Raw genomic sequence first — 55267 nt, 5'->3', positions numbered from 1 at the left:
ATCAACACCAACCCCCGACTGCCATGGTCGTTCCTCGCCCATACCGGCCTGACCATCCACCCACCAAACCCACCGAACTTACGAAAAGATCAGTAGATAGGGCTTGAAGGCGTCGAGTCTGGACGGCTGGCCCTGCCACTGCCCGTGGAACAGGTCGGGACACGCTCCTGTTGACTCATCGCGGTGACGAGCGTGGAGGAGATGTGGGCCAAGACGGGGTCTGCAGCGATGAAGAGCGTTTCGACGCCGGCCAGTTCGTGGTTCATCCGGGCCATCGGCATCTCGTAGTCCAGGTCGTGAACACCGCGGATTCCGCGGATGACGACATCGATTCCTACGCGACGGCAGTACTCGACCAGCAGGCCGCCCGTGTGGGAGTCGACCGTTACGTTGCTCAGGTCAGTTGCTGCCGCGCGGAGCCGCTCCAGCCGTTCGGTGAGGGGGAAGCGGCCGGTCTTGTTCGGATTGAACATCACACAGACGACGACCTCGTCGAACAGGACGGCGGCGCGGCGGAGAACGTCCTGGTGCCCTTGAGTGACAGGGTCGAAGGATCCTGGGAAGAGGGCTCGCATGATCGGAAAGAATAACAAGCGGCCGACCCCGGTAGGGAAGTGCCAGGGCAACCGAACCACCGAGATCAACGTCGGCACAGCCAGGTCGCGCTGCTCCGCCACCACCGCCACAGCGCCGACGGCGACGGCAGCTGGCGCATACACCGCTCCGCTCCTCCTCACCTCGGCGACGGCGAACAGACCACCGGGCGCCACCTCACGCACGTCGCAGCATGTCGGCGCGGCCACCAGAGCATCACCATCGCATTCCTCGGACAGCTCCCCACAAGGGCCCGTCCGGCGGATACGGACTGGCGGGGTACGCCCGGCACGGCTGCGCTGTCGAGCTTCCAGGGCGCGCCCATGGCTGACCGGGGGCCCTGCCCCCTGAATCGAGTCACACGGTGCTGGGCGGAACCGGATCCTCGCCGCTTTCCCGCCGCGCTGCCCCGCTCCGCGCCGAGCGACCGGCTGATCGACGAGCTGGTGTCCCGCGCCCAGGCCGAGGGTCTGCAAGCTGATGGGCGAGGGCGGAGCGCTCCAGCAACTGACGAGCGGTTGCTGGAGTCTGCCTGGAGGGCGAGATCACCGACCACCTTGAACCGTCTTGGAGTGGTCACGTCTAAGTCAGGAGCGATGCGAGGGTGACGGCTGCCTGGTAGGACTCAGCAAGCGGAAGTCGGCTGTCGGCGTACTCGTGGGCTCCTCCGCGCTCGTGCTGCTTAGGCCCGGGGCTGCTCTCTGCACCCGCCACGAGAGCAGCTGGCTGGCCAGCTTGATGCGGTGCTGGTCTGGGCCACGTAGGGGAGCCGCCCGGGGCAGGGATTCCCAGCGCACCGATGTGCCCGGGATCGACCTCGCCGCAGACGACGAGGACGTCGGGGCCCAGGGCTTCCCGCCGGTCCCGTCGTCCCAGGCCGTGGCAGCGCCCCGCGACGTAGCATGGCAGGAGGGCGCCGCCGCGGACCGTAGGGCGACGGTCAGCAGGAGACCGGGCAACGAACACCGGCTGACCTGCGCCGGGCGTGCCGCCGGGTCGTGACCAGCGACGACAGGAAGACCCCATGACCGCCTCATACGAAACCATCGACACCAGCGTGGACGGCAACGTCCTGACCGCCATCTTCAACGCACCGCCGATGAACCTCATCGGTCCCGAGGTGGTGCGGGACATGGTCACGCTGCTCGATGACCTGTCGCAACCGGATGCCTCACGCGTGGTGATCTTCGAGAGTGCGGATGCCGAATACTTCTTCCCGCATGTCGACATGACGAAGGTCGCCCAGTACACCGCTGAGGCCGCGAAGGCCGGAGGCCCCGGTGATGCTTCCCTGGGAATGCTGTTCCGGAAGCTGAGCCGGCTTCCCGCCGTCACCATCGGCAAGCTGCGGGGCCGGGCGCGGGGAGCGGGCAGCGAGTTCCTCCTCGCCTGTGACATGCGCTTCGCCGCCCGGGAGAACGCCGTCCTCGGCCAACTGGAAGTGGCAGTCGGAGCTCCCCCCGGCGCGGGCGCGATCCAGCACCTCACTCGTCTGATGGGCCGCGGCCGGGCACTCGAGGCCGTACTGACGTCGTCGGACTTCGATGCGGACCTCGCCGAACGGTACGGATGGATCAACCGAGCCGTTCCTGACGCCGAACTGGACGACTTCGTGGCCCGCATGGCCGCGCGCATGGGCGGCTTCCCCCGCGATGCGTTGATCGCGGCCAAGTCGGCGATCAACGACATCAGCCTTCCGGCCCCTGCCGACGTACGCGCGGACGCAGCGCTGTTCCAGCAACTCGTCCGGAGTGAGACGGCGCAGCAACGCGTGGCCGAGTTGTTCGAGCAGGGCTTCCAGACCCGGGGTGCCACCGAACTGGACCTCGGAGACGCCTTGGGCACCATCGGCGGGTCGGCGGGCCGGTAATGCGTGCGCGGCGCGGTCCGGGGGCACGGTCTACCCTCATGCCGAGGTGCCGTGGGAGGGCCCCAGCTCCTACCCGGTGGATGACCCAGGAAAATTCGACGGGACCAAGCTGCGAGTGCAGATCAAGCAGTCCCGCGAAGGCACGGACCCGGCCACGACCGAACGGCACTTCACACTCGACGACCGGCTAAAACCGGTCCGGGCGATCTTCAACGGCTCGTGCGACGAGGTCGTGGATCAAGAACTCTCCGGGCCTGCGGTTCTCTTTGAGGCGGGCAACGTTCTCGGGGGTGAACCAGCCGTAGCCGGAGTGCTTGGACCATTCCAACATGGGGTTGTCCAAGTCGCCCTCGACCTCCACGAGATAGTCGGCTTCGTGACGGAGTCCACCGCCGTCGTCGCCCGTCCAGGTCGTGGTGCCAAGGAACCGTCGCACGCGGGTCAGGCGCCAGCCAGTCTCCTCCTCGACCTCGCGTGCGAGAGCTTCCAGGACCGTTTCCCCAGCCTCGACGTGGCCGCCCACGATGTCCCAGGTATCGGGAAAGAGGCGCCGGTCCGGGCTTCGCTTGTGCGCGAAGGCTTCCCCATCCCGGTTGAGGATGACGGCTCCGACGGTCCAGACCTCGCCCGATGCAGGATCGGGCACTTCGACGTCGTCGTCGACAGTGAACGACGGGTTGTGGGTGGGCATGACCGCTAGCGTAGGCCGGGCGTTTCGGCGACCTGCCGGTTTCGGGTGTCGTGGGCATGGGGCGGGACGATCGACGGGATTCTGCACCGGGTGCGGACCGGCGTGCGGTGCCGTGACCTTCCCGAACGCTTCGGCCCGTGGAAGACGGCCTATGAACGCCACCGGCCATGTCGGCCACGCCACCTGGGAACGCCTGCTCCAGCAGGTCCAGGCCGAGGCTGACGCGGGAGACGAAACCGACTGGGACGTATCAGTCGACTCCAGCATCGTGCGGGCGCATCAACACGCCGCCGGTGCCCGCACCGATCCGCCGCCGGCTCCCGCGTTAAAGGGGGGCGCGCCGGTAGAACGCCAGGGCGAGACGCCAAGGCAGAGCCTCGTCGCCCGGCCGTGGGACGCCTGGGAAGGTCTGGTGTTCACCGGCCGCCGCTGCACCGAGATGCCTCGGCTGCCTCTGGAGTGCCTGACCGACCACCGCGGTGTCCCCTTCCGCGGCGGGGCCGATTCATCCCGGCTGACGCCAGCGGGCACCCCTGCCTACGGATCACCAGAGCAGTTCCACGTCTTGCAGGGCGACGGGCGCTCTGACCTGCATGCGCTAGGAGGCGTGCTGTTCACGATGCTCACCGGGCGACCACCCTTCGAGGGGAGCAACCCAGTGATCGTCATGCAGCGCAATCAGGTGGAGGAGGCGCCGAACTGGCAGAGGACTGCTTCAGTGGGCTCTGCGGACGAGGACCGCCTCTCGGGGCCGGTGTGCCTGTGGGGCGGCACCGGTCCCCGGTCGGTCCAGGCCGTCTACCCGTTGGGTTGGCTGGACCGGGGGTCGTCGCCGCAACGCCAGTTGACCCGGTCGACCCCGAACTCGCCGGCGTGGGGACGCCCGGGATCCGGAAGATCACGCTGGAGCCGGCTTCGGGGGCACCATCAACTTCTGCCTGGCCGACCGCTTCGCGGGACAGAAGGCCGCGGCGTGAACCCGTCCCCGCCGGAGCTCGTAGTCACCCGGTCAACCTGCGGAGCAATGCCGCGAGGCGTCCGCGTCACGCCCACGGGGACCGGCTGTAGGAGTGGTTGCCCGCGCCGTGGACGAGGACGGAAATGACCGGCCTCTCCACCGCGCCAGTTGAGTCACTCATGAGCAGAGCATGTGTTCCGCCGCTTGGGAATCGGCAGGATCGGCTACGCGGGGGTGGCAGGGGTCTCGAGGGTACTGGCGCCCTTGCGGTCCCTCGCCCGGCACGTGCCGACCCCCATGTGCCAAGGGTGGTCGCTGCGGCCGCCCGCATGGAAGTCCGGATCGATTGTCAGTGGTGGCTGCGAGGATCGGAGTACCGAATCGGAGAACGCAAACGGGGAGTTCGCCATGTCCGGCAACCAGAACTACATCAATCACGTTGCTCTCGTCCTGGACGCCAGTTCGTCCATGTCGCACCTGAGCCGCAAGGTCGTCGAGGTCGCGGACCAGCAGATTGCCTATCTGGCCCGTCGCTCGCAGGAGCTTGACCAGGAAACCCGCGTCACTGTGTACGTGTTCTCGAGCCAGGTGGAGTGCGTCGTCTACGACAAGGACGTGCTGCGCATGCCGTCCCTTCAGGAGGTCTACAGGACCGGAGGCATGACCGCTCTGCTGTCCGCCACGCTGAAGTCACAGCATGAGCTGGCACAGACTGCCCAACTCTACGGAGACCACAGCTTCCTGACCTTCGTCCTGACTGACGGCCAGGAGAACGCGAGTCACCGCTGCCCGGATGCCCCCTCGAAGAACCCCCGCGACCTGGTGCAGGCCGTCGCCTCGATGATCGAGACACAGGCGGAGAACTGGACGCTCGCCGTCCTGGTCCCGGACCAGATGGGTAAGCGCGAAGCCATGCAGTACGGCTTCCCCAAGGACAACATCGCCATCTGGGACGCCACGAGCACACAGGGCCTGCAGGAAGCCGGGCAGGTGATCAAGGACGCAACCGAGAAGTTCATGGTCGGCCGGACTCGGGGAATCCGGGGATCGCGGGCCGTCTTCCGTACGGGTGGGGACGCGGTGAACAGCGACACCATCAAGGCGGCCGGTCTCCAGGCGGTGGATCCGTCCCAGTACCAGCTCGTTCCCGTGGAACGCGACGCGGCAATCCGGGAGCGGGTCGTCGAATCCGGGCATGGCTACCGCACTGGTTGCGCTTTCTATCAGTTGAGCAAGTCGGAGAAGATCCAGGCACGGAAGCAGGTCGCGGTCCTGGAGAAGAAGTCGGACAAGCTCTATGCGGGGCCGGAGGCGCGCGCCCTGCTCGGCCTTCCGGACGCGGAGGTGCGCGTGAAGCCGGATCACAACGACGACTTCACGATCTTCGTGCAGAGCACGAGCGTGAACAGGAAGCTGGTGCCGAACACCCGCCTTCTGATCATGACCTGACGCGTCGGACGCCATGGTGCGGTGCGCGGGAGAATTGCGGATACCAGGGACGTGGGCGCGGTCCGGGAGGTTCGCGGGCGGCCATATCGGATGCGTGGATGCAAGCGAAGTAGACCGTGTACGGGCTGGGTCGGCGTTGTATGTGGCTGACGTGTTCGCCTCGTCGCGGCGCAAGGACCAGCGGGCCAAGAGTGACTGCTACCTGCAGGGACTTAATCCTGGACGGCCGGCGTAAGTCGATCCGGGCCATGCCTGGCCGGCCGTCGCTGGCTGGTGAGTATGAGCCGGGGGCGACATCCGCCGCCCCGGCGAACCCCTCGTCAACCTCTGAGCCGCCGTCCCCGTCTGCACCGGCACCGAACGGGAATGTGTCGCGCTGTTCCTGCCTTTCCCGGACCCGCGCAGGCTCCAACATGCAGCACACGCCTTGCGCAACGAGGCGATCGTCGTCATTCTGGCCTCCTCGTCGCACGATCGGCGACGTGGCGGCCTCGGCGGCGGGCAGGTCGATGTCAGCGGTCCCGAGTACGGTCTGCCCATGGATGGCCAGCGTTCGTTCTGCCCCCCCCGGTAGGCGGCAGTAGGACTCGGGAGCCCGTTCTGCGGCTTCTTCGGGCCGGTAACGCGGCTCGGCGTGCCGCGGTCGTTGGGGATCGGGTGTGAGCGGGATGCCGACGCACGGGGCAGAGGACGTGCGACAGGCGTGGGGGCGGGTCACCGGATGGCTCGAACTGCACGCGCCCGGCATTTTCGTCGGGCTTGGCAGCCCAGCCAGTCCGAAAGCCATCAATGATGCCGAAGATCGCATGGGCCTGAAACTGCCGAGGGAGATATGGCAGCGGCTCTTGGCGAATGACATCGGTAGTGGGACGGAGCCCGATGCCGGCGCGTGTCTGGTGGAGCCGTGGTGTGGAGGCAACATCCTCGGCGGCGGTCTCCTTCTGGGGCTCGCGGACATCGAGCGTGTCTACCTCCACAAGACGGGAGTGGAGCACATGGAGCCGTCCGGTGACTCCGACTATCCGTCCTGGCGTCGGGAGTGGGTGCCGATCGCGGCGGAGAGCGAGGGTTTCTACGGGAGGTTCCTGGACACGCGCACCGGAAGTGTCGGGTCTTGGAGCGAGGGCTCCCATCCTGAAGAAGGAGTGTTCCCTTCGATGTCTGCCTTCTTCCATGATGTGGCCGACCACCTGGAAGGGGCTGCCTCGGTCACCACGAGGGGAACGGCTGGCGTCCCTGTGCGCGGCCACGTTCTGGAGACCGCGGCGATTCGGCTCTGGGCCCGGGCGAACGGTTACCACGTCAATGACCTGGGACGCGTCCCTGCCCCCATCTGCGAGGCGTACGAAGCATCACTGCGATCGCGTTGAAATCCTGGGCCCAGCCCAGCCCAGCCCAGCCCAGCCCAGCCCAGCGTGGTGTCAGTACGCGCCGAAGGACCAGAAGACTCCGACCTCGTGGCCGGACACGGCGATGAGGCCCAGCTCGTCAAGGAGGTCGAGGCCGTTGATGCATTCGCCGGAGACGAACCGGTGGACCTTCGTGTTTTTGAGGCCGGCCCGGACGAAGTCCCGGGCGGGGTCCGACGCCGCGTCTTGGGCGTTCGTCCAGAAGCGGGCGTTTGGCCCGTAGCGGTCCAGCAAGAACCGTGCGTCGGCCAGCAGGGCGTCGCACTCCGGCCGGTGCCGTACGGGCCGGTTGTCGCCCCACTCCTCCGCCATGACGGCGAGCACGGTGACGGCTCCCGCCGGCGCCAGCTCGTGCAGGCGCTCGCGGAATCCGGCGGCGGCCGGAGGCGCGAAGGGGTATGCCGGTACGGCGTAGCGGGCATCGTTGGTGCGGTCGCCGTCGATGCGCAGCCAGCCGCGCGGGTCCGGGACCTCCCGGTGCATCAGGGCGAGTACGTCTTCGGCCCAGTCCTCGTGTCGGCGGGGACCGGTGGCGAGGAAGACGTACGGGTCCTCCAGCAGGCGCAGGGCCGCCGCGTTCCAGGGGCTGCGGCGCCGCCGCAGCTCCCTGGTCGTGCTGCCGAGGCTCCGGGCGAACACGTCGGCCGGCGAGCGCGGCATGGCGGCCAGCTGCCCGTACCCCCATTGCAGGAGTTCCGTGGCCGCTCCGTCCGCGGCGGTCTCGGCCAGCTCGCGCGGCGCCTCGGGGACGACTGCCTGGTTTCCCCGCTGGAGTTCGATCGCGGCCCGCCACAGGTCTTCCAGGTGGGCGTCGAGGAGGTCGAGGGCGGTCTGGTCGTCGTCTGCCGTGCTCATAGGCCGACCCTAGGCCGTGTTCACGGCCGCTTCCACCACCCAGTTCGCCACCGCACACGTCCGTGACGTGGTCCCAGACGGCACGACCATCACCCTGCACGACCACGGACTGCGCCGAGGCTGCATGACCCACCCCGTTCCCGACTTAGCCCGCCCGCTGTTGAGGGCGGCCGTTCTCCTCCGGTAGGTCGGGGTCCGACACCAGCGGACCGCTCTTCAGCGACCCGCTGGGAAGCGAGGGGCTGTGGCCCCTGACGGCCTTCGCCGCCGACTGCAAGCTCCGCCCACCCCAACCGCCGCGGCCCGAGCCGCGCCGGAGCCGGCGAGAGACAGCACCATGCCCGAAGGAGCCGGTGAAGACCATCTGGCCCGTGTGTACCGCTCATTACGGGCTCGCATGGGCCAGGGATGACCCGATCTGATGCAGTCCTGTCCTCACCCGCCTCCGCACACCCGGAAGATCATCGAGAGCGGACCGGCACCTCGGGACCGGCTGCGCCTACCGCTCGCGGCTGCCCAGCAGCAGCGCCCGAGTCCAGGAGGCCAGCTGGCGCACGATGCGGGCCGCCTGCGCGGCCCGCCGCCGCGAGAAGGGCAGCACCAGCAGGGCCGGCACCGAGGCCAGGGTCACGATCACGACGGGAACGAGGGCGAGAGCGACGACGAGAACGCGGGCGGCCCACTGTGCGCCGGACACGACGGCGCTCAGGACAGCAGTCACGGTATCGACTCCTTGGCGAAGTGGCTGATTGGCGTCCCCAGGGTGGGGAAGACCGGGTACGTTGCGACAGGCCGCACGGCTTGCCGGTGCGGTGTCACGGCACGGGGGAGGCATGATGCCGCAGATCGAGCGCTCACCTGCGAGTTCCTCCGCGGTCGAACGCGGCGAGGTCCCCGAGGTTGCGGAGCTCGGCAAGGTGTTGACGGAGCTGTTCAAGACCCTCGGCGTCTCCCAGGAGGCGTACGCGGTGCGCGTGAGCCTGGACCCGTCGGCGGTCTCCCGGTACCTCCGCGGCCGCCGGGTGGCCCCGGAGGACTTCGTCGACCGGTTGGTCCGCGAGGTGGGCCGGCAGCGGGGCACCCCGCTCCAGGAGGAGGCCCGGGAGCGTATCCACCAGCAGCGCCTGGAGGCTGTACGGGCCACCGATCCGGCGGAGTACGAGCTGCACGTGCTGCGTCGGGCATCGGAGCACCTGCACCGCAGCCTGCGCCGACTGAGCCGCCGCGAGGAGGCGCTTCAGGACCTGCTGGACAAGCGTGAGGCCCAGCTCGCCGCGAAGGACGCCGAACTCGCCAGGACAAGCCGGGACTGGGCCGAGGACGCGGTGCAGGCCCACGAGCGGGAACTGGCACTGACCGAGGAGCTCGCCGACCGCAGCGCCTCGCGGCGGTCCCTCCTCGCCGAGATCGCGCAGCTCCGCTCCGAGCTCGCGGCTACCGAGGCGCTGCGGGCCGAGAAGGAGGCCCAATGCCGGGAGCTCCAGGAGCAACTGGTGGGGATGGAGGAGGAGCTGGCCCGGTTCAGGGCGGGGGGAGGTGACGATGCGGACCTGCCGCTCGACGCCCTGATCGGCCGGCTCGCCGGATTCAACGCAGCCGCCGACGTGCGCCGCCTCGCGCGAAGCCTCGACACCGTGGCCTGGGAGCGGCCGGCCGAGGACGTACTGCGGGTGATCGACTGGCTCACGCGCTCCGCGGCTCGGGTCAGGGCCGAGCAACTGGTGTCGGACGTTGCCGAGGTGCGCCCGCCTGAGGACGTGGCGGAGCTTGGTGAGGGCCTGGCGGAGCGGGCCAGGTCGGGCGATCCGCTCGTTATCGACCTGTATGAACGGCTGGTGGTCTACGCCTACCGGCTGCGGACGCCCTCGGAGCTGGCAGCGCTCCTGCGGCGGTGGCACGGCCTGGTCGTGGACGGCGAGCAGACGGTCGACTACGTGCTGCTGTCGATGATGGCCGAGTCCGACCGCGCCCATGCCGTCGTGGACCTGCTGGTCGTGCTGGACGACCCCGAGGTGGCGGAGCGGACCCTGAGCCGCGGGATACGGACGACGTCCGGGAGCGGCCGGGCCCTGCGCATCCTCCTCGACCTCGCGCGGCGGGACGGGGCACTGGCGGAGCCGGCGCTCGGCGCCCTCGTCGGCAGGGCGGTTCATGACGAGAAGACCGCCCGCGGTCTCGGGAACGGCTTCGGCGACTTGCCCCAGCAGTACCGCGTGGAGCTGGTGGACCGGACCGTGGGGCTGCCCCCGGGCCTAGTGGTGGCGCTCCTCACCGCCTTGCACCGGGAGAGCGGCGGCCGGGCCATGGCCGACGACCTCGTACAGCGCGCCGCGGCCGTGGGGCGCTTGGGCGACCTCGCCGGCGTGGTCGGGGACAGCCTTCGGAAGGTGGGCGCTCACCGGCAGCTCGCCCAATGGCCCGGTACCCCTCTCTGGAGCCCGGGCGATCTCCGGCAGGCGATCGCCGAGTACGAGCGCTACAACGCCCTGTGACATGTCGGCTGGTGGGCAACGGGTGTCGCTGAGGAGGAGGGCAGTCGCGGTATCAGGGCCCGATGGGCCGGGGTGTTTGTCGCGCCCGGGGACGGGTGTGGCGGAAAGCTGGCGGGGTGCGGCCGTCGGGCGGGCGTGTCACCGCCCTGTCGGTCGCCGGGGCCTGCGGCGCCGCTTCTCGTACGCCTCCCGGATTCCGCCGGCCAGTCCCAGGAGCACTGCCACCCCGACCGCCACCTCGGCTGCGGTGCGCAGGCCCCAGCCGTGGACGTCCCCGGCAGCCCGCGGGGAGACCTTGCCCTGCGGGTCGTGCACGACCGCCAGGGACTCGCCCTCCTTCGCGAGCCGCGAGGCGGTGTCCAGGTGCTCCGGGCCGCCCGCGGGGCAGTCCAGGCGGTGGTCGTACGAGGTCCGGGTCGTGGAGGTCCAGTGGCCCTCGGCGTCCACGGAGGAGTCCGTCTCGGTGTGCTCGGTGACCTTCAGCACGACGCAGCTGATCTCGACGCCCCGGTCCTCCAGCGTGCTGTGCCCCACGGACGCGAGGGCCAGGATGGCGCCGAGGCCGGCGGGGAGGGCGGACAGCGCGATGAGCCGGGCCCCGCGCCGCGTGGCGAGGGCGGCGTGCCAGCCGAGCAGGACCAGCGGGAGCACCAGCCCGCCGAGGAAGAACCCCCAGTTGCCCAGCGACCCGTACGCCGACTCCCAGGCCACCCCGAACGCCAGGGCCGCGATCAGCGGCGGCGCGGCCAGCGCCACCGCGGTCCGCCAGAGCCCGCGTGCCCAACCGCCCTGCCAGCCCGCCATGACCCCCCCGTGCTCGTGCTCGTGCGTTCCAGGTAACCGCGATGGCACGGGGCACGTAAAGAGCGCGGCCACCCCGGCCCGAAGGTGCCTGGTGACTCTGCTACTTGGGGGCAGGTCCCGTTGACGCCCCGGTCACCCGCCCACGAGCGCTCGTGGGGGTGCCAGTAGCGTCCATGCCGTGATCACCCTCGATGCTCTGGTCCGCCTCTGCCCGCCACCTGTCGAACCGCCGCCCACGGTGGACTGGGCGCAGGCCGAGCGCGCCATGGGTACGACCCTGCCCGCCGACTACAAGCAGCTCGTCGAGACCTACGGCGACGGCATCTTCGACGACACGCTCTGGCTACTCGTCCCCGGCTCCGCCCACAGCGACTGCGACCTGCACGCGCAGACGAAGGAACGGGACGAGATACTGGCTGATCTGTGGGGGTTCGAGGCCAAGCCCGCCGGTCTGCTGGAGGCGGGCGCCCGGGTCCTGCCGTGGGCATTCGAGGAGGGCACGGGGGCGTTCCTGTACTGGCTGGCGCGCCCCGGGCAGCATCCCGACGAGTGGACCGTGCTCTACAACGAGGGGCGCGGCCCCCTCTGGGAGCACCACGACATGGGGTGCTTGGCCTTCTTGCTGGCGGTGCTCACAGGTACCGCGCAGACGGACTACTTCGGTCATCTCTACGACGTGCTGCAGCCGACGAAACACCACTTCGCGACGGCCGACCGGACTCTCGGCAGGTCCCGCCGCTGACGCCGTCCGCATGCCGGACCAGGCCGCGCCGTCGGCGCGTTGCGCGGCGACGCCGTGCCCGCCGTGGCGGTGGCCACCGCGCTCGGTACCTCCCGCTCCACGGCCCTGGTCCGGCTCCTGACCGTGGAGGACGGGTAAGGGCTGCCGGGCGCCGTGCAGTATGTGTGAGACTCCCTCTGATTGATCACTCGGGGGGAGTTCCGCGTTGAACGCGCTGTTGAAGAGAGTGTGGATCGGGCTGGCCGCGACCTTGATCGTGAGTCTGGCTGCCGTGGTCCTGCCGGACCACATCCAGGTGGACGAGGCCGGGCGCGTCCACCTGGGCGCGCCCGTGCCCATGCCGTCCTCGTCCACGGCGCCGCCCACACCGGAGTCCGCATCACCGCCCCTCACACGGGAGGCCGTGGACGAGGTGATCCGGACCGCGGTCGGCGCGGCCGGCCTCGACCCGGCGCAGGGCCGTCCGACCGTGGCGGCCGACGCCAACGCGAACAGGACGGGCTGGATGGCCGTCCGCGAGAAGACCGCCGCGCAGTCGGAGATGAACGCGATCTGCGCCGACCTGGAGCGCCAGGGCTGGACGCCGAACCCGAACGGCGACCGCCCCGACGCCTCCCGCAGCTACAAGCGAGGGGGCTGGTACCTGCTGGTGAGCACGCGCGGGAAGACCCGGGCGCCTTCCACCGCCTCCGCCTTGACCGGCTCGCAGACCTACCTGACCCTGACCGGACTCCAGCTGAACCTCTCCGACGTACCCCTCCCCGAGATCACCGTCCGCATCGGCTGACCCCCCACAGAGAAACCCACACCGTCTTGTTGACGCCGAGCCGAGCGGTCTCGCCATCGTTCGTAAGCGGTGAAGCAGATGCCACCGCGCCACCGCGCCACCGCGCCGCCGCGCCGCCGCCCGGGGCCCGGTCGCCGCGTCGCGCGGTCGGGCCCGGGTCCCAGACGCCAAGGGGAGCAGTCGCGTTCGCGCGGCGTCGCGGAAGGGGGAGCGTGGCCGAGGTCTACCGGCGCGGGGTGCTGCGTCAGACCGGAGCCGTGTACCAGTTCCGCCACGTCCGGTTGCAGCACCACCTCGGACACGCCTTCCGCCGTCGGCACCGGGACTTCGCACCGGCCGCGTTCGCGCCCCCTTCGAGCGGCGACCCGTAGCCGAACGGCCGGTCACCCATCGGCAGATCACCGACCACCGGTCACCAATGGCCGGTCGCTCGGCCTGTGTCCGGATGTACGGGGACACCAGCGTCGGGCCGTCCGGCTCGCGGCGGCTCACCGCGCCGCGAGCCCTGCCCGACGCAAGGTTCCCGATGACGTCCCCGCGCCCCACCTGCGCCGGGCGGCCCTCGCGCTCGCCGCCCTGCGCGAGCGCCTGGAGCCGGATGCTGCCGCGACCACCGAGCAGGCGCGGCGGCCGGCGCTCCCGCTTCCGCCCGTCAACACGGATCAAGTGTCCGGGCCCGGAGAGATGACGAGCGACTGTGGCTTCCCTCCACCGAATGACCCGCTGTTCTGGATGTCAAAGCGCGCCGCTTTGGGAGCTCTCAGGGTAGGCCGGAGATGTCGGTGCCGCGTGGCAGCAGGAGTCCGTCGGGCGCTGTCTCCAGGCCGAAGCGCGGCGGGTGGGTGAACGTCGCGGTACGGGAAAGATCGACGGTGCCGCCGGTGAAGCGGGCCGGCGGGACAGTGACGTGGAGGTGCTCCAAGCGGTGTTCCCCGAAGTCCACGATGGTGCCGGTGAAGGTGGAGCCTGTGAAGTCGACGAGACCGTCGGAAAACTCCGCGTCCTCGAAGCGGACCTCCCCTGCGCTGAAGGCGGCATCACGGAAGTTCACACGGGCGCCGGTGAATCGGGTGCCGTCGAAGGTGACCCAGCCGCCGCTGAAGGCCGCCCGGTCGAAGCGGACGGAGCCGCTGCGGAACTCGGCGAGGCGGAAGTAGACGTAACTGCCGTGGGCGAATTCGACTTCGTCGAAGATCACCTGGTCGCGATCGTGGCCAACGAAGAGCGCCTTGATGAAGATGATGTCGCCGCCGGTGAAGCGGGCACCATGGAAGTCCGCCTCGTCGAGTACGGCCCCGGTGAAGTCGAGGTCGTACCCCTGCCAGGATTCGGGCGAGTCGTCTCGCAGATGGGCGCCGATGAGCCGGAGGACGGTCTTGCGTATCTCGCGTTCGCGTTGCCAGACGGTGAAGTCCGGTTCGTCGGCCGGGGGGCTGGGCGCATGGGGCATCCTGAGGTAGCCGCACAGCACGTCGATACAGGTCTGACGCTCCTGGCGCCACTCGTCGGCGAGCCGGGCCATGGCGTACGCACCCGCCATCCGGGCCGCTGGTTTGTCCGACCCGAGTTGATCGGCTGCGGCCCCGAAACGGTCGGTGAAGGACCTGCCGTGCTCGCGCTCCTCACTCACCTCGTTGAGTTGCTGGCGTCGGTAGCCGACGACCAGAGCGACCACACCGCCAGATCCGGCGACGATGGCCAGTGCGATCTTGATGCCGTCGTAAACGTCTCCGGGCCTGAGCGGTCCGGCTACGTGCAGCCGAGGCGTACCGAGCATCAGCCAGAGCACTGCCGCGACGATGCCGGCCGAGAAGGCGGACAGCAGCAACGCAACAGCAACATGCAGGCTCAGCGGCCACCGCATCACGCTTCGAGGATCTGGACCTGAACGCTCGCTCCTGGCCGCCACGCCATCAGCGTAGAACCGACATCGAGATCAAGGAATGGCATCCGAAGCAATTTCCGCCACTTGCCAGCTGTCCACCGAACAACAGCAGTCGAACCTTGCCCGATCCGTGTTCGGTTTCCACCCTCGGCGCCGCTCATCCTCCAGAGGTGTCATGCGTACCTACCGGCAAAGCCGATTGGTGATCGAGTTGCCTGACTGTGAGTCCTATGCTGCGGAGATGACCAATGCCATTGAACTCGTCATATTCGACTGCGACGGCGTGCTGGTGGACAGTGAGCGCATCGCCGCGCGTGTGCAGGTCGCCCTGGGGGCCGAGTTGGGCTGGCCGCTGACCGAAGACGAGGTCGTGGACCGGTTCATCGGGCGCTCGCACGCGGCCATCCGTGAACAGGTCGCGACGCAACTCGGCGAGGACGCAGCCGCAACCTGGGCGGAGAGGTTCGAGCAACTTCACAGGGAGGCCGTGGACGCCGACCTCGCCCCGGTCGAAGGCCTGACCGAAGCCCTCGACGCGCTCACCCTCCCGACCTGCGTCGCCTCCAGCGGCTCCCACGAAAAGATGCGGCACACCCTCGGCCGCACCGGACTCTACGAACGCTTCGCGGGCCGCATCTTCAGCGCCACTGAGGTCTCCCAGGGCAAGCCCGCCCCGGACCTGTTCCTGCACGCCGCTCGACAGATGGGCGTCGATCCCACCGCCTGCGTGGTGGTCGAGGACAGCCGGCCCGGCGTCCGAGCAGCCCGCGCCGCCGGCATGGAGTGTTTCGGCTATGCCGGCGGGCTCACCCCGGCTGAACGAATCGAAGGCCCCGGCACCACCGTCTTCCACGACATGCGCAACCTGCCGACCCTCATTGCGGAGCGGCAGACGAATGGGGACGGCATGGGGACTCGTCCGGCCATTCCGGGACGCTCGCAATGAACGTGCCGACGTCTCGACAAAGCCCCAGGGCCCGCAGGCCCTGACGAGGAAGCCGCGCGGTGTACTCCGTGAGCTGCGGCTGGAACCCGCGCGGAGCTACGCCGTCACGGGCTCCAGCCGCAGCTGCCGGATCGGCCAGGGTGGTGGCCCGGCCGGGCCGAACCAGACCCGAACGTCCTCCCCGGTGCGCACCGGCAGGAGGGGGTAGTCGTTTTCGGCGTGTGCGGTGCGGTGCAGCGCATGGCCCGGACCCAGGTGCCGGGCTGCGTACGTGTCGAAGGCGACCGCGTCTGACGGCTGGCAGACGGTCGCGACCACCTCGCCGATGCCTGACTGCGATGTGAAGCCAGGGCCGTGCAGGAGCAGGACGTCGTCGCTGTCGATCATGGTGGCATTGGCCGCCTCGCGGTGTTCTTGCCAGACCGAGCCGGTGTAGAACGCCTCGAGCGAGCGCCGACGGTGCCTCATGTCGGGGAACGCCCGCAGCCAGACGAAGCGGTCCGGGTCGTCAAGGTCGCGGAATCGGCCGCCGACCGCGATGCCGACCGCTTCCTGACTGATCACGAACTCGCGCTCGAACAGCTCGATGAGCGTTTCCCGGGTGCCGGGATGCAGCGTGTACTGCCGGAGTTCGACGATGCTCATGCGCTGGCCGCCCCGGTGCGGGTGAGGTCCATGATCCAGTTGAGCTCCCAGGTGTGGCCGCCGTCGGCGGAGAACTCCTGCTCCCAGCGTGCGGCGTCCGGGCCGAGGCGGTACCAGGTGAAGTGCACCCGGATCGGGCGGCCGTCGTGGGTGTCCTCGCCGTGGAAGTCACCGCGGTCACCCGTGAAGCCACCGACCACCGGGGGATCCAGTCGGCCGGTCCGGCTGTCGGACCAGTGGATCGCCCAACGCGCCAGCTCGCGGTCGAACAGTCGTAGGGTCACGCCCTGGCGGCCGAGGGTGGGGAGGCTGAGCTCGTCGATGTTGCCGGCCCCGCCGAACAGCGGCCGTACGACCGCATGGCCGGGAAACTCTACCCAGGTGGCCGGGACTGAGCCGAGAGGTGCGGTGAGACGGCGATTGGCCACGTCCCAGCAGCCGTGAAGGAAATCGAAGTCGTCCATGCGCTGCAGGCTAGGGACATTCCCCTGACATCCACTGTCAGTGAATACTGAGCGGCATGCGCGCAAGCCGACTGGTCACCCTGCTCCTGCTGCTCCAGAACCGGGGCAGGATGACGGCCCAGCAGCTGGCCGAGGAACTGGAGGTCTCCGTTCGCACGGTCTACCGGGACGTCGCGGCGCTCGGCGCCGCCGGTATCCCGCTGTACGGCGACGCCGGACACCTGGGCGGCTACCGGCTGTTGGAGGGCTACCGGACCCGTCTCACCGGACTGACTGCTGACGAGGCGCAGGCCGCGTTCCTCGCCGCGCTCCCCGGCACCGCCGCCGAGCTCGGCCTCGGTGAAGCGCTCGCCACCGCCCAACTCAAGCTGCGGGCCGCCCTTCCGGCGGAGTTGCGCGAGCACGCCGGGCGGGTCCAGGAGCGCTTCCTGCTCGATGCCCCCGGCTGGTACGGCGGGGCAGACCGTACGCCTCACCTGGCCGCGGTCGCAGCCGCCGTGTGGGCGCGGCGGGCGGTGGTCCTGCGGTACCGGCGCTGGCGGGCGCCGGAGGAGATCGAGCGGCGGGTGGAGCCGTACGGGCTCGTACTCAAGGCCGGCCGCTGGTACGTGGTCGCCGGCGGGCCGTCCGGGATCCGCACCTACCGTGTCGATCAGATCGAGGAACTGCGGCCCGTGGCGGAGGAGTTCGCCGTACCGGACGGCTTCGACCTGGCCGTGTACTGGAAGGGCTATCTGATCGACTTCCAAGGCCGGCTCCACACCGGGGAGGCGCTGGTACGTCTCACCCCGGAGGGCGCCCGCCGTCTCGGCCTGACACCTGCCGAAGGCGGCGGATGGACGGAGACCCGGGTGCCCATCGAATCGATCGACCACGCCCACGGAGAGTTCTTGCGGCTGGGCAGCGACATCGAGGTCGTGGCTCCGGCCGAACTCCGCGACCGTATAGCCGAGACCGTATGGACTTTGGCCTCCCGCTACCGGGGGTGCCCGCCTACGGACGGAGCTTCCGGGGACTGAGCAGCGCTGTGCGCGCGCGGGTCATCGGTGAGCCGCCACGCGTACGCGGCCGGGCGGACGGGCCGGGCGGACGGTGTACGACCGCGACCGCCAGACGCCGCGGGTGTTGTACCAGCCTTCGAGGTAGTCGAAGATCGCGGAGTGGGCCGTTGCTTTCGTGTGCGCCAGGTGTACCGGCTGACGAGTTCGGTCTTCAGGGTGGCGAAGAAGGACTCGGCGAGGGCGTTGTCCCAGCACACGCCGGTGCGTCCGACGGAGAGCCGGATGCCCAGGTCAGCTGCATCGATGTCCCCGCACCAGCGGATATCGGTGGCGGTGGGGTCGGGGTGGAAGTCGCGTCTTACCAGGTCGGAGCGGGTGGCGGCCCGGGGATCCGGGACGGTGGTGCGGTGGATCCGGCCGGCGGTGCTGGCCTCCGATGCCGGCGGCCCGCATCAGGCGGGCGATCCGGCGCCGGCCGCAGCCATGGCCCTGGCGGTGGAGGAGGGCGTGGATCCGGGGGGATCCGTAGGTGCCGCGTGAATGCGTATGGACTTTGGTGATCAGTGCGGTCAGTGCCTGATCGAGCAGGGGCTGTGGCCTGGTGACGGCATGGCATCTCTGGTAGCGGGCGGACCGGGAGACCTCCATCAGTTCGCAGGCGCGTTTGACGCTGTCACCTGCACGCTCCTCCGCCTCGATGAACCGGTCGACCGTCACCGGGTCCCCCTCGGGAAGAAAGCCATGGCCTGCGGGAGGACTTCGACGTCCTCCCGCAGGCGGCGTCTCCCGCCGCAGCCGCGGCTTCTTCTTCGGCATGTTCGCCGTCATGGACATCCCTCCCTGGGCATAACCCCAGATCTCCGGATGTCCGCCCAACCGAAGCAACCTCAGCTCAGGCCTTCCGCCTCCGCAGGTCAGATGGCTTCGAACTGTGTGACTCCGTCGGGGTACAGCTGGGGGGTCGGTGAAGTGGCGGCCGCCATGGCTCTGCTCCTCTGTTCCTCTGGTTGCGGCGGGATCCGGCTGTGCCGTGCGCAGCGGACGGTGTGCGCGAGCCGCTATGCCGGGGTTCAGGCTCCTGATGCCAGGCTGTGGCGGGTCCGGTAGAGCAGTTCCAACACGGTGTTCTCGGCAGCACGGTCCGTGCCCAAGAGGCGGTTGCAGTGCAGGTGTACGTAGCTGTGGCACAGCTCTGGCAGCGTCTTGCCCAGTTGCCGGTGGCGTCTCAGATCGGCGAGCTGGTCGGCGACGTCCGCCAGGTGAGGACGACGCCGGGTGAGTACGTCGCCAATGGGACGAGGAGGTGGTTCGCGCAGCAGGTCACAGAACTCCGCCTTGCGGGTGCGGTACTCCGCGCCCGCCAGCCGTCGCTGCGGAGTGTCCTGGTGGTAGAAGCGGAGCCTTTCGGCTTCACCCAGGCCGAGCCCGGTCAACAAGTCGTCGATGGCGAGCAGGGCCAGGCCGGTCCTGTCGAGCTGACACTTCCCGGCATGGTCGAGCGAGAGCAGGTCGAGGACGGCGGAGGTGTCGGCGGAGTACAGCTGTTCAGTGACGTCCATCCCGGCCAGGCCGCCGTAGCGTTCGATCTCACGATCGTAGACGTCGAAGGTGAACCGCGAGAGGTGGCCGTCGGCAAGGAGGGCGCCGGCCCAGTCGCTGAGTGCGGGGACGAGCACGGAGGGATTGCCGCGCAGTCGTAGCCGCAGGTGGGGTTCGGGGTCCGAGTAGCGCAGGAAGACGCGTCGGTCGGACTGGTCGTCGAGTGAGCGGATGAGCTCGCGGATGCCGCCGACGAGCAGGGATTCCTCCTCCTGCCGGTCGCCGTAGAGTTTGACGAAGGTCCAGTCGCTGCCCGGGGGCCGCAGACGGTCTGCCTTCGCCACTCGGGCGCCGGCTTCGCCGGGTGGTACGGCGGGCGGAGCAGGGGCGTTGCGGGTCATGGAGACCACGAGTTCGACGGCGTGGGGACCGTCCGGCCCACTGATCCAGGCGTCGTCGAGGCCGGGAACGGCCTCCTGGAGGACCACGCTGCCGCCGGGCCGCAGACGGTTCAGGGCCCGCCGTATCTCGTTCGTGTGGGAATGTGCGGTGGCATCGATGAGGAGCCGGTGGTCCGCTGCCGTGTCGCTGCTCGTGAGGTACGTGTACCGGGGCACCCCCCACCGGCGGCGCCAGGCGTCGAATCCCGCCGGGAACCGGTCCGGCTGCCCGGCCATCTCATGCGCCGTGGTCTGGTCGATGCGCCACTGGGCCAGGCGCAGGACGACCGGGCCTGAGGTGACGCGGGGCAGGTAGGGGAAGTCGCGGGCCGGGCCCCAGTCGAAGCCGACGATCTGGGCGGTGCCGTCGCGGCTCACCTCGGCGAGGAAACGGCAGACGGCGGGGGCCCGGATGTTGTTGAGCATGTGTCCTGAGCAGACTCTGACCTCGCGGAGCTCTCCCGTGCCGTCGTCCCAGATCAGTGCGAACCTGCCGTTAGTGACGCGGACCGCGAGTTGGTCGAGGGGAATGTACCGGGCAGGTCCGTCCACCGCGCTGGTGCGAATGCCGACCTCGTGATCGCGGACCGCGGGCCGGACGACGACGTTCGCCGAGCGGGTCTTGTCGGGGAGGTACACCAGTTCGGCCAGGATGCGGCCGGTTTCGACGGCTTGTTCGGCCTCTGCGATGTCGCCGAGGGCGGCAACGGCACCGGTCAGCATGCCTGCGAAACGGCCGAGGTTGCGTCCGGCTGCTCCGGCACCGACGTTGGGACCCACGACCAGGTGGAAGTCGCCGGCGTCGATGGCGGCGGGTGACGGGGCGGAGACCATGGCGTAGAGGTCGAGCGATGCGGGGAGCCGCTCTGGGACCGCTTCCCAGAGGGCGAGCCGGTCGATGGTGCCCTGGTCGAGGTCGATGCTGCTGAGGTGGTCGTGGAGAGCACCGGTGGCGAGGCGGAGCAACGTGTCGGCCCGGGCGGCTTTGGCGGGAACGACCGGAGGGAGGAGGGACGGAGAACCGAGGCCTGTGACGGGATCGAGGAGTTCGAGGACGGGCACGTCGCGGTCGGTGCCGTAGCGGACCTCGAACGCGCCCCTGTACGCGCTGATGTGCGGTAGGCCGAAGGGGAGCGGGGTGAGCCGCAGCAGCAGTTCGGCCGCTCGGACCGCTTCGTCGGCCACTTTGCGGGACACGTCGCAGGCCGCCAGGGGCAGAACCGTGTCGACCTGGAGCGGTGTGGCCGTGTCGAAGCCCGTGACGCGGCGGACGTGGTCGGCGAGCGCCGGGAAAGCGGCGGCGCCGGTTCCGGCCGGCTGCCTCTCCCAGTCCTGGATCGCAGCCAGCAGTGCACCGAGGTCCGCGGCGTCGGTGTCGGCTGCCGGTATCCGGCTGAGGTGGTCGAGGACATGCCCCCCGGGGTCGAGGTGCGTCAGCGGTGGGCTCAGGTCCGTCAGTAGGAATGCGTGCCGCCACAGCTGGTACAGCAGATCGTGGACCTTGTCGGGAGTTGCTCCGGGGACGGCTTCCAGGAGGCCGGCGGCGAGGTCGGCGTAGGCCACGGGGGTGTGGGCGAGGGCGAGGGCGCGAGTGACGGCGCCGGTGGCGCGGAGGGTGACGTTCTCGCCGCCGTTCGCCCCGAGGACCGCTTCGACACCGCTCAAGGTGATCCGGCCGGCGCGGTGCAGCACGGCCGGATTGGCGATGACCGTGGTGGCCTCCCGGATCTCGGTTCGCGCTTCGAGGGCAGTCACGAAGTGTAGGAGGGCGTGCATGTCGACACGGGCGTGGACGTCGGGAGGCTGGTCAGCGAGGCGGACGTCGGTGACCGGCCCCCACCGACCCAGGGCGACGCCGGCGTTCAGCCCGAAGGGAGTGGGCCGGGTGCTGAGGCGGATGAGGTAGCGCAGGACGCTCGACTCGAGGCGCCGCCGGTCCCGTTCGGTGCGTGCGGGCGCCAGCAACGAGGTGGCGAGGGGCATGGAGGAAACGACGACGGCACGCCGCGCGTGCTCGTTGTTCCGCACGCGAGCGGTCGCGGGGGTGCGCCTGAGGTCCTCGGCCGCGGGGTAGTCGGTGACGGGGAGGATGGGGGTGCGGATCACGAAGTGGTCGAGGCAGCGGTAGAGCCCGGACGCGCGATGAGCGGCTCGTCGCCGGGTGCCGGGACCACGGGAGGCGTCGGCGCTCATGACAGAAGGAAGAACCGGTCCCAGGCGGGTGGTTCGGGGGTGACGGCGGCAAGCAGGGTGAGGGCGACCCCCGCGGCGCCTTCGAGGAGGCCGGACCGGTCCTCGCGGGTGCCGTCGGGCTCGACGCTGCGATAGCCGAAGGGCGCCTGCGGCTGGTGTTCACCGAGCAGCTGGTCGACCAGGCGGCGGGCGCCGTCGCCGATCTCCTCGTCTTCGGTGTCGACAGCGAATCGCAGGGTGACCTGCAGGAGCCCGGCGATGCCGTGGCAGAAGCCGGGTGAGTCGATGCGCCGCCGGGCGACGGGTCGCCGCAGTACGGCCCGCATGGCCGCGACGGCCGTACAGGTCAGGTGGGGGTCGCCCAGGGCGGTGCCGGCGAGCCAGAGGGCGCGCGCGACACCGGGGCCGCCGTAGCACCAGGCGTCGCGGGCTGGCGACGGTGCGGCGGAGTCCTCACCGAGCGGGACGACCGACGGGTATGCCAGTCCTCCGGCCTCGTCGACCTGGTGTGAGGCGAGCCAGGACGCCGTGCGGCGGATCGCATCGGTGTGCCCGGCGCCGATCGGGCCGTCGGCGTGGGCGAGGGCGAGCATGGCGAGGGGGCCGGTGATGCCGTGGGCGAGACCGCAGTTGGCGACCGCGGTCCGGTACCGATCGCGGATGCTCTCGTCGGTGATGAGGGCATGGGGGGTGTGCCAGGCGGGGACCCCGTCGACGGTACCCGAGAGGTCCACCAGCCAGGCGAGGACGGTGTTGAGAGCGCGGTCCCGGGCCGGGCCGGGCGGGCGGGAGTGGAGATACGCGGCCACACCGGTCCACCCCGACACGAGGTCGAACGTGCCGACGGCCAGGCCTTCCCCGGTGACAGCGGGAAGCCGTCGGGGAATCCGGGTGTACAGGCTGTCGTCGATGCCGCTGAGCAGGGTGCGGTACCGCTGTCCGCCGTGAGCCAGGTACGAGGTGGTAAAAGCCACTCCGGTGAGGCCGGCGAAGAGTCCCAGGGTGGCCACGGGGTTCGACGCGGTGCCGTCGACGGCGCGGTTGAGGTGACGGTGGGCCACGAGGTCCCAGCCCTCGCCCGGCAGACACCGGTCGAGATGTCCGAAGGCGAGGGCGAGGCCGCAAGTGCCTTGGGCGGCGCTGTGGGTCGTCCACCGTGGACGGCCCCGCAGCGCCGCCTTCCGGGCCGCTCCCTCGACGACGTCGGGGTCACGCAGCCGCGAGAGCACGTCCACGCAGACTTCGCGCACTGAGGCAGCGGTCTGCGGATCGCCGATGGCGGGCTGCCAGTCGGGCGGGGCCATCAGCCTTCCCGCGGGGGGTGCTCGACGACGCGGCGGATGACGTGCTCCCCGGCGACCCTGCGAGTGACCCCGTCGGCCCGGACCTGGCTGACTTCCAGGACGTAGTGGTCCTCGTAGAGGCTGCGGTCGCACTCGGAAGTGCAGGAGCCGCAGGTCTCACAGGTTTCGGTCTCGTTGGGTGTGTCGAGCGCGGGGCAACTGCCCGCACAGGTACTGGCACAGCTGTTCGTGCATTCGTCGCCGCAGGTGCTGGCGCAGCTGTGGGTGTCCTCGATGACGAACCTGTCGACTTCCCGCGTCGTCATCTTGACGCGGATGTCCAGGTCGAACTGGTCGTCGTTGTACGCGACGTGTGCTTGTTCGTCTTCCATGGCTCAACCCTCGGCAATCGGTCACCGAGCAACGCCCTTACCTCCACCATGGCACCTCCGAGGAAGGCCGCAACCCGGGGCGACCAGGTCTCCCGGCCCCCGGGCCCTCGGGCTCCTGGTCCGGCGTCATCGGTTGTGCGGCGTGCTCCGCAGGGCCCCCTGCCGGCCGGGCCGCCCCTGGCTCGTCTGGCTGCCTGCTCGGGTCGTGGTGTACGCGGTGGATGAGTCGGGGGTCAGGCCCGGGCGGTCGCGGGACTGCGGACCAGTCCGGTCGTGGAAGCCCTGGTGCTCGCCGCGGCGGACGAGGAGCCGGAGGTCGCCGAAGCGGCACTGGAGGGCCTCTGCACCATCTGGCGGCAGGACGGCGTCGTCGGCGAGAACCGGTTGCTGAGGCTTGCGCCGAAGGATCAGACCGGGTCCGGGCGCTGGGCATCAAAGTCCGCAGCCCCTGGGGACGGGCGCGGCGTTCCGCTAGCGGAGCTGGCCCCGTTGGATCTCGAAGTGGTCGATCCGCTCACCGGTCTCGGCCAGCGCGCTGACCTTCAGCTTCGGGTGGCGGCCGGTCTCGACCTCCACGGCGAGGAACGAGTAGTTGGTGTACCGCACCCGCGACCACTCCACCGTCTCGGTCGCCTTCGTACCGCCCTTGACCCACCGGTAGGTGTCCACGCTCTCGCGGTCCGCGACATGACCCTCGTACGAGTCCGGCACAGGGAAGCTGTACAGCGAACGCCCGGCCGCACCGGCCGTGACGTACACGATGCCGTCCTGCGTCGGGTCGGTGCGCTCACCGATCGGGACCTTGCGGCCGACCTTGTTGCCCTTGATGGCGTCGGTGCGCTCGTACACGTGGTTGTGGCCGTTGATGACCAGGTCCACCTGGTGCTTCTCGAACAGCGGCACCCACGCATCGCGTACCCCGCCCTCCGAGGCGTGCGAGCTGGTGGTCGAGAACGCGCAGTGGTGGAAGAACACCACGATGAAGTCGACGTCGCGGTCGTGCCGCAGCTCGCCCAGCCGCCGGTCCAGCCACGCGGTCTGCTTCCCGCCACTGATCCCGAAGTTGGCGGGTATCTCGTACGAGATGTCGTTCGCGTCGAGCGCGACGACCCCGACGTTGCCGTGCACGAACGAGTACACGCCGGGCTGGTTGACCGGGTCGGGGCCGTTGCCCGGCAGGGACCAGCGGGCATTCTGGCCGCCGTAGCCCTGCGGCGAGTACCAGGCCTCCATGTCGTGGTTGCCGGTCGTCACCATCCACGGCACGGTCTTGGCGACCGTCTCCGTCTGCGCCAGGAACTGGTCCCACGCGCGCGCGTCGTAGGTGTCGCCGGAGGTCCCCGAGCCGGAGGAGTCGGCGTAGCAGATGTCACCCGCGTGCAGGTGGAAGGCGGGGTTCTGGGCCAGCAGCACCGCGTCGTTGCCGAGTGCGTGGTAGCTCACACCCTGATCGCCGAAAGCGGTGAAGACGAAGTTCTCGGCGCGCGAGGGCGCGGTGGTGAAGGTGCCGAGCGTGCCCAGGTTGCGGTGGTCCGCCGGGTCGAAGCCGTCGTGCCCGACCCCGTAGTAGTACGTCTGGCCGGGCCGCAGCCGGTCCAGGCCCACGTGCAGGTAGAACTGCTCGGCCGCGGCGATCTTGCCTCCGTTCAGGACGGGGGTGCTCAGGTGCCGCACCTCGGCGTCGATCTTCACGCTCAGCGCCCAGGGGCTGGTGCCGACGCGCAGGTAGGGCTTCTTCACCGGGAACGGAACCTGCCAGGAGACCCGCATCTGCGTCTTCGGGTCGGCGCCGTACTGCAAGTGCCGTGCGAACGGCGCGGCCAGCGAACCATCGACACCGCGCCGTGCGGTGGACATCAGCACGGTGGGGGCCGCGTAGGCGGGCGAGGCCGCGCCGGTGCTCAGGCCGACCCCGGCCCCGACCGCGGCCGCGGTCACCGCGCCCGCACGCAGCGCGCCGCGCCGCGTGAACTTCGAGCGCAGGTAGTCGTGCTGCTCAGCCATGCTCATCCGTGAGGCGAGCTTCTCAGGGACACCGAAATCAGGAAGGTTCATGGCGCGAAACATCCTCGCCCAAGACGACGTGAAACCCACCGCCACGTGAACGGGGGTGGTACGAACTCCCATGAGAATCCCCGGAATTCCCCAACCCGCTACGAGCATGACGACGACTTCCAGCGCGGTTCCGGCGAGCGGACCACTTCCTCGGGGGCCGGCAGGGATGCGTGGGGGAGAATGGGCATGCGCCATTTCCGCGCCCACCGCTGGGCTGCGGCTGTCGACCACGAGGAGCCCATCCCCGCCAACACCTGCGGCGGCAGGGCGGTGTACGCCCCCGACCTCCTCGAACAGCACGCCGTGGAGTTCATCGACGCCCACGCCGCCGCACCGTTGCGCCTCCTGCTCACCCCGAACGTCCCGCACGCCCCCAGCGACATCCCCGACACCGGCGCCTATGGGGGCCAGAGCTGGCCGGCCGCGGACAGAAGGCCACGCGGCCCGGGTCAGCTACTTCTCATCAGAAGGTGGCCGGCTCCTCGCCGACGACGAGGGAGTCCGGGGCCGCCTGGCTGGCGGGCTTCCGCAACTCCTTCAGTACGACCACCACCGCCGTCGTGACCACCGTGCCCGCCGCGATGGCGATCAGGTAGAGGAACGGGCTGCCGATCAGCGGGAGTACCCAGATTCCGCCGTGCGGGGCACGCAGGGTGGAGCCGACGGCCATCACCAGGCCGCCGGCGGTCATGCTGCCGGCGATGGCCGCCGGGATGACCCGCAGCGGGTCGGCCGCCGCGAACGGAATCGCGCCTTCGGTGATGAACGACGCGCCGAGCACCCAGGCGGCCTTGCCGTTCTCCCGCTCCTCGGGGGTGAACAGCCCACGCCGGACGGCGGTCGCCAGGGCCATGCCCAGCGGCGGGGTCATGCCGGCGGCCATCACGGCAGCCATCACCTTGAGACTGCCCGCGTCCGGGGCGGTACCCGCGGCGGTGAGCGCACCGGCGGCGAAGGTGTAGGCGACCTTGTTGAGCGGACCGCCCATGTCGAAGGCCATCATCGCGCCGAGCAGCGTGCCGAGCAGGATCGCGTGGGAGCCGGAGAGGCCGTTCAGCCAGCCGGTCAGGCCGTGCATCGCCGAGGCGATCGGTGAGCCGACCACCACGAACATCAGGAAGCCGACCACCGCCACCGACAGCAGCGGGATCACCACCACCGGCATGATGCCCCTGATCGCCTGCGGCACGTTCCAGTGGATCATCCACAGCACCAGGAAGCCCGCGATCAGCCCTGTGACAATGCCGCCGAGGAAGCCCGCGCCCACTGCCACCGAGACGGCACCGCCGGCGATGCCGGCGGCCAGTGCCGCCCGGTCCGCGATCGCCCAGGCGATGTATCCGGACAGGACCGGCACCAGGAAGCCGAATGCCGCCTTGCCGGTCTGGAACAGCACCGCCGCCCAGCTGTGCGAGGAGGTCCACTCGAAGTGACCCAGCACGGACGGGGCGGAGGCGATCTGGTAGCCGCCGATCGCGAAGGCGAGGGCGATCAGCAGACCGCCGGCTGCGACGAACGGGATCATGTAACTGACGCCCGTCATCAGGTACATGCGCAGCCGCTGGGCCCAGTGTTCACCCGCCGGTGCGCTCGACGCGGCGACCGGGCCGGGGACGGTTGCGCCGTTACCCGTCCCGGTGACCAGCCCGGTGGCCTGGGCTATCAGGTCGTCGGCGCGGTTGACGGCGGCCTTCACGCCCACGTCCACGGTCGGCTTGCCGGCGAATCGGGCACGGTCGCGGACCTCGACGTCATGGGCGAAGATCACGGCATCGGCGGCCGCGATCACCTCGGGGGACAGCGGCGTCGTCCCGGCCGAGCCCTGGGTCTCGACCTGAATCCGCGCACCCGCCCGGGCGGCGGCCAGTTCCAGGGCCTTCGCGGCCATATAGGTATGGGCGATGCCGGTCGGGCAGGAGGTCACCGCGACCAGCCGCAGCCCACCGCCCGCGGCGTTCGTCTCCGAAGCGGCGGCCGGTGCGTCCTCGGCGTTGATCCGGGCCGCGACCGCTCCCGGGCTCTCGGCATCGCGCAGGGCGCCGGTGAAAGCGGGGTCCATCAGCCGGCGGGCCAGCGCGGCGAGGATCTGCAGATGGGTGTCGTCGGCACCGGCCGGTGCCGCGATCATGAAGATCAGGTCGGCGGGCCGTCCGTCCGGGGCGTCGAAGTCCACCCCTCTGGCGCTGCGGCCGAAGGCCAGGCTCGGCCGGGTGACATGGGGTGACCTGCAATGCGGGATGCCGATTCCGTCACCCATCCCGGTCGGGGCCTGGGCCTCGCGGGCGGCGACATCGGCGAGGAAGCCGTCGAGGTCGGTGACCCGCCCCTCGGCGACCAGCCGTTGGGCGAGTGCGCGGAGAGCTTCGCTCTTGTCCTCGGGGGCGAGGTGGAGGTCAACGAGTGCGGGTGTGATCAGTCCGCTCGGGTCGCTCATCGTGTCAATCCTTCAACTGGTGGCTGACGGTGTTCCCTTGCCCCCGGGAAATGGCTGCCCTTCCGTCCCACACGGTCGGGCGTGGTTGCCTCCGGCGCGGATGCCGGACGTTCGCCCGTACGGTGCCGCTCGGCCTGCTGTGGTCCGCAGCCGCGCTGGTGCCGCGCTCGGCGCTTGTCCGTCGGCGTCCGTCCTCGCAGGAGGGTGTTCTCAACCGCGAAGCGGCCGTTCGAGCGGGATGTCCGCCGTCACGGCCACTGCGGTCGGGTCCAGGTCGGCCGGGGTCGGCATGACGCTCCCCGGCAGTTGTACGGCGGCGGCGCCGTGCGCCAGGGCCGCCGCGAGTGCCTCGGGGCCGGTACCACCGGCTCCGAGGAAGCCCGCGAGTGAGGCGTCGCCCGCTCCCACGTCGCTGCGGACGGCGGCGACCGGTGCGCTGCCGTACCAGCTGCCCTCCTCGGCGATCAGCAACATCCCGTCCGCACCGAGACTGGTCAGGACCTGCTGGGCGCCGCGCCCCCGTAGTTCCCCGGCGGCGTCCACGGCGTCGCCGATGGTGACGACCGGGCGGCCCACGGCCTCGGCGAGTTCCTCCCGGTTGGGCTTGACCACGTCGGGGCGGGCCGAGAGCGCGGCCAGCAGCGCGGGCCCGGAGGTGTCCAGCGCGATCCGGGCGCCACCCGAGTGCACCTGCGCGACCAGCTCGGCGTACCACTCGGGCGCCAGTCCGCGCGGCAGGCTGCCGCAGCAGGCCAGCCAGTCCACGTCCTTGCCCGTGCACTCGTCACGGACGAGCGCCAGCAGCGCGGCCGACTCGGCGGCGCTGAGCTCGGGGCCCACGGCGTTGACCTTCGTGAGCCTGCCGCGGTCCTCGGCGATCGAGACGTTAATCCGGGTGTCGCCGAGGATCGTGACCGCCGCGACCTCGATGCCCTGGCGGCGCAGCAGATCGGAGAGCAACTGCCCGGAGAATCCGCCCAGCGGCAGGACGGCGCGGGTGCGGTGCCCGGCGGCCGTGAGCGCACGGGAGACGTTGACGCCCTTGCCGCCCGGGTCGAGCCGGTCGTGCGCGGCCCGGTTCACCTCGCCCGGGGCGAGCGTTCCCAGCTCGTAGGTGCGGTCGAGGCTGGGGTTCGGGGTGATGGTGACGATCATGCGCGGATGACTTCCGGTCCCTGGGTCTCGATCTCGGCGGCCTGCTCGTCGGTCAGTCCGGTGTCCGTGACCAGGACGTCGACCTGGTCCAGGGAGCCGAACCGGGCGAAATGGCGGGCGCCGAACTTGGAGGAGTCGGCCACCAGGACCACCCGTCGGGCACCGGTGAGCATGGCCCGTTTGACGGCCGCCTCGGCGAGGTCCGGCGTCGACAGACCGCCCTTGGGGGAGAAGCCGTTGGTGGCGAGCACCGCGACGTCCGCGTGGATGTCGGCCAAGTCGCGCAGCGCCCAGGCGTCGACGGAGGCGTGGGTACGGTGGCGCAACCGCCCTCCGATCAGGTGGAGGGAGAGCCCGGGGTGGTCGGCCAGCCGGGCTGCGACGGGGAGGGCGTTGGTGACGACCGTGAGGGCGCAGTCGGCGGGCAGCAGTCCGGCCAGCCGGGAGACGGTCGTCCCCGCGTCCAGGATCACGCTGCCCTCGCTCGGGAGCAGGGCCAGGGCCGCCTTGGCGATGCGCTCCTTCTCGGCCGCGGCGGTGGAGTCCCGTTCGGCCAGCCCCGGCTCCAGGTGCAGTGCGCCGACGGGCAGTGCGCCGCCGTGCACCCGGTGCAGCAGGCCGGCTCGGTCGAGGGCGCTCAGGTCGCGCCGGATGGTCTCCTGCGTGACGCCGAAGTCCTCGGCCAGTGCCGGTACGTCCACCCTGCCCTGCTCCTGGGCGAGGCGGAGGATCTGTTGCTGCCGCTCGGGAGCGTACATGTGGGATTGGGTCCGTTCATGTCTGTTTACGTCTGATGCAGCCCGACCATACGCGCCCCGGCCGAAAAAGCAAGGGACCGCCCAGTCCCGCTTCCGCGCCGCGAGCTTGCCCGAATGTGTTGACATGGCTCGGAGAGCGGGAGTAAAACCAATCGAAACAACACGCTAACGGGCGTGAAACCACAGCTGCCCGGTCCCCGCCACTGCCCCCGTAGGCGAAGACCGGGCACTAAACCACACCGGTCCGCGCCACACCCTCTGCGCGGCCGCCGTGCCCGACTCTCCCGCCGACCCGGTTCCCACCCGGTGTCGGCGATCGTCTCCCCAAGGAATCCCCATGCACTCGATCCAGGTCACCGTCGGCTCCGAGAGCGGCCTGCACGCCCGCCCGGCCTCACTGTTCGTCCAGGCCGCCGCCCGGCAGCCCGCCAAGGTCACCGTTGGCCGCCCGGGCCAGGCCCCGGTCGACGCCCGCAGCCTGCTGTCCGTCCTCGCCCTGGCCGCCGGCCGCGGCGAGACCCTGGAGCTCACCGCCTCCGGCGATCGGGCCGAGGACTCCCTGAAGGTGCTCGCCGCGCTGCTCGCCTCCGACCTCGACGCAGCGGCATGAGTGAGCTGATATGCGGGATCGGCGTCGGCACCGGCAGTGCCGCCGGCCCCGTCGTCCGGATGGCACCCGCACCCGCGCTTCCCGCCCCGAGGCCCGTCACCGAACCGGCGGCCGAGGCCGCGGCGGTTCGCGCGGCCCTCGGGGCGGTCGTCACCGACCTGCACGAGCGCGCCGCCCGTGCGAGCGGCCCGGGCTCCGAGGTGCTCGAGGCCCAGGCCATGATGGCCGCCGACCCCGTCCTTGCCGACCGGGCCGCCGCACTCGCCGAACGGGGCACCGACGGCGCCCACGCGCTCGCCACCGCGTTCGACGGCTTCCGCACCGCGCTGGTCTCCGCGGGCGGGTACTTCGCGGAACGCACCGCCGACCTCGACGACCTGCGTGCCCGCGCCGTGGCCCACCTGCTCGGCCTGCCCGTGCCAGGGCCGCCCGACCCGGGGCACCCGTACGTCCTGGTCGCCGACGACCTCGCCCCTGCCGACACGGCGCTGCTCGACCCCGAGCGGGTGCTGGCCCTCGTCACCGTCCGCGGCGGCCCGACCAGTCACACCGCCATCCTCGCCAAGGCGCTCGGGCTGCCCGCCGTCGTCGGTTGCACCGCGGCCGCGGAGCTGGAGGACGGCCGGCAGGTCCTGGTGCACGGTGCCGACGGCGTGATCGAGCCCGACCCGAGTCCGGAGGCGGTCGAACGGGCCGCCGAGCGGGAGCGCCGTCGACGCGAGCTCCTGGCCGGTTTCCAGGGACCGGGCCGGACCGCCGACGGCCACCCGGTCTCGCTGCTGGTCAACCTCGGCGCGCCGCACGAGCTGGCCGGGGCGGCCGCCGCCGACGCCGAGGGTGTGGGCCTGTTCCGCACCGAGTTCCTCTTCCTGGACCGCACCGAGGCTCCGAGCCTCGCCGAACAGGCCACTGCCTACCGGCAGGTCTTTTCCGCCTTTGCCGGCCGCCGGGTGGTCGTCCGCACATTGGACGCCGGCGCGGACAAGCCGCTGCCCTTCGCCACCTCCGGCGGCGAGGAGAATCCGGCTCTGGGCGTCCGCGGCCTGCGGACGGCCGCCCGGGATCCGCAGCTCCTGGAGACCCAGCTCGCCGCCATCGCCGAGGCGGCCGCGGACAGCACCGCGCAGGTGTGGGTGATGGCCCCGATGGTGTCGGTCCCGCGTGAGGCCGCCGAGTTCGCCGCCCGGGTCCGTGCGCACGGCCTGCCGCTGGCCGGGGCGATGATCGAGGTCCCAGCAGCCGCCCTGCGGACCGACCGGCTGTCCGAGGTCTGCGACTTCTTCAGCATCGGCACCAATGACCTGGCCCAGTACGCCTTCGCGGCCGACCGGACGCTCGGCTCCCTCTCCGAGCTGCTCGACCCGTGGCAGCCCGCCCTGCTCGTGCTGGTCGCCACCGCCGCCGGGTCGGCAGTCGGGCAGGGGCGCCCGATCGGCGTCTGCGGCGAGGCCGCCGCCGACCCGGCGCTTGCCCTGGTGCTGGTCGGCCTCGGGGTCACCAGCCTGTCCACCGCACCCGCCGCACTCCCCGAGGTGCGGGCAGCCCTGGCCACCCACACCCTCCACGAGTGCCGCGAGCTCGCCGAGCTGGCCCTGCTCGCGGACGATGCCGACGACGCCCGGCGCAAGGTCCGGTCGAGCATGAAGGGACGCTGATCCACTCCGTCGGGGCGCCGGGCCGGTGCGGCCCGGCGCCCACGAACGTCCGGCCGGCGGCCGCCTCGTCGCCCGCGGCCGCCTCGTCGTCAGGCCCCGGCCGTGCCGGTCCCCGCGATCACCTCGGGGCGCAGGAGGGCGGCGAGCTTCTCGGCCGGGAGCAGACCCCTCTCCAGGACGAGCTCGGCCACGCCCCGGCCGCTGGCGAGTGCCTCCTTGGCGATGTCGGTGGCGGACGCATACCCGATGTGCGGGTTCAGGGCGGTCACCAGGCCGATGGAGTCCTCGACGGTCGCGCGCAGCATCTCGGTGTTGGCGGTGATGCCGCCCACGCAGCGCTCTGCGAGGGTGAGACAGGCCGCGCGCAGGTGGGTGATGGACTCGGACAGCGAGTGCAGGATGACCGGCTCGAAGGCGTTGAGCTGGAGCTGCCCCGCCTCGGCGGCCATGGTGATGGTGACGTCGTTGCCGATCACCTCGAAGGCGACCTGGTTGACGACCTCGGGGATCACCGGGTTGACCTTGCCGGGCATGATGCTCGAACCCGCCTGCACCGGCGGCAGGTTGATCTCGCCGAGGCCCGCGCGCGGTCCGGAGGACAGCAGGCGCAGGTCGTTGCAGGTCTTGGACAGCTTGACGGCGATGCGTTTGAGCACGCCGGACATCTGGACGAACGCGCCGCAGTCCTGCGTGGCTTCGACCAGGTTGGCCGCGGTCACCAGCGGCAGCCCGGTGATGTCGGCGAGGTGGCGGCGGGCCGATTCGGCGTATCCGGCGGGGGCGTTGAGACCGGTGCCGATCGCGGTCGCGCCGAGGTTGATCTCGTGGATCAGCTCGACCGCCTCCGCGAGCCGGCTGCGGTCCTCGTCGAGCATGACGGCAAAGGCGGAGAACTCCTGCCCGAGCGTCATCGGCACGGCGTCCTGGAGTTGGGTGCGGCCCATCTTCAGGACGTCGTGGAACTCGACGGCCTTGCGGGCGAAGGCCTCCTGGAGGACGGCCATGGCGTCGAGCAGGCCGTGCACCGCGGAGACGGTCGCTATCCGGACCGCGGTGGGGTAGACGTCGTTGGTGGACTGGCCGAGGTTGACGTCCTCGTTGGGGTGCAGGTGCCGGTACTCGCCCTTGGCGTGTCCCAGCAGCTCCAGCGCCCGGTTGGCGACGACCTCGTTGGCGTTCATGTTGGTCGAGGTGCCGGCGCCGCCCTGGATGACGTCGACGACGAACTGGTCGTGGAGCTTGCCGCTGCGGATCTCCCGGCATGCGGTGACGATCGCGGTGGCCTTCGCGTGCTCCAGCAGGCCGAGGTCCTCGTTGGCGAGTGCGGCGGCCTCCTTGACGGCGGCGAGGGCGTCGATCAGGTGCGGGTAAGCGGAGATGGGCGTGCCCGTGATGGGGAAGTTCTCCGTGGCGCGCAGGGTGTGGACGCCCCAGTAGGCGTCGCCGGGGACCTCGCGGTCTCCGAGCAGGTCGTGTTCGCTGCGGGTGGCGGCGGTCATGGGTGTGCGGGTCCTCTTCCTGAGGTTGGTGGGGTGACGGTGGTGGGGCCGGTCCGGTCAGGCGGGCGCGGATACGGCAGTCGGGTCCGGTGCCGCCACCGGCCGGATGCTGCCGACGGGCCGGTCGCCGCCGGTCATCGGCTCGCCCGCGAAGCCGGCGAGCAGCCGCGGGTCGACTCCTGCCCGGGCCAGGGCGGCGGCCGCCACCGGAACGCGCGCCCGGTTCGCCCCGTCGGCGATCTTCACGGCGACGGCCCGGCGGTCGGGCAGCGCGGCCACTTGGACGCCCTCGAAGCCGTCCTTGACCAGCAGCCCGGGTACGGCGCGCATCAGCTCGGCCACGTCCCGTCCGGTGCCGGAGGCCATCTCCGGGTGGACGCGCAGCGCGTCCGCCACGCGGCGCTCGGCGGTGCCCGGCGCGGCCCCGGCGATGCGGGCGGCGGCGCGGGCCAAGCCGTGCAAGGACACCGAGAAGAGCGGGGATCCGCAGCCGTCGACGGCCACGTTCGCGATGTGCTGGCCGGTGAGCTCCTCGACGACTTCGGCGATCGCCCTCTGGAGCGGGTGGGCCGGGTCGAGGTAGGTGCTCAGGGGCCAGCCTGCGAGCTTGCACAGGTACAGCATCGCGGCGTGCTTGCCGGAGCAGTTCTGGGCGAGCCGGGAGGGCCGGCGGCCCGCGCGCACCCAGGCGTCCCGGACCGCCGGGTCGTACGGCAGGTCGGGGACGTTGCGCAGGTCGTCCTCGGTGACGCCGGCCATTTCGAGGATCAGCCGGGTGCCGGCGAGGTGGTGCTCCTCGCCTGAGTGACTGCCCGTCGCGAGGGAGAGCAGGGCGCCGTCGAGCGGCAGACCGGCCCGCACCAAGGCGACGGCCTGGAGGGGCTTGAGGGCTGAGCGCGGGTAACAGGCGACCTCGATGTCGCCGATGCTCGACCGGACGCCGCCGTCGCCGTCGAGGACGACGACCGAGCCGTAGTGGATTCCCTCGATCAGGCCGCCACGGGTGACGTGGGCGACCGGTGCATGCCGGGGCTCGCGGATCGCGGGCGCGTCCGCGAGGAGACTGCTGCGCATCACTGCCTCGTTCGGTGGTGGGTTGCTGCTGACCGGGATGGCGGGCGGGTGCCTCGCCGAAGGCACGCCCGGCCCGGCGGGATCGGGCCGGGGTGGTGTCCGGCTCAGCCCTCGCTCTCGGCGGCGGTGCGCGCCACGCGGTCGCGGACCAGGTACCAGCCCGCGACCAGCGCCGCGGCGATCAGCGGCACGCACAGCACGGTTGTGCGCGCGGCCCCTCCGTCGGCGTACATGAGGACCAGGACGGAGGCGAGGAAGGCCAGCGTCACAACTTCGGTCCAGGGAGAGCCGGGCAGACGGTAGGCGGGGCGGGTCAGTTCGCCGTCACGGGTCTTCCGCCAGAAGAGGAGGTGACAGACCATGATCATGCCCCAGGTGGCGAGGATGCCGATCGCCGCGAGGTTGAGCACGATCTCGAACGCGTCCGCCGGGACCACGAAGTTGAGCCCGACGCCGAGGACGCACATGCCGCTGGTGAGCAGGATGCCGCCGTAGGGTACCTGGGTACGGCTCAGCCGGGCGGTGAACCGCGGGGCCGATCCGTTGACGGCCATCGAGCGCAGGATGCGGCCGGTGGAGTAGAGGCCGGAATTGAGCGAGGACATGGCCGCGGTGAGGACGACCAGGTTCATCACGTCGCCGGCCGCCGGGACGCCGATGTGGGAGAGCACCGTCACGAACGGGCTCTGCCCGGCGCTGTAGCTGTTCCACGGCATCAGCATCGACAGCAGGACGACCGAGCCGACGTAGAACAGGCCCACGCGCCACATGATCGAGTTGATCGCCTTCGGCATGATCTCCTCGGGGTTCTCGGTCTCACCGGCCGTGACGCCGACCAGCTCGACGGAGGCGTAGGCGAAGACGACTCCCTGGACGATCAGCAGCATGGGCAACAGGCCGTTGGGGAAGACCCCACCATGGTCGGTGATCAGGGACGGACCGGGTACGGCGCCGTCGACGGGGTGCCGGCTGACCAGGAGGAAGATCCCGATCCCCATGAAGACCACCAAGGCGCTGACCTTGATGATGGCGAACCAGAACTCCAGTTCGCCGAAGATCCGCACCGAGATGAGGTTCACCGTGAGCACCACGGCCAGGGCTATGAGGGCGATCACCCACTGCGGGACATCGGAGAACAGGTGCCAGTAATGGGTGTACGTGGCGACGGCGGTGATGTCGGCGATGCCGGTGGTAGCCCAGTTGAGGAAGTACATCCAGCCCGCGGTGTACGCGCCCTTCTCCCCGAGGAACTCCCGGGCGTACGACACGAAGGCGCCGGAGGACGGCCGGTACAGGACGAGTTCGCCGAGCGCGCGCACGACGAGGAAGGCGAAGAGCCCGCAGACGGCGTAGGCGACGAACAGTGACGGCCCGGCGTCGGCGAGGCGACCGCCCGCGCCGAGGAAGAGCCCGGTGCCGATCGCACCTCCGATGGCGATCATGTTGACGTGCCGGGGTTTCAAGGACTTGCTGTAGCCGGTGTCACCGGCGTCGACGTGACGGGTCGTGGGGCGCTTCTCGTCTTTGAGGAACTGCTCGCTCACGCCTCGGATCTGCCTTCCGTGGGGGTGGCCGTGCGCTGGGGGCGCACGATGTCGGTGAGGGTCGTCTCGACCCGCAGGAGGTGGTGGGACATGGCCTCCACCGCGTCGTGCTCGCTACCGTCGACCAGTGCCTCCAGGATCGCCCGGTGCTCGCAGTTGGACTGCTCGCGCCGGCCGCCCAGTTCGTTGAGGAAGGTCGACTGACGCGCCAGTGCGTCACGGATCTCTTCGATGACCCGGCGGAAGACCGGGTTGCCGGAAGCCTCGGCCACCGCCAGGTGGAAGACGGTGTCCATCGCCACCCAGGCGGTGGTGTCGGTCTCCCGCTCCATCCGGTCGAGCAGGTGGCCCAGGTGGTCCAGGTCCTCCGGAGTCCGGCGCAGCGCGGCGTACCCGGCGACCGGGATTTCGACGTGGCGGCGCACCTCCAGCAGGTCGCTGGCGGCGTAGTCGCCGAAGGTGGGGTCCTCGACCGTGTTCGCCATGACGAACGTGCCCTTGCCGCTCTTGGAGACGGTCAGGCCCATCGCCTGCAGGGCCCTGAGCGCCTCCCGCAACACGGGCCGGCTGACCTCCAGGGTCCGGCACAGCTCCGCTTCGGAGGGAAGCTTGTCGCCCACGGCGTATTCGCCGCGCTCGATGGCGCTGCGCAGGTGGCTGAAGACCGCTTCCATGGCGCTGACGCGCCGCGGGAACGGGCCACCTGTCTGGCTGTCTGACAGGTTCATTCTGTGATCCTCACGGGAACGCCGGAGGGTGTCAAGACACCTGGGCCGGGAAGGCCCGACCCAGCGAGCTCCGCACCGTGCGCGCCAATCGTCTGCCCACCGGAGCCGGGTCGGTGCCCGGGGGGCTCGGCGGCTTCCCGGCATCGGCACCGTCACCGGCACCGGCAGGGCGCGGCAAGCACTGGCTCGGCTTCGGACGACCTACCCGCACGCACGGGCAGCCCCGGGTCCCGGGCTTGCGGGCCGTGATCTCCATGTCGATACCGAGAACGGCGGCATGCTCGGCGAGGTGCTGGCGGTCACCGCCGTCGACCCAGACCTGGCGGATCCCGGGATGATTGGTGGCGACCTGGTCCGGGAGCCGGGTGCCGGCGATGGGGTCCTGCACGCTCGCCGCGGTAACCAGAACCGCGGGCAAGAGGCCGAGCGTGTCGGTGAAACCGTCCGCGCGGAGCGGGGGCGTCGGGTACGTCGGTGGCGCCACCGTGCTCGCCGCGACCGAAGCCGTCGTGTGAACGAGGGCAGAATGGTGGCGGTCACCCCGCAGCCGGCGGCGTCGGCGGGATCGCCGTCGGCCGCTGCGCCGCGCCGGGCGGTGGTTGTGGCCATCGTGCCCGAGGAGACGCACGCCTGGAAGGCGGGCAAAGGCGCGACCCCCGTCGTCTACGTCCCCGACCACATCGACGCGTTCACCGACCGGCACTGCCCGCGCCGACGGCAGCATGGCCGGCCCCTGCCGAGAAGCCCTCAGCGTCATGAAGAGGACGAACCCGACCCGTCGAAGAGGAGGCCGACCGGCTGCGCACCTCTGCCTACTTGAGCGCTGCGCCCCCCGAGTTGTGGTAGGCGATCGTCTTGCTGATCAGGTTTCCGCCGTCGGTTTCGATCGATGTCTGTTCCTGCTGCCCTGCACCGAACAGCAAGCCCGCGACATGCGCGTTCGCGACCCGGTCCATGTGTGCGAAGAACCAATCCACCTTGTCGTCCTTGTAATGGTTGAGGGTGTTGTCCTGCGCCATGTTGCCTACCGGGATCTGCCACAAGACCACCGGCTTGCCCACGGACTCGGCCATCGTCTTGTAGAAGCCCAGCGAGGCAGCGGCCTTCTGATCGGTCCAGAAGTTGTCGTAGCCGCCGTGGGCCGGCCGTGCGTACCAGCCCGCGTCGCGGTCCGATACATCGGCGACCAGGAAGTCGGCGTTTTGTGCCCCGAGGTTCGCGTAATCCTTGGCACACCCCTGTGTGTTGCTCTGCCAGTCCCAGCAGGAGAGGTGGAACCCCACCGTGGTGTTCGGCGCGTACTTGTGCGCCATCGCAATCAGGCAGCGGGAGAGTCCGGCGGCACTGTTTTCCTGTGATCCGCAATCCGTCGGGTTTGCGTTCGAGACCTGCGCGGCTACCTGGTGCGGATTTCCGAGGGACCGGACATAGCCCCAGAAGTCGGGTTCGAGGTCGATCATGTCGTGCGAGTTGCCGATCTTCTGGAGGAAGAAGCGGTAGTCATTCATGTACCGGGTGAGCAAGTCGACCCTGTTGATGGCCACGACTTCGCCCGGTCCGTCGCCAGAGCCTGCCAGATCCCCGAGGTCGCGCAATGAGTACCAGGTCCAGAAGAACTTCTGCGGGCGCGGGCCGCCTTGGTAAGTTGCCTTGGCCACATGGGAGTCCCACCAGGTCACGTACGTGCCGGGCGCCGTGGTGCTGCCGGACCAGCAGCCCCACCAGTTCGTCCATGCAGCCTGGCAGAGCGGTGCCGAATAGTAGGCCGGAGAGGGCGCGGGCTGGCTGTGCACATAGGCGTATCGCACGTCGAACGGCGCGGCGGTCGCCGAGGCGTCGGACATCGAGCCGCCGATGAGCACCGTGCTACTACCCATGAAACGTCTCGTCGAACTGCCGCCACCGGCCGAAGGAGACGACGCCGACGACGGGCGCGTGCCGCTCGGAGCCCGGCTTGTGGGAACACTGCCGGCCGTCGCGGTGGGCGTGCGGCCGCTGCCGACGCTCCCGGCCGGGACGAGCTGCCATTGCTGATTGGCGCCGCCCCAGTCGCGGTACTGGACGACATCGCCCCCGTCGGCCTTGGAGGCGTTGTGGACCTCTACGGCCATGCCACTGAAGCGATTGATCAAACGCACGTAGCCGTCCGGCGACTTCGCCACTTTGAACTGCTGGTTGGTGCCGTTCAGGTCGCTCCACTGCACGATGCCGGAGCCGGCGGTCTTCGACCAGTTGTAGTCGTCCAGCACCTTGCCGGAGTGCCGGTTCTGCAGCCGGTAGTACCCCTCACCCGCGTCGATGAACCGCCACTGCTGGTTGGCCCCGCCGTCACGGCCCCACTGCACCACCGGCGCGCCGTTGTCCGTGGCGAAAGCGCGGTCGTCCAGCACCTTGCCGCTGTTGCGGTTGACCAGCACGTACCATGCCTTCGGATCCACGGTTCCGGCCGAGGCCGTGCCGACGACGACGATGGAGCCGGCTACGACAGCCATGACGACGGCCGCCCAGAATCCCCGACGCGTGAACAACCGACGGCTACGATGCATCGCTTTCCGTCTCCCCGCGACGGCTGAGCGGGGCGACCTGCGACCGGCATGGGTGTGGCCGGCGACACGGCGGCCGCCGGCGCGGAACGCCGCCGATGACCTGGGCGGGCGAGGGAACATGTCTGTGCTCTCTTTCAGCCGTTGCATCTGACCGGACCACCTGGCCGGACGACACCGAGTGGTCGCCGGAGCCCGAAAAGGTTGCCTCGGCACGCGAAGATGCACGGATTCCTCCGCAGTGATCGCTTCCCGTTCGCCGTCGAGTGCGGCACGTTGCACGGCGGGGTAGTGAACGCGTGACGGCTGCGCCCGCCCCTGCCGCTCACATCGCGCGCCGCGCGAACCGCGCTGCCTCTGGGCGTCCCGGCGGACGCCCATGTCTCGTAGCCGGCGGAAGGGGCGGCCGATGCGCTGGCGGACGCGGCCTGCGCAGGCCCGGTGTTGACCGCCATCGTGGCCCTATTGCGCGCATACGTGGGGCGCGATTCCCCTGACGAGAAATGATTGACAGTCACATTCCCCACACGCTGTGCGATTGCGGCCATTTGACGGTCCGTCTAATGAGGATGACCAGTCGTCAAGTTTGCGTAAAGTCCGCACGTCCAGGGGTCCCGCCAGGATGGCCTATACCAATGGGTTCTGCCGATCAAGTTGACTTCTGCATAGGCGAATTGATGGATCGTCACGCCGCAGACGAGTAGTTGAACTGGCGACATCTTTGCGCGTAGAGCAACGGCGTTTAAATCTCTCCGTATCTGTCTGGCAGGATTCCCGCACCCCATCCACTCGAGGAAGCGGTGCGTTCATGCCTGCTTGCGGAAGCGCGTCACACCGCGGCGCAGCACCCGTGTGCCGTCGGCTGCAACCGCCTTCATCGACGAACGAGGCGCTGCGCCGGCTGTCGCCTCCCCGGGTGACGCCGCGTCGGCGTCCGAGCCCGGGCGGGGCGGGTTGCCCCGAGCGGCGGCCGCGATACCTCGGCTCCGCCGACCGGCATGCTCTGCGCCGGTCTGCGGGCGGATCCGGGGAGTACCGCGCCGGCCTCCCGAGTGCAGCCGACGGCCAGGCACTTACGGCCCGGACGCCGAACCGGAGGGCGTGGTCGTGTCCCTTCGTTCGGCACCCGTTCCCCAGCTCGGAAGGCCGGGGCGGGTGCCGGGCAGGCGAGTTCCGGAATTTCCCGAATCAAGGAGCATGATGCACAAACGTCGCACGTCCCGCCGGAAGAAAGCGCTGATAGCCGCGGTCACCGCCGCACTCTCCGGCGGCCTGCTGTTCGGCTTCGGTGCCCTCGCCCAGGCCGATGTGGTCAGCGGCACGGTCATCGGCGGGCAGGGCAACTACAACACCGTCAACCACCGCACCAAGCCGTCCCTCTCGGCCCAGGTCAACGGCTCCTCAAGGGTCGGTGACAGGATCCAGATGTCCTGCCGGACCACCGGCGACACGGTGGAGAACAACCCGCGGTGGATCTACACCGGCTCGTACTACATCGCGGACGCGTTCATCCGGGAGAACACCACCGTCCTGCCGGTCTGCGGCTCGAACCCGAAGCCCACCCCCACGACCGCGAGAACGCTCCAGATCGACATGCAGAAGCAGGTCAGGACCCAGTGGTGCTGGGACGCCTCCGGCGTGACCATCGCCAAGTACTGGGGCCGCACCGTCAGCCAGGAGCAATTTTGCCAACTCGCCGCCCAGGGCAGCTGGGTGGACTGCAACAACCAGCCCGCGACGCTGGAAGACATGGCCAACGGCCTGGCCAGGGTGGGGCTGGGCAACAGCGGCCGCAGCCTGTACCGCAACGCCTCGTTCAGCGAGTCGACCAGCGAGATCGCCGCGGGCCGGCCGTTCGCCGTCCGGATCGGCTGGCGCAGCGGCGGCGGCCACATGAACGTCGTCTACGGCTACGACAGCTCCAGCAACATGATCGCGGTGGGCGACCCGTGGCAGACCACCCAGACCTATACCTGGTGGAACTACTCCACCTACGCGAACAACAACTCGTTCCAGTGGACGCACTCCCGCGTCGGCATCCAGGGCTGAGGAGAAGACCGACCATGCAGAGCATGCGACGCACCAAGCGCACCGCAGTCCGGGCCGCCCTCCTCGCCACGACCGCGCTCGCCGCCACCCTGTGCGGAAACGTTTCCGCGCAGGCTGCGGACGGCGACGGCATCGCGGGCTACCAGTCCGCCCAGCAGACCCTCCGGAGCGACCAGCTCCGGGGCACCGTCTCCCGCTTCCTGGTCTCGGCCAGACCGCCCGGCAGCGCCGCCGCCGCAGACGGCGGCGCCGTCGGCGCTCCCCGCAACGCCCCCTCCGCAGTCGCCGCACCGCCCCAGTTCGATCTCAAGGACCCGGTGCCGATGTTCGAGGTCAGCCCCGAGTTCGTGGCCGGCAAGACCCAGGCCACCCCGCAGACCGCGTTGCGGCTCTCTTATCTGGCCTCACGAGTGACCGCCTCCGACGGCCACCGGGCCGCCGTTCTGCTCTCGCCTCAGGGAAACCCGGCGGCACCGGGAAGCGGCGGGCAGGCCGTCGGCGCCGAGGGCTGGCAGTTGGCCGGCATCCGGGACGGGGACACCGAGCTCAGCCTTGCCGAACGTGGTACCCCGCAGGCCCGCACCTTCACCGAGCCGCAGATCCACGCCTGGTATCGACTCACCGCCGAAGGCCTGATCGAACCCCTCAACGAGGAGGCGACCACCGGCCTCGGCGGAAAGCGCTCCCTCACCCTCGCTGCCTACCAGAAGCTGGTCACCGCCCGTTACGGTGACAAGTTGCCCGGTTCGGAGTACGACCGCAAGGGCTTGGCCGGCGGGTACGCCGGTCTGGTGGAGGACCAACCAGCTGAGGCCGCAGCCGCGTTCGGGGGATCTGCGGCCGACGCATCCTGGCAGGCGGCAGCCGCAACCGGGGCTGCGGCCCTGGTGGCGACCGGCGGTGCGGTGGCGTACGCGCGCCGCCGACGGCGGAACGCCACGCGCTGACCTGTGGGAGCACAACCACCCGCGCCGGGCCACCCGGCAAGTGGACGGGCGCCGGGCTCCCCCCCGACGTCGGCGTAGGACGAGGACCGGGCGGTGTCGGCGTCCGGCCTGAGCGCCGGGTCGAATTCGACGACGTCGTGACGCCAGACTGAAAGTCCACAGAGGAGAGGAACCCCAGCCGGCGCACGGCTGGGGTTCTTCCAGGCGGTGAACATCAGTCAGGAGGTCCGCTCGCCCGCGCGGTAGACCGCTCGTCTCCGCGCCGGCAGGCCCTCCGAACCGCGATCACCCGTACATCGGACAGGTCAGCGCTGCAGGGTGAGGACACCCGGCCGGTACGGCAGTTGGTCGTAGGGACCGCTCGCGGTGGGGGACTTGCCCTGGTAGAGGAACTGCAGGTGGCAGGGGTCGATGGTCATGGTCTGGTCGGGGTTGTTGCGGACCAGGTCACCGTGGCTGATGTCGTTGGTCCACGTGGCACCGCTGTTGGCCTTGCCCGCGAAGGGGTTGCTCTCGCTGGCGGCCTGCGGGGTCCACGAACCGCTCAGGCTCTTGGCCGTGAACGAACGGAAGTAGCGCTGCTCATTCGCACCCCGAGCCTCGACGAGCATGAGGTACTGGTTCTGGCCCTGAACCTTGTACACCTGCGGTGCCTCGAACAGGTTTTTCACCGTGTCGCTCATGACCGTTGTGTACGCCGAGCCGAAGTTGCCCGGGAAGTTCCCGATCGGCATTCTCGCCCGGTAGATCTTGCCGTTGTCACCGGCGAAGAACAGGTACATGTTCTGGTCGTCGGCGATCAAGGTTTGGTCGATCGGGGCGGCGCCCGGGATGCTCCCGGTGAACAGCGGCTGCGGCGAGGACCAGCCGTTGGGGTCGGTGGGGTCGCTCGACGTGCGGTAGATGAAGGGCCACGCCCCCCACTGGTACGCCAGCACCCAGATCTTCTTGGGCGCGAAGTAGAACAGCGTGGGCGCCACCGTGGCCTGGCTCATCCCGGCCTGGCCGGCCGACGCCATGTCCGACCAGCTCGTGAAGGGGGTGAACATCATCGAGCCGTACGACGAGCCCGACACGTCCGACGCGTAGACGAGGCGCTTGCCGTTGTACACCACGCTGGTGAAGTCCTTCACCGAGGCCCACCCGTTCGCCGGCTGTGCCAGCGCACCCGTCGACGTCCACCGGTATGTCGAGGGAAGAGCACACGTGCCGCCCGTTGTCGGGGGCGTCGTCGGGGTCGACGCCCCGGACGGGCCGGTCCACTTCTGGTTGCTGCCGGACCAGCAGGAGTACAGCTGGATCTTGGTGCCCTTGGCGGTGGCCGCGCCGACGGCGTCGAGGCACAGGCCGGACTGGACGCCGGCGATCGTGCCGTTGCCGTTGATGTTCCACTGCTGACTGGCGCCGCCGTCGCAGTCCCCGATGACCACTGCGGTGCCGTCGACGGTGCCCTTGGACATGGCGTCCAGGCACTTGTTGCCGTAGACCATCAGCTGCTTGCCAGAGGTGTAGGTCCAGCGCTGGTTGGTCTGTCCGTTGCAGTCCCACAGCTGCGCCTGGGTGCCGTTGGCGGTACTGGAGCCGTTGACGTCGATACAACGACCGGAGGGGACGCCCTTGATCGCCCCGGTGCCGGTCCCGTCGGTGGTGGTACCGGGGGCCGCCTTGAGGGCATTCACGACGGCGGTGTAGGCGGCCTTGGGGTTGGCGTTGTTGTCGAACAGCAGGGGGCTGTCGCCGCTGCGCCAGGAGTCGCTGTCACGGATGCCCCATACCGTGATGCCGGTGCACCGGCCCACGGCCAGACAGGCGTTGACCGTGTTGGCGTAGTGGGTGGACGAGGCCCCGGCGATGTCCAGCTCGGTGATCTGGACGTCGACGCCCAGCGCGGCGAAGTTGGACAAGGTGGTCCGGAAGCTGGACGGCGGCCCGCCGGCACCGAAGTGGCTCTGGAACCCGACGCAGTCGATGGGCACACCTCGGGCCTTGAAGTCCTTGACCATGTGGTAGACGCCCTGCGTCTTGGCGTCGGTCCAGTTCTCGATGTTGTAGTCGTTGTAGCAGAGCTTGGCCGCGGGGTCGGCGGCCCGGGCGGTGCGGAACGCTTCCTCGATGAAGCCGTTGCCCAGCACGTTCTGGAACACCGAGCTGCGGTGCTGGGAGGAGCCGTCGGCGAACGCCTCGTTGACCACGTCCCAGGCGTAGATCTTGCCCTTGTAGTGGGTCATCTCGGTGGTGATGTGGTTGTTCATCACGCTGCGCAGCGTGTTCGCGTCGCTTATGGAGCTGACCCAGGAAGGGAGCTGCGAGTGCCAGACCGTGGTGTGGCCGCGCATGCGCTGGCCCTGCGTCATGGCATGGTTGACGATCTGGTCGGCGGGGCCGAAGTTGAAGTTGCCGCGGGACGGCTCGATGGCGTCCCACTTCATCTCGTTCTCCGGGGTGATCATGTTGAACTCCCGGTCCGCGATCGCGGCGTACTTCGAGTCGCGGAGCCTGCCGGAGGCCACAGCGGTGCCGAAGTACCTGCCCGAGGGGGCCGCCTGCGTACCCAGGTTCACGGCTCCGGCGGAGCTGGGCAGGAGCGTCACGGCACCGGCCACCAGCGCGCCGGCCGACAGTCCTATCGCCAAGGTCCGGCGGCTCCGGCGGAGCCGGTGCAGGCCCGTCATGATTCTCCTCGGGCGTCGCGGATCGCCCTGGGCGCCGTGGTCGTGCGCGGATCGGCCGGCACGGCCTGATCCGCCGCGGGACGGGCGCGGTGCAGGACGTGGGGCCGTTCTCGCGTGCCGGTCGCCCGGCGTTCGTGGGTGTGTCGTGTCATCGGAAGGCTCTCTTCAGGGGAAAGGTCAACGGGGGAAGCCGGGGAACCCTGCCGCACCGACACGTCATGGTGAGCGGCGGGAAGGGCACCCCACGAAGTGGAGGCTTGCGAACCCGCGGTCTCGTAACAAAAAATTCGCGCCGTCCGGGCGATTGCCCAGTGATGCATCTCGCAGGCAAAAACCGTTATGGCAAGCCCCGCGGTCTGGTCGTCCCTGGGAAGGGGGGCGCCGCCCTGAACATCGGCCAAGGCTTTCGGGGTGATGCCGGTGGCGGTTCCACCAGCCGTCGCAGGGGCGCGACTCGGTCCCGAATGCTCAAAGAGCGGTGGCCCAGGGCCTGCGCACGATGAAGGAGGCCTGATCGGCGAAGGCCCGGGTGCCGTCGGAGCCATCGAGCCAGATGCCACCGTCGCGGTGGCGGAGGACTGATCCGGGATAGTTGTGAGCGTGCAGGGTCACCGACCCGGCGACCGCCCCTGGGCGCGGACAGAAGGTGGCGTCTTCACGGAACAGTTCGCTGTTGTCGTTGCTGCTCAGCCGCAGCCGCAGGTCCCGATGGCGTAGGTAGCGGCCGTCGGCCGCGCGGAAGGTGACGCACCGTGTGTCGGCCAGCCCCCGGACGACCGTGAACGTGACCCGCTGCCGTGTCTGCGCGCTGCTGGATTCCGAGACGCGGACGAGCGTCGCGAAGTCTTCGGCATACGTGAGGTACAGGGCGGGGCCGTCCACGGACTCCAGCGACTGTGCGCCCAGCGGAACAGTGCCCGCGACGGCGGACGGGCTCACGGGGGACGGTCCGGCCGACGTGGTGGTGCTCGAAGGAGTCGGCGTGGGGTTGCCAGTCGTGGGAGCGGCGATCACGCCCGGCTCCCGGTGTGCCGGTTCGGGCCAGGTCGCGTAGGTGGCTGTCCCGGCGATGAGCGCCGCGCCGACGGCGAGGCCCACCAGCGGATGAGCGGTGGTCACGGCGTGGAGTTTGCCGATCAGCGAGCTGTGCAGACTGCTTCCACCCGTCGCCGTGCCGAAGGCGACGGGTGCTGTGGCCAGTCCGGCGGCGCTCGCGGCCGGACCCGACAACAGGCCCTTGGCGGCCAGCGCGGCGATGAATCCGGCCGGGACGGCCAGCGGCGCGAGGTTGAGGAGCAGCAGTTCGGCGGGAACCCGTTGTGCCGTCGTCGCCGTGCAGACCGGGCAGCCGCGGGTGTGCCGCGAGATCCGCTTGCGCCACACCGATGCAGGGAGGCCGTCCCACCCGACGACCGTCTCGTCCAACTGCGGACAGCGCGGGTCGGCCTTCAGCGCGGCGACGATCGTCCGGCTCAGTTCCAGCTGCTCGCGCATGCGTTGTAGGCGTACTCCGACGTGGGCGACAGTGAGCCCCGTCGCGGCGGCGACGTCATCACGGCTCAGCGAGCCGGCGCATTCCTGCCACCACAGCGACAGCAGCACCCGATGGTCCGGATCGAGCCACTGGCCGGCTTCGACGAGCTGACGGCGCTCGTCCGACACGTGCAGACGCAGGATCGTCACGTCCTCAGGTGCGGCGCCGGCGTCCGGTATGTGGAGTGCCTCGTCGATGGCCGTCGTCCGGTCGGCGAAGGCGCGTCGCCGGTGCCAGTAGGTGTTGACCTGGCGGAGCGTGATCGACACCAGCCAGGAACGGAAGCTTTCCGGAGCACGCAGGGCAGGCAGGTCGCGCACCATGCGCAGCAGGGTTTCCTGGACGACGTCGTCGACGTCGGCATGCCCGCTCAGCGCTCGCCCGACGATGTTGTAGAGCAACGGCAGGTACGCGGCGATCAGCTTCTCGCGCGCCCGGTCGTCACCGGCCTGCGCGGCGACGACCAACCCCGCGTGGTCCGCATCCATGAGCCCCATTTCCACCTCCCTCGGGCTAGCGATCCGCCGAGTGCGGCGCCGCTCCTTCGCCCGGATATGCAACTGGGCTTGCCTGTCTGACATGCAGTCAGGAGAAGGTGCCTCTGAGCTGCGCGGAATCGAGTGTCAGGTCGGATCCGCTGAAAGAACAGGTGCGCCTTCGCGGTGAGCGAGCGTACAGGGTGGGACCTGCGGCCCTCTGCGGCCGCCGTCCAAGGTGGAATTCGGCGGGCGGCAACCTTTCGCGGATCTGTGGCGACTGACGGGTGACACGAAGACGATCACACCCACGGATCGTCCGATCACACCGCCGCATGCCGCTGCGCACCGCCGACCGAGCGGGTGCGCGCAAGGCAGGGCCGAAGCAAGGAGCCCCATGAACGAGACGGATCCCACTGCGCGCGGTCGCCGTCGGCGCACAGGCGTGGCCGGTGGCGAGCGGCGTACGCGTGGCCGCCATCGCCGGCGTTGGACGAGGTTGGGTCTGGCGCTGGGCGTGCCCGGTGTGCTCGGCCCGTACCTGCTGTTCGTGCAGGCCGACTCGGAGGCCGCGACGCCGGATTCCGGCGCCTACTACGAGTTGGTGTCCGTGCGCAGCGACAAGGTGCTGGACGTGCCCGGGGCGGACACGTCGGACGGTGCCTGGACACGGCAGCAGAGCCGCGTGGCCGGGGCCGCGAGTCAGCAATGGCGGCTGAGGCCGACGGGGGACGGCTACTACGCGCTGGAGAACCGCAGTAGCAAGAAGGTCCTCGGAGTGCGGGATGCTTCCGGGCAGCCGGCGGCCGCCGTCGAGCAGCAGTCCGACCACGGCGCCGCCGCGCAGCAGTGGAAGATCGAGGACGTCGGCGGCACGGCGGTGAAACTCGTCTCCCGGGGCAGCGGCATGGTGCTGGACGTGTGGGGCGGCTCCACCGACGAAGGGGCGCCGCTCATTCAGTACGCCGACAGGGGCAGCACCAACCAGCAGTGGAAGCTGGTGAAGGTGGCCGGCTCAGGGGGTTACACCTGGCACAATGCGCAGATCGTCGGTGGTGGGTTCGTCACCGGGCTGGTCTTCAACCCCGCCCGCAAGGACCTGCTGTACGCACGGACCGACATCGGCGGCGCCTACCGCTGGGACGCGACCGCCGCCCGGTGGACCTCCTTGACCGACTGGATCGGCGGAGCCGACTGGAACCTGCTGGGGATCGAGAGCCTGGCGACCGACCCGGTCGACCCGAACCGCCTGTACCTCGCGAGCGGCACCTACACCAACGACTGGGCGGGCAACGGCGCGATCCTCCGCTCCACCGACCAGGGCAGGACGTTCCAGCGCACCGACCTGCCGTTCAAACTGGGCGGGAACGAGGACGGCCGGTCCATGGGCGAGCGGCTGGTGGTGGACCCGTCCGACCACGGCACGCTCTACCTGGGTACCCGCAAGAACGGTCTCTGGCGCAGCACCGACCACGGCGTGACCTGGAACCAGGTCACCAGCTTCCCCGTGAAGGACGGTGCGAGCAGCGGAGTCGGCCTTTCCTTCGTGACCTTCGGCCCGTCCGGCAGCCGGACGATCTATGTCGGGGTGGCTGACAAGACCACCTCGCTGTATCGCTCCACCGACGGCGGCAGCAGCTGGCAGGCCGTGCCCGGCCAGCCGAAGGGGCAGCTGCCTCAGCACGGTGTGCTGTCCGGCGACGGCTCGCTGTACCTGACGTACACCAACGCGCCGGGCCCGAACGGAGTGACGGCTGGTTCGGTGTGGAAGTACGCACCGACCACCGGTGGGTGGAAGAACATCTCGCCGTCCAGCGGTGGTTTCGGCTTCGCCGGCCTGGCGGTCGATCCGCAGCGCCCGTCCACGGTCATGGTCACCACCCTGGACCGCTGGTGGCCCTCGGACGAGATCTACCGGTCGGCCGACGGCGGCGCCTCCTGGATGGCGCTCGGCGCGACTTCGGTGCGGGACGCCTCCGCAGCGCCCTATGTCGGCACCGGTATCGGTCACTGGATGGGCGCTCTGGCCCTCGACCCCTTCGATTCCGGGCACGTGCTGTACGGCACGGGATCGGGGATGTGGGGCAGCCGCGACGTGACCGCGGCGGACAGCGGGCGGGCGACGCACTGGACGATCCCGGCCAAGGGCCTGGAGGAGACCGCGACTCTCGGACTGATCAAGCCCCCCGGTCTTCCCCTGGTCAGTGCGCTCGGCGATGTCAGCGGGTTCCGGCACGAGGACCTGACGAAGGTCCCCTCCAATGCGCTCTCCGGACCGTTGTTCACCAACACCACGGGTGTCGACTTCGCACAGTCGAAGCCGCAGTTCATGGTGCGGGTCGGTCTCGGCGGCGAGCAGCACGGCGCCTATTCGACCGACGGGGGAGCCGACTGGGCCCCCTTCGCCGCGGCGCCGGTGCGCGACGCGGGCGGCGGTTCCGCGGCCGTCTCGGCGGACGGCGCCGCCGTGGTGTGGACCCCCGCGGGCCAGGTTCCGTTCTACTCGACCAACCGTGGCTCGGCCTGGGCGGCGGCCTCCGGCCTGCCCAAAGACACGCCCGTGGTGGCCGACCGGTCGGCGGCGAACACCTTCTACGCCCTCAGCGGCGGCACCCTGTACGCCAGCACCGACGGCGGGAAGCACTTCGGCGCCCGGACCACCGGCCTGGGCGCCGGGCAGCTCAAGGCGGTTCCGGGCATCGCCGGTGACCTGTGGATCGCCGGCGGGGGCAACGGACTCCTGCACTCCACCGACGGCGGGAAGGGCTTCAGCAAGCTCGGCGGCGTGGAGCAGGCGACCGCCGTCGGCTTCGGCAAGCCGGCCCCGGGTGCCGGGTACCAGGCGCTGTACCTCAGTGGTCAGGTGAAGGGCGTCGCCGGGCTGTTCCGTTCCACCGACGGCGGCTCGGCCTGGGTCCGGATCAACGACGACCAGCACCAGTTCGGTGGCAGCGCCATCAACGTCATCAGTGGCGACCCCGACGTCTACGGGAGGGTCTACCTGGGCGGCTACGGCCGTGGCGTGGTGTACGGCGACCCGTCCTGATCGCCTGGGCCCGTGGGCGTGCGGCGGTCAGCGCCGTTCCACCCACGGGCCGGGGAGGCGGGACCACACGGCACTCGGCGGGGGCGAGGCAGACGGCTCACAGGTGCGTGGGCGGCTTCGACCCGGTTACGGGCACGGCCTCATCGTGTCGGGGACTCCGCCGCGATCACCGCGCCGCGGTCACCCCGTCGCGGTCGGCCCGCGCGCCTGCCGCGGCGGGCCGCCGTGCGCCTCGGGCGGGGGCGCGGCCACGGGTGCGGATTTCTTCGGCGGCGCGGCAACCTTTGTGCGACCGGCGGCAACTGACGGGGAAACAGTGCACCTCACCCCAAGGAGCAACCGCGCATGTCCGCCGCTTCGCTGCACCGCCGTCCCACCGGACGGCGCAGGCTCGCCCTGATCGGCCTGGCCACCCTGGCCGCCGCCGGTCTCGGTGCCGTACCACTGGTCGTCAACGCCGGCGCCGCGGCGCCCGCCGACCTGGCCCACGGCGTGCTGCCGGCCCGGGACGGCTGGGCCGCCAGCGGCGCCGGCACCACCGGTGGCCGAAACGCGGATCCCGCCCACGTCTTCACCGTGTCCACCCGCGCCGAGCTGGCCCGCGCGCTGGCCTCGGGCCCGGCCGACGCCGCGCGGATCATCAAGGTCAAGGGCCTGATCGACGCGAACACCGACGACAACGGCAGACCGCTGGGCTGCGGCGATTACGCCGGGGGCACCGGGTATTCCCTCGACGCCTACCTGAAGGCCTACGATCCCGCCGTCTGGGGCCGTTCCAAGGTGCCGTCCGGTGCCCAGGAGAACGCGCGCAAGGCGGCGCAGGCCAGGCAGGCCGCCCGCATGACGTTCACCGTGCCGGCGCGGACCACCCTCGTCGGCGTGCCCGGCACCGGCGCCGGCATCACCGGCGGCAGCCTGGTGGTGAAGAACGCCGACAACGTGATCATCCGCAACCTGTCGCTCACCGACGTCCGGGACTGCTTCCCCCAGTGGGACCCCACCGACGGCCCCACCGGCAACTGGAACTCCGCCTACGACGCGGTCAGCCTGCGCGGCGCCACCCACGTGTGGGTCGACCACAACTCCTTCACCGACGCTCCGCACCCGGACTCGGCCAACCCCTCGCACTTCGGGCGCGAGTACCAGGTCCACGACGGCGCCGTCGACATCACCAACGCCTCCGACCTGGTCACCGTCGGGTACAACACGTTCAGCAGCCACGACAAGACCATGCTGATCGGCAGCAGTGACAAGGACACGAAGCTGCGGGTGACGCTGCACCACAACGTCTTCCGGGGGATCGTCCAGCGCGCCCCGCTCGCGCGCGTGGGCCAGGTCCACCTGTACGACAACTACTACGACACCGCCGAGTCCGACGGCTACGCCCACAGCTACAGCGTCAACTCCCGCGCGGGCGCCCAGGTCGTCGCGCAGAACAACTACTGGAAACTGTCGCCGGACCGCCGGGTCGAGGACCTGCTCAGCGGCGACGGCACGGGAGCCGTCGCGGGCGGCGGCAACCTCGTCGACGGCAGGGCCGCCGACCTGGTCGGCGCCTACAACGCCGCACACTCCGGCAAGAAGATCAAGACCACCGTCTCCTGGACGCCCGCCCTCGCCGCCGGTCTCGAACCGGCCGCGGGCCTGCCCGCCGAGCTGGCGGCGCGGGCGGGCGCCGGCGTCCTCGCCGACAACGGCGGCGGTACGTCCGCCGCCCCCGGTTCCGGCGGGCGCACGCTGACGGTCGCCGCCGACGGCTCGGCCTCCTACCGGACCGTGCAGCAGGCCGTGGACGCCGCCGCCCCGGGCGACACCGTCCTGGTCGCGCGCGGCACCTACCGCGAGACGGTGAACGTGCCCGCCGCCAAGCGCGGGCTGACGCTCAAGGGCGCCACCGGCAACGCCGAGGACGTGGTCATCACGTACGACAACGCCGCCGGCACCGCCAGGCCCGGAGGCGGTACGTACGGCACGGCGGCCAGCGCCACCGCCACCTTCTCGGCGAACGACCTCACCGTCACCGGTCTGACGGTCCAGAACACCTGGGAGCGGTCGGCGCATCCGGAGGTCAAGGACACCCAGGCCGTGGCGGTGAATGCCGCCGGGGACCGCCAGCGGTACCTCAACTCGCGTTTCATCGGGCACCAGGACACCGTCCTCAACTGGGCCCCGAAGCCCACCGGCCAGTACCGCCAGTACTTCCGCTCCTGCTTCATCGCGGGGGACGTCGACTTCGTCTTCGGCAACGCCACCGCGGTCTACGACCACGTCAACATCACGCTGCGCGACCGGGGTGCCGCGGCCGGCGGGAACAACGGGTACCTCGCCGCTCCGAGCACCGACGCGGCGAAGCAGTACGGCATCCTGATCACCGACAGCACGGTCAGCAGCGCCGCCCGGGCCAACACCTTCTCCCTCGGCCGCCCGTGGCACCCCGGCGCGAACGCGGTCGGTCGGCTGGTGATCCGCAACACGAGTCTGCCCGCCGCCGTGAAGCAGGGGGCTCCCTGGTCCGACATGGGCGGCTTCGCATGGAAGTCGGCCCGCTTCGCGGAGTACGCCAACTCCGGTCCCGGCGCCGGGACGGGCCCCAACCGTCCGCAGCTCAGCGCCGCCCAGGCGACCGCCCACACCGCCCGCGCCTACCTGGCCGGCAGTGACGGCTGGAACCCGGCGGGCTGATGGGCGCCACCACGCGGACCCGGCCCCCGCGAGCCGAGCCGGCCGAACGGTCCCCGAACGGGCTGCTAAGGTCGCGCACCTGCCCGGGACCGCCACAGATCGCACCGAGAGGCCGCACCGAGGCCATGACCACCGATGAGGCGTCCGCGGCGTTCCAGGACTTCTTCGAACGCCACCACATCGAACTCGCACGCCTGGCGTACCTGCTGACCGGCGAGGCGGACGCCGCCGACGACCTCGCCGCCGACGCGATGGTGGCGCTCTGGCACCGCTGGGACCGGGTCACCCGCGCCGACAGCCCGGCCGCTTACGCCCGCGGCGTCGTCGCCAACCTCGCCCGCAGCCGGATCCGCAGTTCGGTGCGCGAGCGGCGGCGCGTCCTGGTGTTCTGGTCGCACCGCCCGGAGCGCACCGACGGGCCGGACGTGGCCGCCGTCATGGACGTGCGCGCCGCGCTGGCCCGGCTGCCGTTCCGCAAACGCGCCTGCGTGGTCCTGCGGCACGCCTTCGACCTCTCGGAGAAGGACACCGCGCACGTGCTCGGGATATCGGTGGGTACGGTGAAGAGCCAGACCTCCAAGGGAACGGCGGAACTGCAGCGACTACTCGGCGCCCGTGCTGCCGACGAACTGGCGGGGAGCAGGACGCGATGACGGACGAACTGCGCCACCTGCTGCGCGAGGGCGCCGAGGCCCACCGGCCCGACCGGGACCGCATGCTGGCCCGGGTGCGGCGCGGCACGGCCCGGCCTGGGCCGGCCGTCCGGCACGAGCGCACAGGAGCCCTGTCCTGGCCCAAGGTGGTCCTCGCGACGCTGGCCACCGCCGGCGCCCTGACCGTGGGCAGCTTCGCGGTGGTCTCCGCCGTGCGCGCCCCGGACCCGGCGCGGAACACGGTCGGAGTCGCCTCCGACCCGTCTTCGCCGGTCTCCGGGCCGACCTCCCCGGCCGGGTCGCCGCCGGTCTCGCGGTCGGCCACCCCGCCAGCGCCCGGCCCGAGCCCGTCCCCGACCCGGTCCGCCGCCGCTGGCGGCCCGGCCACCGGAGGATCTCCGTCCACCGGGTCCCGGCCGGCGTCACCCGCGGCCGGGAACCACACCGAGGACGGTCCGCTGTGGGCGGACGGCTCGGTCGACCCGCACAGCAACGTCTACTGGTCCCAGAGCAACATCACCCTGAAGACCACGAGCGCGCTGACGACGCTGACGGTCGAGCTGCGGATCGCCAGGACCGAGGGAGTGAAGAACACCGGGAGCTGGCAGACCCGCCCCGCCGCCGACTTCGACTCCTCCGTACGGGAGGACGGCCGCTTCCTCGTCTACCGGTGGACGCTCAAACCCGGACGGACGGTCCCGGCCGGCCAGCACGTGTTCGCCGGCCAGTACGACCACGCCGTCGGCGGACGCGACGCGGGCGCCGACTCCTACCGCGCGGATGCCGCCACCGCTGCCGGCAGGGCCTCGGTGTGGGGTGATTTCGCCCGCAGCCGGTGAGTCCGCCGTGCCGTGCCGTGCCGTGCCGCCTCCTCCGACGGATCCGGAGGCGGCCGGTGGTGCATGAAACCTCGACCACATCTGCGCCCGGTGCGAGGAGGCAGCGGCCTCCGCCGCCTCCACGAGCGCGATCAGCAGCGTGAGGACGACCACGACGCCGCCGCCCCGGGCTGCGCGGGGCCCGCTCCGGCGCCCGGTCGAAGCGCGCCATCCGGCACGGGCGCAGTCTTCTAGGGAACGGGCGCCGGGGACGCGGGCGGCCTGCTCGAACGCGTCGGCCGCCGCCTGGACGCGGTCACGGACCAGGGCGGGGGCTCGGGCGACGGCGACGGCCAGGAGGTCACCGAGCGCGCGACGTGACCCGCGCCCTCGTCCTGCCCGGTGCGGCCCAGGAGTACGGCTGCTTCGCGGATCCGGTGCTCGGCGAGCGCCCAGTCGGCTCGGGATGACGACAGGCTCGAAGCGCTCCTCCAGGGTGCCGACCGCTTCGTCGCCTCGCCCTGCCAGGACGTAGGCACCGGCCAGATCGGGGCCGGCCCGCCGCATCCGCCCTCGCATGGACCGGCCGGTTCCCACTGTCCCACCGCGTCCCGTAGCCGGAGCACAGTGGCCGGAGCGGGTACGGCCAGTCGGCGGGCGAGCCGGCCGACGGGGCCGCCGCGGGCGCCTCACATGTTGATCATGTGTCCGGCCAGGCCGTGCACGGCTTCCTTGACGGCCTCGCTCAGGGTGGGGTGGGCGTGGACGTTGCGGGCGACCTCGTGCACGGTGAGGTCCCATTGCTGGGCCAGGGTCAGCTCGGGCAGCAGCTCGGTGACATCGGGGCCGATGAGGTGGCCGCCGAGCAGCTCGCCGTACCTGGCGTCGCTGATCAG

Annotated in this window: 42 protein-coding genes and 5 pseudogenes; 22 read left to right on the top strand and 25 right to left on the bottom strand. The window is 70.5% G+C overall.

Annotated features, from left to right (window positions below; translation table 11 throughout):
• Window positions 1-89 precede the first annotated feature (89 nt).
• Window positions 90-803: a pantetheine-phosphate adenylyltransferase gene (gene coaD, locus ACZ4M3_RS35040; protein WP_467739659.1), complete on the bottom strand. Its 714-nt coding sequence runs from the start codon at window positions 801-803 to the stop codon at window positions 90-92.
• 213 nt (window positions 804-1016) lie between these two features.
• Between coaD and ACZ4M3_RS35035 the strand changes: the two are divergent.
• Both ACZ4M3_RS35035 and ACZ4M3_RS35030 read left to right on the top strand, forming a co-directional pair.
• Window positions 1017-1153 (top strand): annotated as a pseudogene (locus ACZ4M3_RS35035) (IS256 family transposase); the annotation flags it as partial.
• A 498-nt stretch (window positions 1154-1651) separates the two neighbouring features.
• Window positions 1652-2464 (top strand): enoyl-CoA hydratase/isomerase family protein, encoded by an 813-nt coding sequence (locus tag ACZ4M3_RS35030; RefSeq protein ID WP_467739657.1) that lies wholly within the window; start codon window positions 1652-1654, stop codon window positions 2462-2464.
• A gap of 187 nt (window positions 2465-2651) precedes the next feature.
• On the opposite strand, the gene ACZ4M3_RS35025 is transcribed toward ACZ4M3_RS35030, so the two are convergent.
• Window positions 2652-3155: an NUDIX hydrolase gene (locus ACZ4M3_RS35025; RefSeq protein ID WP_467739655.1), complete on the bottom strand. Its 504-nt coding sequence runs from the start codon at window positions 3153-3155 to the stop codon at window positions 2652-2654.
• Between the two features lie 69 nt (window positions 3156-3224).
• Here ACZ4M3_RS35025 and ACZ4M3_RS35020 point away from each other — a divergent pair.
• From ACZ4M3_RS35020 to ACZ4M3_RS35005, 4 genes and pseudogenes are all read left to right on the top strand, one after another.
• Window positions 3225-3477 (top strand): annotated as a pseudogene (locus ACZ4M3_RS35020) (transposase); the annotation flags it as partial.
• Between the two features lie 1044 nt (window positions 3478-4521).
• Complete coding sequence (locus ACZ4M3_RS35015; RefSeq protein ID WP_467739654.1) at window positions 4522-5562, top strand: vWA domain-containing protein; 1041 nt, start codon at window positions 4522-4524, stop codon at window positions 5560-5562.
• 94 nt (window positions 5563-5656) lie between these two features.
• Window positions 5657-5822, top strand: a pseudogene (locus ACZ4M3_RS35010) (IS701 family transposase); the annotation flags it as partial.
• Between the two features lie 408 nt (window positions 5823-6230).
• On the top strand, window positions 6231-6932 hold the full coding sequence (locus tag ACZ4M3_RS35005) for an Lsr2 family DNA-binding protein (RefSeq protein ID WP_467739652.1): 702 nt from the start codon (window positions 6231-6233) through the stop codon (window positions 6930-6932).
• 51 nt (window positions 6933-6983) lie between these two features.
• On the opposite strand, the gene ACZ4M3_RS35000 is transcribed toward ACZ4M3_RS35005, so the two are convergent.
• Both ACZ4M3_RS35000 and ACZ4M3_RS34995 read right to left on the bottom strand, forming a co-directional pair.
• Window positions 6984-7826 (bottom strand): hypothetical protein, encoded by an 843-nt coding sequence (locus tag ACZ4M3_RS35000; protein ID WP_467739650.1) that lies wholly within the window; start codon window positions 7824-7826, stop codon window positions 6984-6986.
• A gap of 499 nt (window positions 7827-8325) precedes the next feature.
• On the bottom strand, window positions 8326-8547 hold the full coding sequence (locus ACZ4M3_RS34995) for a hypothetical protein (protein WP_467739648.1): 222 nt from the start codon (window positions 8545-8547) through the stop codon (window positions 8326-8328).
• A gap of 112 nt (window positions 8548-8659) precedes the next feature.
• On the opposite strand from ACZ4M3_RS34995, the gene ACZ4M3_RS34990 reads away from it, so the two are divergent.
• On the top strand, window positions 8660-10318 hold the full coding sequence (locus ACZ4M3_RS34990) for a helix-turn-helix domain-containing protein (RefSeq protein WP_467739646.1): 1659 nt from the start codon (window positions 8660-8662) through the stop codon (window positions 10316-10318).
• 138 nt (window positions 10319-10456) lie between these two features.
• Here the strand turns inward: ACZ4M3_RS34990 and ACZ4M3_RS34985 are convergent, their stop codons facing one another.
• A complete protein-coding gene (locus ACZ4M3_RS34985; protein WP_467739644.1) occupies window positions 10457-11122 on the bottom strand; it encodes a hypothetical protein in 666 nt (221 codons plus the stop codon).
• Between the two features lie 178 nt (window positions 11123-11300).
• On the opposite strand from ACZ4M3_RS34985, the gene ACZ4M3_RS34980 reads away from it, so the two are divergent.
• The 3 genes from ACZ4M3_RS34980 (at window position 11301) to ACZ4M3_RS34970 (ending at window position 13022) form a co-directional block, all read left to right on the top strand.
• Window positions 11301-11864 (top strand): SMI1/KNR4 family protein, encoded by a 564-nt coding sequence (locus tag ACZ4M3_RS34980; protein WP_467739642.1) that lies wholly within the window; start codon window positions 11301-11303, stop codon window positions 11862-11864.
• A gap of 205 nt (window positions 11865-12069) precedes the next feature.
• Window positions 12070-12651 carry a hypothetical protein gene (locus ACZ4M3_RS34975; protein WP_467739640.1) on the top strand — a complete coding sequence of 194 codons (582 nt, stop codon included), beginning with the start codon at window positions 12070-12072 and terminating at the stop codon, window positions 12649-12651.
• Window positions 12652-12863: 212 nt separating this feature from the next.
• Window positions 12864-13022: a hypothetical protein gene (locus tag ACZ4M3_RS34970; RefSeq protein ID WP_467739638.1), complete on the top strand. Its 159-nt coding sequence runs from the start codon at window positions 12864-12866 to the stop codon at window positions 13020-13022.
• Between the two features lie 389 nt (window positions 13023-13411).
• On the opposite strand, the gene ACZ4M3_RS34965 is transcribed toward ACZ4M3_RS34970, so the two are convergent.
• A complete protein-coding gene (locus tag ACZ4M3_RS34965) occupies window positions 13412-14560 on the bottom strand; it encodes a pentapeptide repeat-containing protein (RefSeq protein ID WP_467739636.1) in 1149 nt (382 codons plus the stop codon).
• A gap of 217 nt (window positions 14561-14777) precedes the next feature.
• Between ACZ4M3_RS34965 and ACZ4M3_RS34960 the strand changes: the two genes are divergently transcribed.
• On the top strand, window positions 14778-15482 hold the full coding sequence (locus tag ACZ4M3_RS34960) for an HAD family hydrolase (protein WP_467739634.1): 705 nt from the start codon (window positions 14778-14780) through the stop codon (window positions 15480-15482).
• A 96-nt stretch (window positions 15483-15578) separates the two neighbouring features.
• Here ACZ4M3_RS34960 and ACZ4M3_RS34955 read toward each other — a convergent pair whose 3' ends face one another.
• A complete protein-coding gene (locus ACZ4M3_RS34955) occupies window positions 15579-16127 on the bottom strand; it encodes an NIPSNAP family protein (protein ID WP_467739632.1) in 549 nt (182 codons plus the stop codon).
• A complete protein-coding gene (locus ACZ4M3_RS34950) occupies window positions 16124-16591 on the bottom strand; it encodes a hypothetical protein (RefSeq protein WP_467739630.1) in 468 nt (155 codons plus the stop codon). The genes ACZ4M3_RS34955 and ACZ4M3_RS34950 overlap by 4 nt, the downstream gene beginning before the upstream one ends.
• Window positions 16592-16647: 56 nt before the next feature.
• Between ACZ4M3_RS34950 and ACZ4M3_RS34945 the strand changes: the two genes are divergently transcribed.
• A complete protein-coding gene (locus tag ACZ4M3_RS34945) occupies window positions 16648-17610 on the top strand; it encodes a helix-turn-helix transcriptional regulator (protein ID WP_467739628.1) in 963 nt (320 codons plus the stop codon).
• On the opposite strand, the gene ACZ4M3_RS34940 is transcribed toward ACZ4M3_RS34945, so the two are convergent.
• The 9 genes from ACZ4M3_RS34940 to ACZ4M3_RS34900 form a co-directional block, all read right to left on the bottom strand.
• Window positions 17568-17876, bottom strand: coding sequence for a hypothetical protein (locus ACZ4M3_RS34940; protein ID WP_467739665.1), 309 nt, complete (start codon window positions 17874-17876; stop codon window positions 17568-17570). The genes ACZ4M3_RS34945 and ACZ4M3_RS34940 overlap by 43 nt on opposite strands.
• Before the next feature lie 7 nt (window positions 17877-17883).
• Window positions 17884-18240 carry an IS3 family transposase gene (locus tag ACZ4M3_RS34935; protein WP_467739663.1) on the bottom strand — a complete coding sequence of 119 codons (357 nt, stop codon included), beginning with the start codon at window positions 18238-18240 and terminating at the stop codon, window positions 17884-17886.
• A gap of 422 nt (window positions 18241-18662) precedes the next feature.
• The gene (locus ACZ4M3_RS34930; RefSeq protein WP_467739626.1) at window positions 18663-21764 is read right to left on the bottom strand and encodes a lantibiotic dehydratase; all 3102 of its coding nucleotides are present in this window, start codon (window positions 21762-21764) and stop codon (window positions 18663-18665) included.
• Window positions 21761-23068, bottom strand: a complete 1308-nt coding sequence (locus ACZ4M3_RS34925; RefSeq protein ID WP_467739624.1) for a lanthionine synthetase C family protein — start codon at window positions 23066-23068, stop codon at window positions 21761-21763. The genes ACZ4M3_RS34930 and ACZ4M3_RS34925 overlap by 4 nt, the downstream gene beginning before the upstream one ends.
• Window positions 23068-23439 carry a hypothetical protein gene (locus ACZ4M3_RS34920; protein WP_467739622.1) on the bottom strand — a complete coding sequence of 124 codons (372 nt, stop codon included), beginning with the start codon at window positions 23437-23439 and terminating at the stop codon, window positions 23068-23070. The genes ACZ4M3_RS34925 and ACZ4M3_RS34920 overlap by 1 nt, the downstream gene beginning before the upstream one ends.
• A 471-nt stretch (window positions 23440-23910) precedes the next feature.
• Window positions 23911-25494, bottom strand: a complete 1584-nt coding sequence (locus ACZ4M3_RS34915) for a purple acid phosphatase family protein (RefSeq protein ID WP_467739620.1) — start codon at window positions 25492-25494, stop codon at window positions 23911-23913.
• 463 nt (window positions 25495-25957) lie between these two features.
• Window positions 25958-27928, bottom strand: a complete 1971-nt coding sequence (locus tag ACZ4M3_RS34910) for a PTS fructose transporter subunit IIABC (protein WP_467739619.1) — start codon at window positions 27926-27928, stop codon at window positions 25958-25960.
• Between the two features lie 210 nt (window positions 27929-28138).
• Window positions 28139-29083, bottom strand: coding sequence for a 1-phosphofructokinase (gene pfkB, locus ACZ4M3_RS34905; RefSeq protein ID WP_467739617.1), 945 nt, complete (start codon window positions 29081-29083; stop codon window positions 28139-28141).
• Window positions 29080-29841, bottom strand: a complete 762-nt coding sequence (locus tag ACZ4M3_RS34900) for a DeoR/GlpR family DNA-binding transcription regulator (RefSeq protein WP_467739616.1) — start codon at window positions 29839-29841, stop codon at window positions 29080-29082. Before ACZ4M3_RS34900 ends, pfkB begins: the two co-directional genes overlap by 4 nt.
• A 337-nt stretch (window positions 29842-30178) precedes the next feature.
• On the opposite strand from ACZ4M3_RS34900, the gene ACZ4M3_RS34895 reads away from it, so the two are divergent.
• Both ACZ4M3_RS34895 and ptsP read left to right on the top strand, forming a co-directional pair.
• Window positions 30179-30451, top strand: coding sequence for an HPr family phosphocarrier protein (locus ACZ4M3_RS34895; protein ID WP_467739614.1), 273 nt, complete (start codon window positions 30179-30181; stop codon window positions 30449-30451).
• The gene (gene ptsP / locus ACZ4M3_RS34890) at window positions 30448-32106 is read left to right on the top strand and encodes a phosphoenolpyruvate--protein phosphotransferase (protein WP_467739612.1); all 1659 of its coding nucleotides are present in this window, start codon (window positions 30448-30450) and stop codon (window positions 32104-32106) included. Before ACZ4M3_RS34895 ends, ptsP begins: the two co-directional genes overlap by 4 nt.
• A gap of 89 nt (window positions 32107-32195) precedes the next feature.
• Here the strand turns inward: ptsP and aspA are convergent, their stop codons facing one another.
• The 4 genes from aspA to ACZ4M3_RS34870 all read right to left on the bottom strand — a co-directional run bounded on the left by aspA (window position 32196) and on the right by ACZ4M3_RS34870 (window position 36951).
• The gene (gene aspA / locus ACZ4M3_RS34885; protein WP_467739610.1) at window positions 32196-33605 is read right to left on the bottom strand and encodes an aspartate ammonia-lyase; all 1410 of its coding nucleotides are present in this window, start codon (window positions 33603-33605) and stop codon (window positions 32196-32198) included.
• A gap of 57 nt (window positions 33606-33662) precedes the next feature.
• Window positions 33663-34679 carry an asparaginase gene (locus ACZ4M3_RS34880; RefSeq protein ID WP_467739608.1) on the bottom strand — a complete coding sequence of 339 codons (1017 nt, stop codon included), beginning with the start codon at window positions 34677-34679 and terminating at the stop codon, window positions 33663-33665.
• A gap of 104 nt (window positions 34680-34783) precedes the next feature.
• Window positions 34784-36223, bottom strand: a complete 1440-nt coding sequence (locus ACZ4M3_RS34875) for an amino acid permease (RefSeq protein WP_467739604.1) — start codon at window positions 36221-36223, stop codon at window positions 34784-34786.
• On the bottom strand, window positions 36220-36951 hold the full coding sequence (locus tag ACZ4M3_RS34870; protein WP_467739602.1) for a FadR/GntR family transcriptional regulator: 732 nt from the start codon (window positions 36949-36951) through the stop codon (window positions 36220-36222). Before ACZ4M3_RS34870 ends, ACZ4M3_RS34875 begins: the two co-directional genes overlap by 4 nt.
• A gap of 277 nt (window positions 36952-37228) precedes the next feature.
• On the opposite strand from ACZ4M3_RS34870, the gene ACZ4M3_RS34865 reads away from it, so the two are divergent.
• A complete protein-coding gene (locus ACZ4M3_RS34865) occupies window positions 37229-37771 on the top strand; it encodes a hypothetical protein (RefSeq protein WP_467739600.1) in 543 nt (180 codons plus the stop codon).
• On the opposite strand, the gene ACZ4M3_RS34860 is transcribed toward ACZ4M3_RS34865, so the two are convergent.
• The gene (locus tag ACZ4M3_RS34860) at window positions 37764-39443 is read right to left on the bottom strand and encodes an RICIN domain-containing protein (RefSeq protein WP_467739598.1); all 1680 of its coding nucleotides are present in this window, start codon (window positions 39441-39443) and stop codon (window positions 37764-37766) included. The genes ACZ4M3_RS34865 and ACZ4M3_RS34860 overlap by 8 nt on opposite strands.
• Before the next feature lie 1248 nt (window positions 39444-40691).
• On the opposite strand from ACZ4M3_RS34860, the gene ACZ4M3_RS34855 reads away from it, so the two are divergent.
• Window positions 40692-41543 (top strand): papain-like cysteine protease family protein, encoded by an 852-nt coding sequence (locus ACZ4M3_RS34855; RefSeq protein WP_467739596.1) that lies wholly within the window; start codon window positions 40692-40694, stop codon window positions 41541-41543.
• Window positions 41544-41566: 23 nt separating this feature from the next.
• Complete coding sequence (locus tag ACZ4M3_RS34850) at window positions 41567-42490, top strand: hypothetical protein (RefSeq protein WP_467739594.1); 924 nt, start codon at window positions 41567-41569, stop codon at window positions 42488-42490.
• A 305-nt stretch (window positions 42491-42795) separates the two neighbouring features.
• On the opposite strand, the gene ACZ4M3_RS34845 is transcribed toward ACZ4M3_RS34850, so the two are convergent.
• Together ACZ4M3_RS34845 and ACZ4M3_RS34840 are read right to left on the bottom strand one after the other, a co-directional pair.
• Window positions 42796-45162, bottom strand: coding sequence for a non-reducing end alpha-L-arabinofuranosidase family hydrolase (locus tag ACZ4M3_RS34845; protein WP_467739592.1), 2367 nt, complete (start codon window positions 45160-45162; stop codon window positions 42796-42798).
• Between the two features lie 468 nt (window positions 45163-45630).
• Window positions 45631-47193, bottom strand: a complete 1563-nt coding sequence (locus ACZ4M3_RS34840; protein ID WP_467739590.1) for a sigma-70 family RNA polymerase sigma factor — start codon at window positions 47191-47193, stop codon at window positions 45631-45633.
• A 496-nt stretch (window positions 47194-47689) separates the two neighbouring features.
• On the opposite strand from ACZ4M3_RS34840, the gene ACZ4M3_RS34835 reads away from it, so the two are divergent.
• The 5 genes and pseudogenes from ACZ4M3_RS34835 to ACZ4M3_RS34815 all read left to right on the top strand — a co-directional run bounded on the left by ACZ4M3_RS34835 (window position 47690) and on the right by ACZ4M3_RS34815 (window position 54392).
• On the top strand, window positions 47690-50218 hold the full coding sequence (locus tag ACZ4M3_RS34835; RefSeq protein ID WP_467739588.1) for an RICIN domain-containing protein: 2529 nt from the start codon (window positions 47690-47692) through the stop codon (window positions 50216-50218).
• A 345-nt stretch (window positions 50219-50563) separates the two neighbouring features.
• Window positions 50564-51907: pseudogene (locus tag ACZ4M3_RS34830) on the top strand (pectate lyase family protein); the annotation flags it as partial.
• A gap of 48 nt (window positions 51908-51955) precedes the next feature.
• Complete coding sequence (locus ACZ4M3_RS34825) at window positions 51956-52900, top strand: pectinesterase family protein (RefSeq protein WP_467739661.1); 945 nt, start codon at window positions 51956-51958, stop codon at window positions 52898-52900.
• 125 nt (window positions 52901-53025) lie between these two features.
• Window positions 53026-53553, top strand: coding sequence for a SigE family RNA polymerase sigma factor (locus ACZ4M3_RS34820; protein ID WP_467739586.1), 528 nt, complete (start codon window positions 53026-53028; stop codon window positions 53551-53553).
• On the top strand, window positions 53550-54392 hold the full coding sequence (locus tag ACZ4M3_RS34815; protein WP_467739584.1) for a hypothetical protein: 843 nt from the start codon (window positions 53550-53552) through the stop codon (window positions 54390-54392). Before ACZ4M3_RS34820 ends, ACZ4M3_RS34815 begins: the two co-directional genes overlap by 4 nt.
• Window positions 54393-55060: 668 nt before the next feature.
• Here the strand turns inward: ACZ4M3_RS34815 and ACZ4M3_RS34810 are convergent.
• A pseudogene (locus ACZ4M3_RS34810) lies at window positions 55061-55267 on the bottom strand (dihydrolipoyl dehydrogenase); the annotation flags it as partial.

Source organism: Streptomyces sp. NPDC026522, assembly GCF_055567555.1.
Note: the sequence above shows the minus strand (reverse complement) of the source record. Positions and strands in the feature narration are given on the sequence as shown.

Coding starts and splice junctions, on each gene's coding strand:
- ACZ4M3_RS34960 (WP_467739634.1), top strand. CDS start 14,778: ATGACCAATGCCATTGAACTCGTCATATTCGACTGCGACGGCGTGCTG.
- pfkB (WP_467739617.1), bottom strand. CDS start 29,083: ATGATCGTCACCATCACCCCGAACCCCAGCCTCGACCGCACCTACGAG.
- ACZ4M3_RS34820 (WP_467739586.1), top strand. CDS start 53,026: ATGACCACCGATGAGGCGTCCGCGGCGTTCCAGGACTTCTTCGAACGC.
- ACZ4M3_RS34850 (WP_467739594.1), top strand. CDS start 41,567: ATGCGACGCACCAAGCGCACCGCAGTCCGGGCCGCCCTCCTCGCCACG.
- ACZ4M3_RS34935 (WP_467739663.1), bottom strand. CDS start 18,240: ATGGAGGTCTCCCGGTCCGCCCGCTACCAGAGATGCCATGCCGTCACC.
- ACZ4M3_RS34990 (WP_467739646.1), top strand. CDS start 8,660: ATGATGCCGCAGATCGAGCGCTCACCTGCGAGTTCCTCCGCGGTCGAA.
- ACZ4M3_RS35015 (WP_467739654.1), top strand. CDS start 4,522: ATGTCCGGCAACCAGAACTACATCAATCACGTTGCTCTCGTCCTGGAC.
- ACZ4M3_RS34930 (WP_467739626.1), bottom strand. CDS start 21,764: ATGAGCGCCGACGCCTCCCGTGGTCCCGGCACCCGGCGACGAGCCGCT.
- ACZ4M3_RS34910 (WP_467739619.1), bottom strand. CDS start 27,928: ATGAGCGACCCGAGCGGACTGATCACACCCGCACTCGTTGACCTCCAC.
- ACZ4M3_RS34870 (WP_467739602.1), bottom strand. CDS start 36,951: ATGAACCTGTCAGACAGCCAGACAGGTGGCCCGTTCCCGCGGCGCGTC.
- ACZ4M3_RS34920 (WP_467739622.1), bottom strand. CDS start 23,439: ATGGAAGACGAACAAGCACACGTCGCGTACAACGACGACCAGTTCGAC.
- ACZ4M3_RS34900 (WP_467739616.1), bottom strand. CDS start 29,841: ATGTACGCTCCCGAGCGGCAGCAACAGATCCTCCGCCTCGCCCAGGAG.
- ACZ4M3_RS34840 (WP_467739590.1), bottom strand. CDS start 47,193: ATGGGGCTCATGGATGCGGACCACGCGGGGTTGGTCGTCGCCGCGCAG.
- ACZ4M3_RS34945 (WP_467739628.1), top strand. CDS start 16,648: ATGCGCGCAAGCCGACTGGTCACCCTGCTCCTGCTGCTCCAGAACCGG.
- ACZ4M3_RS35025 (WP_467739655.1), bottom strand. CDS start 3,155: ATGCCCACCCACAACCCGTCGTTCACTGTCGACGACGACGTCGAAGTG.
- ACZ4M3_RS34860 (WP_467739598.1), bottom strand. CDS start 39,443: ATGGCTGTCGTAGCCGGCTCCATCGTCGTCGTCGGCACGGCCTCGGCC.
- ACZ4M3_RS34895 (WP_467739614.1), top strand. CDS start 30,179: ATGCACTCGATCCAGGTCACCGTCGGCTCCGAGAGCGGCCTGCACGCC.
- ACZ4M3_RS34865 (WP_467739600.1), top strand. CDS start 37,229: ATGCTCGGCGAGGTGCTGGCGGTCACCGCCGTCGACCCAGACCTGGCG.
- ACZ4M3_RS35000 (WP_467739650.1), bottom strand. CDS start 7,826: ATGAGCACGGCAGACGACGACCAGACCGCCCTCGACCTCCTCGACGCC.
- ACZ4M3_RS34955 (WP_467739632.1), bottom strand. CDS start 16,127: ATGAGCATCGTCGAACTCCGGCAGTACACGCTGCATCCCGGCACCCGG.
- ACZ4M3_RS34815 (WP_467739584.1), top strand. CDS start 53,550: ATGACGGACGAACTGCGCCACCTGCTGCGCGAGGGCGCCGAGGCCCAC.
- ACZ4M3_RS34845 (WP_467739592.1), bottom strand. CDS start 45,162: ATGACGGGCCTGCACCGGCTCCGCCGGAGCCGCCGGACCTTGGCGATA.
- ACZ4M3_RS34925 (WP_467739624.1), bottom strand. CDS start 23,068: ATGGCCCCGCCCGACTGGCAGCCCGCCATCGGCGATCCGCAGACCGCT.
- ACZ4M3_RS34950 (WP_467739630.1), bottom strand. CDS start 16,591: ATGGACGACTTCGATTTCCTTCACGGCTGCTGGGACGTGGCCAATCGC.
- ACZ4M3_RS34880 (WP_467739608.1), bottom strand. CDS start 34,679: ATGCGCAGCAGTCTCCTCGCGGACGCGCCCGCGATCCGCGAGCCCCGG.
- ACZ4M3_RS34915 (WP_467739620.1), bottom strand. CDS start 25,494: ATGAACCTTCCTGATTTCGGTGTCCCTGAGAAGCTCGCCTCACGGATG.
- ACZ4M3_RS34855 (WP_467739596.1), top strand. CDS start 40,692: ATGATGCACAAACGTCGCACGTCCCGCCGGAAGAAAGCGCTGATAGCC.
- ptsP (WP_467739612.1), top strand. CDS start 30,448: ATGAGTGAGCTGATATGCGGGATCGGCGTCGGCACCGGCAGTGCCGCC.
- ACZ4M3_RS35005 (WP_467739652.1), top strand. CDS start 6,231: ATGCCGACGCACGGGGCAGAGGACGTGCGACAGGCGTGGGGGCGGGTC.
- ACZ4M3_RS34985 (WP_467739644.1), bottom strand. CDS start 11,122: ATGGCGGGCTGGCAGGGCGGTTGGGCACGCGGGCTCTGGCGGACCGCG.
- aspA (WP_467739610.1), bottom strand. CDS start 33,605: ATGACCGCCGCCACCCGCAGCGAACACGACCTGCTCGGAGACCGCGAG.